The 57,671-nt window shown below is 45.4% G+C and carries 54 protein-coding genes and 1 other annotated feature (1 of these 55 running past the window's edge); of the genes, 5 read left to right on the forward strand and 49 right to left on the reverse strand.

Going from position 1 to position 57,671, the window contains the following annotated elements; all coding sequences use genetic code 11:
* Positions 1-92: the 3' end of a YhgE/Pip domain-containing protein gene (locus FS818_RS12190; protein WP_145332017.1), read on the forward strand. It extends 2,584 nt beyond the left edge of the window; 92 of the gene's 2,676 nt are visible here — the last part of the coding sequence; the start codon falls outside the window, past its left edge; its stop codon occupies positions 90-92.
* A 142-nt stretch (positions 93-234) separates the two neighbouring features.
* Here FS818_RS12190 and FS818_RS12195 read toward each other — a convergent pair whose 3' ends face one another.
* The 8 genes from FS818_RS12195 to lspA form a co-directional block, all read right to left on the reverse strand.
* Positions 235-1,539, reverse strand: coding sequence for a DUF6080 domain-containing protein (locus FS818_RS12195; protein WP_145332019.1), 1,305 nt, complete (start codon positions 1,537-1,539; stop codon positions 235-237).
* A gap of 50 nt (positions 1,540-1,589) precedes the next feature.
* Positions 1,590-1,910: an EamA family transporter gene (locus FS818_RS12200; protein WP_260989836.1), complete on the reverse strand. Its 321-nt coding sequence runs from the start codon at positions 1,908-1,910 to the stop codon at positions 1,590-1,592.
* A complete protein-coding gene (locus FS818_RS12205) occupies positions 1,897-2,187 on the reverse strand; it encodes an EamA family transporter (protein ID WP_090923793.1) in 291 nt (96 codons plus the stop codon). The genes FS818_RS12200 and FS818_RS12205 overlap by 14 nt, the downstream gene beginning before the upstream one ends.
* Positions 2,188-2,213: 26 nt before the next feature.
* Entirely contained in the window at positions 2,214-2,846 is a 633-nt protein-coding gene (locus FS818_RS12210; protein WP_145332021.1) for an HAD family hydrolase, read from the reverse strand.
* 33 nt (positions 2,847-2,879) lie between these two features.
* Positions 2,880-3,791 carry a decaprenyl-phosphate phosphoribosyltransferase gene (locus FS818_RS12215; RefSeq protein ID WP_145332023.1) on the reverse strand — a complete coding sequence of 304 codons (912 nt, stop codon included), beginning with the start codon at positions 3,789-3,791 and terminating at the stop codon, positions 2,880-2,882.
* Positions 3,792-3,970: 179 nt separating this feature from the next.
* Positions 3,971-5,224, reverse strand: coding sequence for an LL-diaminopimelate aminotransferase (locus FS818_RS12220; protein WP_145332025.1), 1,254 nt, complete (start codon positions 5,222-5,224; stop codon positions 3,971-3,973).
* A gap of 110 nt (positions 5,225-5,334) precedes the next feature.
* The gene (locus tag FS818_RS12225) at positions 5,335-6,237 is read right to left on the reverse strand and encodes an RluA family pseudouridine synthase (protein ID WP_260984678.1); all 903 of its coding nucleotides are present in this window, start codon (positions 6,235-6,237) and stop codon (positions 5,335-5,337) included.
* A 52-nt stretch (positions 6,238-6,289) separates the two neighbouring features.
* The gene (lspA, locus tag FS818_RS12230; protein ID WP_090923795.1) at positions 6,290-6,784 is read right to left on the reverse strand and encodes a signal peptidase II; all 495 of its coding nucleotides are present in this window, start codon (positions 6,782-6,784) and stop codon (positions 6,290-6,292) included.
* Positions 6,785-7,017: 233 nt separating this feature from the next.
* On the opposite strand from lspA, the gene FS818_RS12235 reads away from it, so the two are divergent.
* The gene (locus FS818_RS12235; protein ID WP_145332029.1) at positions 7,018-7,755 is read left to right on the forward strand and encodes a TraR/DksA C4-type zinc finger protein; all 738 of its coding nucleotides are present in this window, start codon (positions 7,018-7,020) and stop codon (positions 7,753-7,755) included.
* Between the two features lie 32 nt (positions 7,756-7,787).
* On the opposite strand, the gene FS818_RS12240 is transcribed toward FS818_RS12235, so the two are convergent.
* The 36 genes from FS818_RS12240 to FS818_RS12415 all read right to left on the reverse strand — a co-directional run bounded on the left by FS818_RS12240 (position 7,788) and on the right by FS818_RS12415 (position 50,110).
* On the reverse strand, positions 7,788-8,153 hold the full coding sequence (locus FS818_RS12240) for a DUF5665 domain-containing protein (protein WP_145332031.1): 366 nt from the start codon (positions 8,151-8,153) through the stop codon (positions 7,788-7,790).
* A gap of 180 nt (positions 8,154-8,333) precedes the next feature.
* Positions 8,334-11,432: an isoleucine--tRNA ligase gene (gene ileS, locus FS818_RS12245; protein ID WP_145332033.1), complete on the reverse strand. Its 3,099-nt coding sequence runs from the start codon at positions 11,430-11,432 to the stop codon at positions 8,334-8,336.
* A 120-nt stretch (positions 11,433-11,552) separates the two neighbouring features.
* Positions 11,553-11,844, reverse strand: a binding site (T-box leader).
* A 57-nt stretch (positions 11,845-11,901) separates the two neighbouring features.
* Positions 11,902-12,411 (reverse strand): DivIVA domain-containing protein, encoded by a 510-nt coding sequence (locus FS818_RS12250; RefSeq protein WP_090923744.1) that lies wholly within the window; start codon positions 12,409-12,411, stop codon positions 11,902-11,904.
* A gap of 240 nt (positions 12,412-12,651) precedes the next feature.
* Complete coding sequence (locus FS818_RS12255; protein WP_145332035.1) at positions 12,652-13,434, reverse strand: YlmH family RNA-binding protein; 783 nt, start codon at positions 13,432-13,434, stop codon at positions 12,652-12,654.
* Positions 13,435-13,449: 15 nt separating this feature from the next.
* On the reverse strand, positions 13,450-13,713 hold the full coding sequence (locus FS818_RS12260) for a YggT family protein (protein WP_090923796.1): 264 nt from the start codon (positions 13,711-13,713) through the stop codon (positions 13,450-13,452).
* Between the two features lie 16 nt (positions 13,714-13,729).
* The gene (locus FS818_RS12265; RefSeq protein WP_090923746.1) at positions 13,730-14,197 is read right to left on the reverse strand and encodes a cell division protein SepF; all 468 of its coding nucleotides are present in this window, start codon (positions 14,195-14,197) and stop codon (positions 13,730-13,732) included.
* Positions 14,188-14,889 carry a YggS family pyridoxal phosphate-dependent enzyme gene (locus FS818_RS12270; protein ID WP_145332037.1) on the reverse strand — a complete coding sequence of 234 codons (702 nt, stop codon included), beginning with the start codon at positions 14,887-14,889 and terminating at the stop codon, positions 14,188-14,190. The genes FS818_RS12265 and FS818_RS12270 overlap by 10 nt, the downstream gene beginning before the upstream one ends.
* A 5-nt stretch (positions 14,890-14,894) precedes the next feature.
* The gene (gene pgeF, locus FS818_RS12275; RefSeq protein ID WP_145332039.1) at positions 14,895-15,794 is read right to left on the reverse strand and encodes a peptidoglycan editing factor PgeF; all 900 of its coding nucleotides are present in this window, start codon (positions 15,792-15,794) and stop codon (positions 14,895-14,897) included.
* A gap of 54 nt (positions 15,795-15,848) precedes the next feature.
* On the reverse strand, positions 15,849-16,241 hold the full coding sequence (locus FS818_RS12280; protein ID WP_260984660.1) for a YlmC/YmxH family sporulation protein: 393 nt from the start codon (positions 16,239-16,241) through the stop codon (positions 15,849-15,851).
* Positions 16,242-16,459: 218 nt separating this feature from the next.
* A complete protein-coding gene (gene sigG / locus FS818_RS12285) occupies positions 16,460-17,242 on the reverse strand; it encodes an RNA polymerase sporulation sigma factor SigG (protein WP_063566979.1) in 783 nt (260 codons plus the stop codon).
* A 111-nt stretch (positions 17,243-17,353) separates the two neighbouring features.
* On the reverse strand, positions 17,354-18,076 hold the full coding sequence (gene sigE / locus FS818_RS12290) for an RNA polymerase sporulation sigma factor SigE (protein ID WP_090923750.1): 723 nt from the start codon (positions 18,074-18,076) through the stop codon (positions 17,354-17,356).
* Between the two features lie 11 nt (positions 18,077-18,087).
* Positions 18,088-19,068: a sigma-E processing peptidase SpoIIGA gene (gene spoIIGA / locus FS818_RS12295; protein WP_145332875.1), complete on the reverse strand. Its 981-nt coding sequence runs from the start codon at positions 19,066-19,068 to the stop codon at positions 18,088-18,090.
* 429 nt (positions 19,069-19,497) lie between these two features.
* Positions 19,498-20,607 (reverse strand): cell division protein FtsZ, encoded by a 1,110-nt coding sequence (gene ftsZ, locus FS818_RS12300; RefSeq protein WP_145332040.1) that lies wholly within the window; start codon positions 20,605-20,607, stop codon positions 19,498-19,500.
* Positions 20,608-20,757: 150 nt separating this feature from the next.
* Positions 20,758-22,035: a cell division protein FtsA gene (gene ftsA / locus FS818_RS12305; protein ID WP_145332042.1), complete on the reverse strand. Its 1,278-nt coding sequence runs from the start codon at positions 22,033-22,035 to the stop codon at positions 20,758-20,760.
* Positions 22,036-22,330: 295 nt separating this feature from the next.
* On the reverse strand, positions 22,331-23,098 hold the full coding sequence (locus FS818_RS12310; RefSeq protein ID WP_145332044.1) for a cell division protein FtsQ/DivIB: 768 nt from the start codon (positions 23,096-23,098) through the stop codon (positions 22,331-22,333).
* A 59-nt stretch (positions 23,099-23,157) separates the two neighbouring features.
* Positions 23,158-24,483 carry a UDP-N-acetylglucosamine 1-carboxyvinyltransferase gene (gene murA, locus FS818_RS12315; protein WP_260984677.1) on the reverse strand — a complete coding sequence of 442 codons (1,326 nt, stop codon included), beginning with the start codon at positions 24,481-24,483 and terminating at the stop codon, positions 23,158-23,160.
* Between the two features lie 371 nt (positions 24,484-24,854).
* Positions 24,855-25,964 carry an undecaprenyldiphospho-muramoylpentapeptide beta-N-acetylglucosaminyltransferase gene (murG, locus tag FS818_RS12320; RefSeq protein WP_145332046.1) on the reverse strand — a complete coding sequence of 370 codons (1,110 nt, stop codon included), beginning with the start codon at positions 25,962-25,964 and terminating at the stop codon, positions 24,855-24,857.
* A gap of 8 nt (positions 25,965-25,972) precedes the next feature.
* Positions 25,973-27,070, reverse strand: a complete 1,098-nt coding sequence (spoVE, locus tag FS818_RS12325; RefSeq protein WP_145332048.1) for a stage V sporulation protein E — start codon at positions 27,068-27,070, stop codon at positions 25,973-25,975.
* A 48-nt stretch (positions 27,071-27,118) separates the two neighbouring features.
* A complete protein-coding gene (gene murD, locus FS818_RS12330; protein WP_145332050.1) occupies positions 27,119-28,540 on the reverse strand; it encodes a UDP-N-acetylmuramoyl-L-alanine--D-glutamate ligase in 1,422 nt (473 codons plus the stop codon).
* Positions 28,541-28,543: 3 nt separating this feature from the next.
* Positions 28,544-29,512 carry a phospho-N-acetylmuramoyl-pentapeptide-transferase gene (gene mraY / locus FS818_RS12335; RefSeq protein ID WP_145332052.1) on the reverse strand — a complete coding sequence of 323 codons (969 nt, stop codon included), beginning with the start codon at positions 29,510-29,512 and terminating at the stop codon, positions 28,544-28,546.
* 12 nt (positions 29,513-29,524) lie between these two features.
* A complete protein-coding gene (locus FS818_RS12340) occupies positions 29,525-30,937 on the reverse strand; it encodes a UDP-N-acetylmuramoyl-tripeptide--D-alanyl-D-alanine ligase (protein WP_145332877.1) in 1,413 nt (470 codons plus the stop codon).
* Positions 30,937-32,424, reverse strand: coding sequence for a UDP-N-acetylmuramoyl-L-alanyl-D-glutamate--2,6-diaminopimelate ligase (locus FS818_RS12345; RefSeq protein WP_145332054.1), 1,488 nt, complete (start codon positions 32,422-32,424; stop codon positions 30,937-30,939). The genes FS818_RS12340 and FS818_RS12345 overlap by 1 nt, the downstream gene beginning before the upstream one ends.
* A 173-nt stretch (positions 32,425-32,597) precedes the next feature.
* Entirely contained in the window at positions 32,598-34,493 is a 1,896-nt protein-coding gene (locus FS818_RS12350; RefSeq protein ID WP_397351767.1) for a stage V sporulation protein D, read from the reverse strand.
* 152 nt (positions 34,494-34,645) lie between these two features.
* Positions 34,646-36,994 (reverse strand): penicillin-binding transpeptidase domain-containing protein, encoded by a 2,349-nt coding sequence (locus FS818_RS12355; RefSeq protein WP_145332058.1) that lies wholly within the window; start codon positions 36,992-36,994, stop codon positions 34,646-34,648.
* 12 nt (positions 36,995-37,006) lie between these two features.
* Positions 37,007-37,432: a hypothetical protein gene (locus tag FS818_RS12360; RefSeq protein ID WP_145332060.1), complete on the reverse strand. Its 426-nt coding sequence runs from the start codon at positions 37,430-37,432 to the stop codon at positions 37,007-37,009.
* 26 nt (positions 37,433-37,458) lie between these two features.
* Positions 37,459-38,409: a 16S rRNA (cytosine(1402)-N(4))-methyltransferase RsmH gene (gene rsmH / locus FS818_RS12365; RefSeq protein WP_145332061.1), complete on the reverse strand. Its 951-nt coding sequence runs from the start codon at positions 38,407-38,409 to the stop codon at positions 37,459-37,461.
* A gap of 20 nt (positions 38,410-38,429) precedes the next feature.
* Complete coding sequence (gene mraZ / locus FS818_RS12370; RefSeq protein WP_145332063.1) at positions 38,430-38,867, reverse strand: division/cell wall cluster transcriptional repressor MraZ; 438 nt, start codon at positions 38,865-38,867, stop codon at positions 38,430-38,432.
* 275 nt (positions 38,868-39,142) lie between these two features.
* The gene (locus FS818_RS12375; protein ID WP_145332065.1) at positions 39,143-40,408 is read right to left on the reverse strand and encodes an adenosylhomocysteinase; all 1,266 of its coding nucleotides are present in this window, start codon (positions 40,406-40,408) and stop codon (positions 39,143-39,145) included.
* 61 nt (positions 40,409-40,469) lie between these two features.
* Positions 40,470-42,101, reverse strand: a complete 1,632-nt coding sequence (gene bshC, locus FS818_RS12380) for a bacillithiol biosynthesis cysteine-adding enzyme BshC (protein ID WP_145332067.1) — start codon at positions 42,099-42,101, stop codon at positions 40,470-40,472.
* A 156-nt stretch (positions 42,102-42,257) separates the two neighbouring features.
* Positions 42,258-44,027: an ABC transporter ATP-binding protein gene (locus FS818_RS29495; protein WP_145332069.1), complete on the reverse strand. Its 1,770-nt coding sequence runs from the start codon at positions 44,025-44,027 to the stop codon at positions 42,258-42,260.
* Positions 44,028-44,044: 17 nt separating this feature from the next.
* Positions 44,045-44,926, reverse strand: coding sequence for an ABC transporter permease (locus tag FS818_RS12390; protein ID WP_397351768.1), 882 nt, complete (start codon positions 44,924-44,926; stop codon positions 44,045-44,047).
* Between the two features lie 47 nt (positions 44,927-44,973).
* Positions 44,974-45,906 (reverse strand): ABC transporter permease, encoded by a 933-nt coding sequence (locus FS818_RS12395; protein WP_145332073.1) that lies wholly within the window; start codon positions 45,904-45,906, stop codon positions 44,974-44,976.
* Between the two features lie 191 nt (positions 45,907-46,097).
* On the reverse strand, positions 46,098-47,798 hold the full coding sequence (locus tag FS818_RS12400) for a peptide ABC transporter substrate-binding protein (RefSeq protein WP_145332075.1): 1,701 nt from the start codon (positions 47,796-47,798) through the stop codon (positions 46,098-46,100).
* A 150-nt stretch (positions 47,799-47,948) separates the two neighbouring features.
* Positions 47,949-48,323, reverse strand: a complete 375-nt coding sequence (locus tag FS818_RS12405; protein WP_145332077.1) for a DUF3397 domain-containing protein — start codon at positions 48,321-48,323, stop codon at positions 47,949-47,951.
* Positions 48,323-49,294 (reverse strand): ketopantoate reductase family protein, encoded by a 972-nt coding sequence (locus FS818_RS12410; RefSeq protein ID WP_145332079.1) that lies wholly within the window; start codon positions 49,292-49,294, stop codon positions 48,323-48,325. Before FS818_RS12410 ends, FS818_RS12405 begins: the two co-directional genes overlap by 1 nt.
* Positions 49,295-49,459: 165 nt before the next feature.
* Positions 49,460-50,110: an RsfA family transcriptional regulator gene (locus FS818_RS12415; protein WP_145332081.1), complete on the reverse strand. Its 651-nt coding sequence runs from the start codon at positions 50,108-50,110 to the stop codon at positions 49,460-49,462.
* Positions 50,111-50,424: 314 nt separating this feature from the next.
* On the opposite strand from FS818_RS12415, the gene FS818_RS12420 reads away from it, so the two are divergent.
* The gene (locus FS818_RS12420; RefSeq protein ID WP_090923772.1) at positions 50,425-50,661 is read left to right on the forward strand and encodes a DUF2626 domain-containing protein; all 237 of its coding nucleotides are present in this window, start codon (positions 50,425-50,427) and stop codon (positions 50,659-50,661) included.
* 178 nt (positions 50,662-50,839) lie between these two features.
* Positions 50,840-51,919 (forward strand): hypothetical protein, encoded by a 1,080-nt coding sequence (locus tag FS818_RS12425; protein WP_145332083.1) that lies wholly within the window; start codon positions 50,840-50,842, stop codon positions 51,917-51,919.
* Here FS818_RS12425 and FS818_RS12430 read toward each other — a convergent pair.
* Positions 51,916-53,187 (reverse strand): ABC transporter substrate-binding protein, encoded by a 1,272-nt coding sequence (locus FS818_RS12430; RefSeq protein WP_145332085.1) that lies wholly within the window; start codon positions 53,185-53,187, stop codon positions 51,916-51,918. The genes FS818_RS12425 and FS818_RS12430 overlap by 4 nt on opposite strands.
* A gap of 244 nt (positions 53,188-53,431) precedes the next feature.
* Positions 53,432-54,766 carry a PhoH family protein gene (locus FS818_RS12435; protein WP_090923774.1) on the reverse strand — a complete coding sequence of 445 codons (1,335 nt, stop codon included), beginning with the start codon at positions 54,764-54,766 and terminating at the stop codon, positions 53,432-53,434.
* Between the two features lie 227 nt (positions 54,767-54,993).
* Here FS818_RS12435 and FS818_RS12440 point away from each other — a divergent pair, with 227 nt between their 5' ends.
* Positions 54,994-55,650, forward strand: coding sequence for a YhcN/YlaJ family sporulation lipoprotein (locus FS818_RS12440; RefSeq protein ID WP_145332087.1), 657 nt, complete (start codon positions 54,994-54,996; stop codon positions 55,648-55,650).
* Between the two features lie 7 nt (positions 55,651-55,657).
* Here FS818_RS12440 and FS818_RS12445 read toward each other — a convergent pair whose 3' ends face one another.
* From FS818_RS12445 to FS818_RS12455, 3 genes are all read right to left on the reverse strand, one after another.
* Positions 55,658-56,110, reverse strand: a complete 453-nt coding sequence (locus FS818_RS12445) for a pyridoxamine 5'-phosphate oxidase family protein (RefSeq protein ID WP_123062548.1) — start codon at positions 56,108-56,110, stop codon at positions 55,658-55,660.
* 95 nt (positions 56,111-56,205) lie between these two features.
* A complete protein-coding gene (locus tag FS818_RS12450) occupies positions 56,206-57,264 on the reverse strand; it encodes an LCP family protein (RefSeq protein ID WP_145332089.1) in 1,059 nt (352 codons plus the stop codon).
* A 90-nt stretch (positions 57,265-57,354) separates the two neighbouring features.
* Positions 57,355-57,651 carry a YlaH-like family protein gene (locus FS818_RS12455; RefSeq protein WP_090923778.1) on the reverse strand — a complete coding sequence of 99 codons (297 nt, stop codon included), beginning with the start codon at positions 57,649-57,651 and terminating at the stop codon, positions 57,355-57,357.
* Positions 57,652-57,671: the final 20 nt, after the last annotated feature.

The raw sequence follows: 57,671 nt of genomic DNA on the forward strand, positions 1-57,671 counted from the left end.
GTCTGATTATTGCTCTTTTGTTAAAACGCCCATTAAGCAGCTTGACGAAACGTTCTGCTGAAAATGCGAAAAAGACAAAAATCATTGCTTGATTTGATGTATTTAGCAACACCTGGGCTTCGCTAAAAAAGGCCTCTTGAACGTAAGTTCAAGAAGCCTTTTTGTGGTACTAAGCAGGATATCCTCAAGTGCTGTGCCAAGTTTCTCATTCGATTCTTTTTCCAGGGAAATTCATCATTGCGCAGAACGTTGCTGTTCCAGCTGTTCGTAAGATTGTTTAATCGTGGACAGGGTTTCGAAATGACGATAGATATTGTTACCCGCCGTGACGAACAGGGATGCTACGAGCAGTCCAATCAGTATTTTTTTACCAAAACCGGAGCGCAGGCTACTGATAAACATGCCACCAAGCAGATAAAAAGCAAACAAATAATGTCCGGCATATAGGTACATATCATATTGGTACACAGCCAGCCCGAATCCTACAACGAGATGAAGCAGAATAGCAAATATAATGTACGGCATTAACGTCCACACACTACGTTCGCGTATACCACGTATGAACCCTGCCAGCGCAAGCAACAAAAGAAATATACCTGTCATCTGAACGTAAAGCGGATTAGAGCGGGAAAGATCTGTGACAAATGCGACCATACCCGGATCAAGCAAGTGCACTTGTGGGGACAACATGGGATTGATGGTCAGCAATACTAACGCTTTAAAATGTGCCGCCCACTGGAACGGTGTCGCGTAACTCGTGCCCCCATTTTGAATTCCTAACAACCAGTTGCTTATCCAGCTTCGGCCGCCAAATGCAACATACTGAATGGCTGTTAACACCACGATCATCAGCACGGCGAGTGACATGATGCCGATATATTTTTTCCAACCTGCCTTACTACGCCATGCCTGCATATTAAAGAAGACAGCTCCGGCAAACGGTACGATATTGGTTGAAGTTAATCCAAAATTAATTGTCGCAAGTAGCGCATTCGGGACATAACGGACCTCCTTCTGCACACGCGAATACTGCAAGTATAGAACGGACAGAAGAATAACAAACTGCACATACGGATACGAGTCCGGGATAAATGCCGTAAACATTAAATACGAGCTGAACCCAAACAGCAACGCGAACAACAAAGGTGTATGTGAGGATTTCTTTTCATTTTGGCTTAGAAACACAAAGACCAGAACAACGGAGCCCGCATTCACAAGGGATTGTAAAATCAGAAAAAACCAATTGCCCCCCAGCAGCTTGGAAATAGCTCCGAGCGTAACCGCCAAATAAGAAATTAAGGGATGAATAACAGATGAGCTGTTGTCCCCGTAATACATCGAAGGATCAAAATTAAACAGGTTAAGGGGAAATATAGCTGTATTAAATGGTGTATATTTTCCCAGCATCTCTGCGTTTTGACTGATATATAGAATATAAGAACCATTCATCAAACCATAAAAAAGAGCAAAACCGGCGAACAAAACAAAAGCAGTCCAAGTCACTCTACGGTCATAAAATATGTAATCTAAAAATTTCATGCGTTCACATCCAATGTTTAATGATAAAAATTAGAAATATAAAATCCGGTCTAGAGTACAAGCAAGCATAGTCCGCCCATGATACAGACAACGCCGATCCACCGCATTGGCCCTACCGTCTCCTTAAAAGCCCATTTTGCAATAATAAGGGTCCAGACGTAGGTTAAAGCGTTCGCAGGCAACACTACAGTTAGAGGCAGAAACTTGAGTAACACAATGTTAAGCAGTGCACCCGTTCCATAAAAACCAAGTCCGATCAGCACATGTAGTCGTTTACGACTCGTCGCGTAAAATTTCAACCCAGCCCCGCCCATTGCTCCGCATAGGGTCATCACGATTAACACAGCAATCATCCAACTATCGATCCACACTGGTTAACGTCACCCCGATTCCCAGGAGCACAACAGCCGCAAGCTTTTGTACCGTAATTTCTTCACCAAGCAAGAAATATCCATAGATTAATGCAAAAACATAACTGGCACACATCAACGGGTAGGCTACCGAGAGCTTTTCGCGCGCGAATGCCTTAATCATCAAAATGGCTCCCATGCCGTAACATAGAAAACCCACACCCATGTAAATCCACTCCGTCAATCCCCACTTCCAGAACAACTGCCCCGTCGCCGTCAGGAAAGCAGAAGCTAGCATCAACCATTTGCCGGTGTGACGTGAACCTATTTCCCCCACGTTAACGCCTCCATCTCAGGAACACGTTTATTTACAAAATACCGCTGACGCACAAGCTGCATGACGGGAAGATCCGATAAAGAATCGGAGTACGAGCAGGATTGCTCATAATCAATTTCCATGTTTTTCTCAGCCAAATAAGCTTGAATCCGGCGTACCTTTTCTTCTCCCTTACAGTTGGCACCTTCAACGGTGCAGGTATACCCATTCTCATGCCGAACAAGTTCGGTTCCGATCACATGATCGACCCAAGGGAAATTTTTGAAATACTTCATATACGCATGCGGAGAAGCCGTTACGAGCAACACATGATATCCAGCTTCCTTCCGATGTTGCATCTCTACACTGGCCTCCGTAAATATGGAAGTTCGCAGGTGGGTATCGAAAAAATGCTCCAGGTCTCTCTCAGACATACGTTTGATTTCCTGAAAATAGGAACGTTTAACCCGCTCAACCGTCATAAAGCCCGCTTTGAATAGGAAGGTATGAAATGCAATGACAGGCAGACGCCATACTTGCCAAGGATAACGTCGCACACTATAAAATACAAATTGAAACATGGAGTCACTGCGTATAATCGTTTTATCAATATCAAAGATCGCAACCTTCGTTCGTTTCACCCTGATCCCCCTCTGTATTAAATCTCTCTATGATTATTCGAAAATGGCAAAAATCGTTATGACACTAACCACGTATAAAATCACTGTGATCAAGATAGGCTTGTCCTCGAATAGAACACGGTCTGGTGAACCGCCCTGATTTTTCATATGGATCAGATACAAATACCGGAACATGCCATAGATGACCAGCGGAATCGTCCACATCAGATGAATGGTTCGATCCGACGTAAAGGTAAACAGAGAATAACTAATGATCGTGGCTGTCGTCACGATGGTGTTGAACTGATCCAGCAAAGTGATGGAATAGTTATCCAATACCTTACGATGTGATCCTGTGTTTCCTTCCAGCAACGTAAGTTCGTTTCTCCGTTTGCCAATCGCAAGAAACAGAGATAAGAGCATGGTACAGATCAGAAACCACGGAGTGAACGGTACATGAATCAATACACCCCCAGCAATCGCACGAAGCACAAAGCCCGCCGCTATGGTCATCATATCCAGAATAACAAGATGTTTCAGTACAAAAGAATAAGATACATTCAGCAGGAAATAAACAATACACAACACACCGAATAACGGATTCATCACAAAAGCAGCCCCCAGGGAAAACACAAGGAGAGCCATTCCGAATAATATCGCATGTGTAGGATGAACCTGCCCTGAAGCGATTGGACGGAACTGCTTGGTCGGATGCAACCTGTCCCGTTCCCGATCTACATAGTCGTTCAGTATATACACACATCCTGCAACAAGGCTAAATAACAGAAAGCCAATCACTGTTGAAACAATCGTTTCCGTTCGGATTTCCTCAAATGAAAATAACAATGCTGCAAACAACAGCAAATTTTTGGTCCACTGTTTGGGCCTTAGCAATTTAAACAAACCAGAAACGGTTCCAGCATGGCTTTCAGCAGAAGACGCGGTATCGTGCCTTGATGAAAACAATAGCAATTACTCCCTTCAACAACAATCTAACGGATTAGTCTATACAAATAACGTAAAGACTTAATAATAAGTTGCTTGGTTATTTTTGTAAAGAGGATAAAGGATATATTTTGACATAAAAAAGAGACCGTTTCCGGTCTCTTTTTACCCATTGTAGTCTATATTAACGCATATTTGAATTAAAATTCAAACTCCACGTCACTCAGACGACGCTTGATTTCAGCGATAACACGTTTCTCTTCTTCTTCGCCACTCGCAATGAACGTAACGGAGAAACGAACAAAGTTACCTGCATCATCCCAAGGTACGGATGAAATCAGCTTCTCACGAATCAGGAATTGGGAGAAGTCTTCTCCTGACTCGAAGCGACGTCCACCGACAACGCCTTTTGGAGCTTCAACATAAAGGAAGAAGGAACCTTTCGGTTTCTCCGCCTGGAAACCCAGCTCATTGAGTGCTGCGACCAGCATATCGTGACGACGGGAATACTTCTCTGCAATTTTCTCCGTGATTTCAGGGTGATTCAATCCGTAAGCCGCTGCCTTCTGGATCGCGATGAATTGACCCGAATCGTTGTTGTCCTTCACATCACTGAATGCTTTGACAACGAGAGGATTACCGGCTACAAAGCCAATTCTCCATCCTGTCATGTTGTACGATTTGGAGAGGGAATGCAGCTCCACACCTACATCTTTAGCACCCGGTACAGACAGGAAGCTGAAAGGTTTTTTGCCATCATACGTCAATGCTGCATATGGAGCATCGTGCACAACAACAACATTGTATTTTTTCGCCCATTCAACGACCTCTGTGAAAAACTCCACTGTAGCACTTGCACCAGTCGGGTTATTTGGATAGTTCAGATAGAGCAATTTTGCACGTTTAGCAATATCTTCGGGAATCGCTGTCAGGTCAGGCAAAAAGTTGTTCTCTTTGGTCAATTGAATATTGAAAACTTCTCCACCCAAATATTTCGTATGTGTGCCCATTACCGGATAACCAGGCACAGTCATAATCGTTACATCACCTGGATTAATGAAGCAAGAAGGTAACATTGCCAAAGCCGGTTTGGAACCGATGGAGTGTACGATCTCTGTATCCGCATCAATACCATCCACGTTAAATACGTTTTTCAGGTAAGCAGCTGCGGCTGTCTTGAATTCAGGAATACCATTATCGGCGTACCCGCGGTTCTCCGGCTTAGACGCTTCTGCAGCGAGTGCAGCAACGATGCCTGCGTCAGCCATCTCGTCCGGTTCACCAACCCCAAGGTCAATCAGCTCGACATCGGGAAAGTCTTTTTTAGCGGAAGCTTTCGCACGTTTGATTTTCTCGAATTTATAGATGTTCGTGTCTTTACCATAGTTGGAGCCGCCAATACGGTCGGCAAAATTAGTTTGGATATACGTTTCCTGATATTTATCGATACTCATAATGTGTTCATCTCCTCATTTTGACGCAAATTTCTCATGTTTTAATATGAAGCATTTGAGCATTCAACACCATGGACAAAATATCCGAACATTTGTACTTTCTTCAAACGTCAACGGCTTCGTAGCGATGCCAGTACATCCTCCATATCCTGCGGGATCGGCGCGTTGAATTCCATGTATTCTCCTGTGGAAGGATGCACAAAACCAAGTGTCGCTGCGTGCAGAGCCTGTCCATTCATTTTGATGCCCTTGTTCCGCCCATATGTCGGATCACCGACAAGGGGATGACCGATAAATTTCATGTGCACCCGAATCTGATGGGTACGTCCTGTTTCGAGTTTTAACTCAAGCAAGGTATAATCGTTGATGCGCTCCGTCACTGTAAAATGAGTCACGGCATGTTTGCTGTTGCGTTCGGTGACCGTGTACATTTTACGATCATTCGTGTCCCGTCCGATCGGTGCATCGATGGTACCTTGATCATGACTGAGATGCCCATGAACGAGCGCAATATAACGTCTGTTCACACTGTGCTCCTTCAACTGGGCAGCCAGTGAAGCATGCGCCCGATCGTTTTTCGCCGCCATAATCAAGCCTGACGTATCCTTGTCAATCCGATGTACGATCCCTGGACGCAGTTCTCCGTTAATACCGGAAAGGTCCTTGCAATGGTACATTAGAGCGTTCACAAGTGTACCAGATGTATGCCCCGGTGCAGGATGTACAACCAATCCACGTTGTTTGTTAATAACAATTAGGTCACTATCTTCATAGACCACTTCAAGAGGGATATCTTCCGCAATAATCTCCACCGCAGCAGGCTCGGGAATCTGTAATACGATCCGATCTCCTTCTGACAGCTTGGCGTTGGACTTCACCAGAGCACCATTGACCGTAACTGCCCCATCTGCAATCCATAGCTGGACTTGCGAGCGAGACACGTTGTCTACAGCATCTGTAATATATTTATCCACGCGTTCCTTCTTATGTTCAGCGGCAACGATCCATTCCATACGTTCCTCGCCGTTAAATTGCTCATCGTTATTGCGTTGTTCCTCATTTGAATTACTCATGATGCTCATTCCCTTCAATCTTCGCGGCCGCTTTTTCACGACGTCCTTCCAATAATGTCTCCACAATAATCAAGGCTACCCCGATACAGATGGCCGAGTCAGCAATGTTGAAAATTGGAAACGTGTAACTCCCAAAATTTAGTTGCACAAAGTCTACAACTTCCCCCGTCAACGCACGGTCAAGGAAGTTACCTATCGCTCCTCCAAGCACTAGGCTAAGCGCTACTGGTAGCAATTTGTGCGGGGTATCTTTTACTTTTTGCAAATACCAAATCAAGGCGACAACCACAATGATGGTCACCACAATAAAGAACCAGCGTTGATCCTGCAGGATACCAAACGCTGCACCTGAATTTCGATGGGAAGTGATGACAAAAAAATTGCCAATGACCGGAATTTCTTCTCTAAGCTCCATCCGGGTAGCAATCAGGTACTTCGTTCCCTGATCCACTAGAAATACGATAAAAGCAAGGATATAATACACCACGTTTGTTGTCACTCCGTTCTTGTCTTTTCCAGCGATACCAAGCATTCGCCAGACTTATTTATTGTAGCACAGCTGTTCAGAGATCGTCCATGACGTGGCAATCTAACGAAGCAATATTGGCTCTGGCGGATTGGAAAAACCGATAACATTTTCCTTCTGTAATCCTGCTCCAAAAGGCACATCCTAGAATGGAGAAAAAACCGGATTCCAAATGGAATAGAAAGGGGAAAGCCATGTCACATTTTACAGCCGAGCAAATGCAATCATTGCGTTCCCAGCTCTTGTCGGATAAACGGGATATCGAACACCGGTTGTCAGAGAACGAGCACTATGGCCTCGGAGACTCATTAAAACTACAAACAGGTGAACTGTCACCGATTGATAATCATCCTGGTGATCTTGCCACGGAGGTATATGAACGAGAAAAGGATATCTCCTTGCTGGAGCATGATGAATTTCAACTCGAACGTATTGATTCCGCCTTGCACTCAATTGAAGAAGGTCATTACGGTACATGTGCTGTATGCCAGCAACCGATCCCTTACGAGCGTATGGAGGCCGTTCCATATACAAAGTACTGTAAAAAGCATCAACCGGAAACCGTTGTTTCCGAAAATCGGCCTGTGGAGGAAGAATTCCTCGCCCCATCATTTGGACGTACCAGTCTGGACGAGCGGGATGATCAGAATGGCTTTGACGGCGAGGACGCCTGGCAGATCGTAGAGAGTTGGGGTACCTCGAATACCCCGGCAATGGCGGAAAACGGTGACATCGACAGCTATGATGTGATGGCTATTGAAGCTACCGAAGAGCTGGACGGCTTTGTCGAAGCTTACGAAAGCTTTGTCGCAACGGATATATATGGTCACGATGTCTCCATTGTACGTAACCGCCAATATCGACAGTACCTGGAGAATGGCGAAGGCTCGGGATTGCTTGAACCAGACTCAGAGGATGACGATACGTATTGAGGGTTACAGGTGAGCTATCTAAAGGCCTTATTTCAATACGTATTCATATCAAGTTGCCTTTGTACAATTCGTACAATATCAGCAATATAATCTCCAACGATAGGAAGGTTTAATGCACCAAGAACCTGTAACACATAGATAATGGTGGCCGCGAAAAAAGTAAATCCGATGGCAATTCCTACACCTCTGGCTGCACCAGACAAGAGATTTAGCCCGATTAGCTTCCACGGCCGATTTAACAATTCCGTATACTGTGCAATACGTGAACGCTCCAGCTCATTGGCAAGACGGTTGGTTAACGTATGTAATTCTTCAATTTTATCATGCGGTGTGTCCACCTTAGCTATTTCCGCTGTTTCTATTGCACTTGACTCGGCTGACTTATCCTGTTTGCTCATGGTTCGCTCCAATCCTTGCATCAATATAAATCCTACGAATGTGTTACTTTTTTGAAGAACTGCTCAAATACAATTCTTGCCTTATCGGTGAAAAAACAAACAAAAACAAATGAGCCCAGCTTTCAGGAATTGCTTCCTTAGCTGTGGCTCATTTATTTTAACCTTATTTATTCTTGTTCATTACGCTTCAATATAGATTCCGATGCCTTTGCCTCCGGCTTCTACTTGCTCCATGCCATCCACCTTACCAAATGTCACGTCGGTCACGAGTACATTTTCACGCAGAACATCGTCAAATGCTTCAATAGTTGCTTGAAGATCGGCATCCACATCCAGCGTCAGGCGTACTCTTTTCTCGATTGGCAGATCCAGACGTTTACGAGTATCCTGTACCGCACGAACCACTTCACGAACCCAGCCTTCTTGCTCCAGCGCCGTTGTGATTTCTGTGTTCAGGGCTACCGTCAAACCATAACCGGATGCAGAAGCAAAGCCCGATTTAGCCTGTTTCTCGACGAGCAACTCCTCATCCGTCACCTGTAGCTCCTCCCCTTCCGGAGAAACGACGTTGAATGCACCTTCCGCTACCACTTTACGGGTTTCATCCGCCGCCATGGCTTTGAACAAGTTTTGCAGGAAACCTACGTTTTTGCCGTACTTTTTACCCGCCACTTTAAGATTCAGCTTGAGTGTAAAATCAACAAACTCGGCATCGTTATGCTCTGTACGAATTCCTTTGACGTTGATCTCTTCCTTGATGATCTCTTCATAACTTGCCAGATCAAAGCCTTTGTCAAGGGATACGATCAACTCGGACAATGGCTGACGCGTTTTGATACCAGTCTCGTTACGAACGTTACGAGCAAGCTCAACAACGCGGCGAGCTGTTTCCATATCTTGCTCCAAAGCCGCATCGATTAATGCTTCATTCGCTACAGGATAGTCATCCATATGCACACTTTCGCCCGTTGTCAGGTTGAGGTAAATATCCTCAGCCAGCATTGGAGTGAATGGCGCAACCAGCTTCGCCGTAGTCACGAGCACTTCGGTAAGGGTACGATACGCATCCAGTTTATCCTCTGTCAAACCACTTCCCCAGAAGCGATCACGGGAACGTCGGATATACCAGTTACTGAGCTCATCCACAAAGGCTTCGATCGCTTTGGAAGAGTTCAGGTAGTCGTTCACGGACAATGCTTTTTCTACCACAAGGATCAGGCTGTTCAATCTGGACAGAATCCAGCGATCTAATTTGTGAGCAGACACCTGGAATGGATGTTCCTGTGGATCGAATCCATCGATCGTTGCGTACAGCGTCAGGAATGCATGAGTGTTCACCAGCGTATCCACCATTTTGGACTTCGCTTCTCCTACGATACCTTTGGAGAAACGTTTGCTGTTCCACGGTGCACTGTCAGACAACAACGCCCAGCGGAATGCATCCGTACCGTATTCCTCGATGACTTCCCATGGATCGATAACATTGCCTTTAGATTTGGACATCTTTTGGCCATTTTCGTCCAGTACGTGTCCTGTTGCCATAACGGCTTTATAAGGCGCTTTGCCTGTCAAAAGCGTAGATACCGCGAGCAGGCTGTAGAACCAGCCACGCGTTTGGTCAATTCCTTCACAGATCATATCTGCAGGATATTGCTGCTCAAACACTTCTTTATTTTCAAAAGGATAATGCTGTTGCGCAAACGGCATGGAGCCGCTGTCGAACCATACATCGATCACTTCAGGCGTACGCTTCATTTCGTATTTGCCGCAAGAGCTGAGCACCTTCACTTCATCTACATATGGCTTATGCAACTCCAGATTTTCCGGCACATCGCCTACGGCACGCGCACGTAACTCGGCAATGCTGTGCGGGGCAAACTGTTCACCGGTCTCTTCACACACCCAGATGTTTAGCGGTGTTCCCCAGTAACGGTCACGGCTGATGTTCCAGTCCACGAGATCTTCGAGGAACTTCCCAAAACGACCTTCACGCACATGCCCCGGATACCAGTCCACTTCACTGTTGTTGGCAATCAACTGATCCTTGATTGCTGTTGTTTGGATAAACCAGCTGTCCATCGCATAGTAGAGAAGTGGAGTATCACAACGCCAGCAGAACGGGTAGCTGTGCTCATATTTCTCTTTGCTGAACAGACGGCCATGCTCAGACAAGTATCTCACAATGTCGATATCGCAGTCCTTCACAAAACGACCTGCAAAATCAGTTACTTGTGCTACAAACTTGCCTTCCAGATCGACCATGTTCACAAAACTGATGCCATTCTCACGGCAGACACGATAGTCATCTTCACCATGAGCAGGAGCCATGTGAACAATACCCGTACCACTTGCGTCTGTTACGAATCCTGCACCCAGGATGATGTTGGTTTTCTCGGCCTCTACGTAGTTAAATGGCGGGCTATACGTTTTACCGACCAGATCTGCGCCTTTCAGTGTACCAATGATCTCATAATCGCCTTTGCTGTCTTTCATCACTTTTTCTATCAGGTTAGTCGCCATGATATATACTTCATCATTTTGACGTACACGGGAGTAATCCATTTCCGGATTTACGGCAAGTGCAACGTGAGAAGGCAATGTCCAAGGGGTCGTTGTCCAGGCTAGCACGAATTCGCCGCTGTCATCCAGCTTGAATTTTGCCGTCGCACTCAGATCTTTAACGTCCTTGTAACCTTGTGCTACTTCATGCGAGCTTAATGTCGTCTGGCAAGAAGGGCAGTATGGGCTTACGCGGTGACCGCGATACAAGAGACCTTTTTCATGAATCGTCGCAAGGATGTTCCACACACTCTCGATGTAGTTGTTGTCCAGTGTGATATATGGGTTATCCATATCCGTCCAGTATCCGATGCCTTCGGTCAAATCACGCCATTGTTGCTCATATTCAAATACACTGGCCTTACATTCGTTAATAAACTTCTCCACGCCATAATCTTCGATTTCCCACTTGTGGGAGATACCCAATTTTTTCTGTACGCCAAGCTCTACAGGTAAGCCGTGTGTATCCCATCCCGCTTTACGCACAACGTGGTATCCCTTCATCGTGTTGTACCGTCCAACAAAGTCTTTAATTACACGACCAAGCACGTGACCGATGTGTGGTTTACCATTCGCTGTAGGTGGGCCTTCATAAAATACGAAGTTTGGCTTGCCTTCCCGGTTCTCAATGGAGCGTTTAAACGTATTCTCCGTTTTCCATTTATCTAACACACGCAGTTCTCTTGCACGTGCTTTTTCTTTGACATCCACTCGTTGCATGCTGTTCAACTTCCTTCCTTTGTTAAGATGAATCGAATGTAAAACATACACCATCGTAGCTCATAGATTCCGCTATCGCTAACCGTTAACCGTTTTGGACACAAAAAAACCTCGTCCCTGGAAAGGGACGAGGTTCTGCTCGCGTTACCACCCTAATTCTGTTCATCACAAACCACATTCAGGTTCCCCCGAGTATGCTCTGTCATCAACAGCGCTTAAGCCCCGCTAAACTGACGCAGGGTACCGTTATAACGTACGGTTTACGGTTCAGCTTACACACGGCAATGCATTCACCGCTTCAGCGTCACTTCTCCGGGGAGATATTCGGCTATAACTCATCCGTTGGTTTGCACCGGACACCAACTCTCTGAGGGATGAGATCATAACGTACTGAGCCCGTCATGGAATCACTATTCAATATGAATATAGTTATAGCTTCTTTGCCCGCAAAAGTCAACCGGGCGGCAGACTAATAAATCTCTTTCATCTCCCGCTCACGGTCACGCACTTCCTGCTCACGGCTCTCCAGCGCTTCCCAACCATCCTGTGTCAACAGTTCAAGCTGAGCTTCAACCAGCGTACGGAAACGCGCACGATAGATGGATGCCTGCTTCTTCAGCTCTTCCACTTCCAAAGCAATCTTACGGGACTTGCCAAGTGCTTCGTTAACGATTCGGTCTGCATTCTTCTCTGCTTCCTTCACGATTAACTGAGCTTCCTTCTTCGCGTTATTCTTCACATCGTCAGCAGCTTCCTGTGCAATGATGATCGTTTTGCTAAGAGTCTCCTCGATGGTAGCAAAATGATCCAGCTTCTCCTGAACGGACAGCAACTGATTGCTCAGCTCCTTGTTCTCGCGGATGACGCCTTCGTAGTCTTTGATGACTTGATCCAGGAATTCATTAACTTCATCCTCGTCATACCCACGCAAGCGTCGGGAGAATTCCTTGTTATGTATGTCCAGCGGCGTTAATGGCATGCTGTCCACCTCCTGTAAAAATTCCTTCTCACAATAGAGAAAGTTTGCAACGTATGGGTTCCACCCAAGGGGCCGTAAGAAAGAAACCTGAACTGGCAACTTTTCACGGAATAGCAGAATCTGCTCTCACGATCTGCAGAAATCCACATCTTGTACTTTAATGTATATCGGAAACACCGGCTATTTTTTTACCTTTACGTTTAACATTTCGACAAGAATTCGGATTATCCTGCAATAATATCAAGCAAATTTACCGATCTTTACCCGGCAACGTCCCTTTTTGGTCATCCCTTCCTGTTCAAGCACCTTAAAACGACCAAATCCTTGAATGGAAACCACATCTCCTGCTTTAAGCGGCTTTGAAGGGTCTTCCACCACTTTCCAGTTCACTTTACAGCGTCCTGCTTTAATTGGAATCAGTATTTTGCTACGGCTTAATCGGTGCACATCTGCACAGATACCATCCAGTCGCATCGAAGCAACGGTAATATCTATAGTGTCCAATTTCGTCGCAGACCATTTCATCTGATTCAATGGCAGTAGCTCTGTGAATACGTGTAACCGATGCACCTGATTCAATTGAAGCGATAAAAAAGCGCCGGTCTCTGCTGCCACTACAGTATGGCAGCCATCCTCCAGCACTTGAATATCTCCAATCTTGCCTCGTTTCAACCCGAGACCGAGCAGGGAACCCATATAGTCCCCATGCTCCAGTTCCGAGATTTTCTGATCGTCAGACGTAATGCTGAGGACCTGCATCCCCATATCTTCTTCATCCAGATAACGATAATCAGGAGCAATCAATGCACGTTTGCGTTCAGCAGCCTCATATCCGCCATCGAAACGAACCTGAACGTCTTGGCTACGATTGACCAAGGATTGCAGAATAAATACCTGTCTTGGATCAAGGAAATCGGTGAGCTTCATATCATGAAACTTGCTCGCCCGTTCAACCCAATCGGTGGCTTTATCTACAAAGTCCCGCTCATCATGGCTAAAATGTTCGTACATATTACCGCTCATCTATGTCACCCTAACTTAAAATGTCAAATACTGAACTATAGAGAGTAACCCAACCAGCGCCAGTCGAAGAACAAGCAACGCCACAATCGGGGAAATATCCAGCACACCGAACAGAGGCGGAATAAACCGGCGGAAAGGACTTAAGTAAGGCTCTACAAATTTGCCTAACAATTCACCGATGAAGCTCTCCCGTGCATTGGGAAGCCATGACATCAATATGTAGACAATAACCATGTAAAAATAAATCTGGTATAGCGTACCCAATATCCCTTCAATCATCTGATACAAAAAAGGCTCACCTCATTCTGTTATAATCTTGCTCGCTGTCAGCCAGTATCTCCGTAATGGTTCCCTGAATTTCAACCGTATCTGGCGTACAGAGAAAAATGTTGCCGCCAATTTTAGATATACCGCCGCCTAATGCATATACCGTACCGCTTAGAAAATCAATCACACGTAAAGCCTGGTCCTGACGGATTCGCTGCAGATTCACAACAACGGTACGATGCGACCGCAGATGGTCGGCAATCTCCTGTGCTTCGTCATAAGAACGAGGCTCATAAAGGACAACTTTTACATTTTTCTGGGAATGAATGCTAACCACATTATTACCCCTTTGGTTTCTACGTTTATCAAGTGCAGAGGTTTCATTTTCCTGCTGTTCAGGCTCGTGTTCTTCCTGTGCAGCAAGGCGCTCACGCTCTACAATTTCTTCTTCTTCCTGAAGTCCCAGGAAATTCATGAATTTATTCATTACGCCCATCGTGTTCCCTCCTCTTTTCCTACGAGAATTGATCCAAGCCGTACCCAGGTTGCTCCTTCTTCAATGGCCACTTCGAAATCGTTGGACATACCCATGGACAATTCGGTAATGGGCTCTGCTGTCAATGCTTGTCCATTCAAATCATCTCTCAGTTCACGCAAACCTCGAAATACAGGACGCGTCAACTCTGGATCTTCCTCATGAGGCGCCATTGTCATCAGACCAATGACCTTAAGGTTGTTGAACGATTGAATATCCTTCAGAAAAGAACTTGCCTGTTCAGGTTGCAGACCATACTTGCTTTCTTCACCTGAAATGTTCACCTGCATAAACGCGTTCACCTTAATTCCAAGTGAAGCAGCTTTTTTGTCCAGCTCTTTAGCAAGTGACAAACGATCCAGTGAATGGATGTACGCAAACTTGCCAATAACGTCTTTCACCTTGTTTGTCTGCAAATGACCAATAAAATGCCACGTGCCTTTCTGACCATAGGTTTCCCATTTCGCCTGTGCATCCTGCCAGCGATTTTCTCCAATATGCTCAAGACCATGATCCAACACAGCACCCGTCGTTTGCAATGAGACATATTTCGTGACCGCAATCACATTCACATCTTCAAAAGGGCGGTTACTGCGCTTACATGCATCTTCAATCTTCTGATTCACTTGTTGTATACGTTCCTCCAATGACACAGAGGTCACCTCTCTTCCAGCCCAATCCAGCTTGCCATTCTTCCCGTTACTCCATTTTCCTTACGATAGGAGAAAAATAGTTCGGGATGACAACTTGTACACCATGTTGTACATTCGATATGATCCGGCAATATTCCTGCTTTCATCATAATGTGTCGATTACATTCTTTCAAGTTTAACATCGTTTTTCCGTTCGCGACAGGTGTATATATGCGCTTTGAAGCAGAATGCTTGTATTCATCATTACCCTGAGGTTCATCCAGCCAAACCCGAACATGCTGCATAACAGCCTCATCCACTTCATAACAGCAATCCCCAATGGAGGGGCCAATAGCCGCTCGAATGTCCTCTCTCCGGCTTCCATACTCCCGCTCCATCGTTTCCACCATAGAGACGGCAATACCCGCCACAGTTCCTTTCCATCCGGCATGAGCAAGACCTACAGCCCGATTCACCGGATCATAGAAGTATAAGGGAACGCAGTCAGCATAAAACGAAGTCAGCAGTACTCCAGGCACGTTGGTCACCAGACCATCGGTATCCTGCAATGCGGATTGACGATCCAGCAGTCCTCTGCCTTTGTCTTTAGCTGTAATGACAGCCACCGCTTTACCGTGCACCTGTTCTCCACAAGTCCATGCTTCCAGCGGGAAAGCAAGCTTCTCCGTCATGAGACGGCGATTATGGAGCACTGCCTTCGCATCATCCCCAACGTGATACGCACAATTAAGGGTAGTGTAGGGTTCTTGACCAACGCCGCCATGTCTGGTTGTAAATCCGACCGTTAACCGCTTAAACAACTGTTTCCAAGGTTCAATATATAATAACAGCGGATCTTGATCACCATAATACGTTTTCTCTTCTATATCCTTTATGACATCTTTGTCCAATACAAAAGGTTCCATTCCTCATCACCTCACAACTTCCAGTTTACCAAATGCGGATGCATTCTGTCTCGTTTATATCGTTCTTCGTTGGCTCCGATCCAGCCGTTCCAATCGCTCCCTGCGCTCCGTGCGGCCTTGTTGCTGCTCATCATATAACCGAGCTTCCCGCTCACGCTCATCATAAGCCTGTTCCTTCACTTCATCCATTTTAACCAAAATGACATCCGAGCCAATCTTTACGATATTTCTCCAAGGTATAATCAGATCTGTCCCTCCTCCAAACAATCCCATAAAACGGCTATATCCTGGAACAACGATGGCTTCAATTCGCCCCTGCTTAAGATCCAGTTCCAGGTCACTGATCTGGCCAAGACGTTTGCCATCCGTAATATTTATGACATCCTTTGTTTGAAAATCGGAGATCTTCATGCCTCGTGACGTTGACTCATTCGTGTTCACTCTCATTCTACCCGCCCCCTGTTTAGAGCTCATCTGCCCGTTCAGCATGCCTCTATACCAATATATGTTCTGTAGGCGAAAAATGTCCTGTTTTTCGCTTGTTTATTACAACAGCCAACTCGGGCAGCACTACACTGGAATAGGATGCTTCCCTTTTTTTTGCACAAAAAAGACGATCAATGGAATGATTCTCCGACTGATCGCCTTTCTTGTTTAATGTCATCCTACGACTTCACATGTTTCTGCATCTGCTGTATAGCTGATTTCTCCAGACGTGAAACCTGAGCCTGAGATATCCCGATTTCATCTGCAACTTCCATCTGGGTTTTCCCTTCAAAAAAGCGCATCGACAAAATCATCTTTTCCCGTTGACCGAGACGGTGCATCGCTTCCCGCAATGCAATCTCCTCAATCCAGGACACATCCTTGTTTTTGTCATCACTGATCTGATCCATCACATAAATCGGGTCACCCCCATCGTGATAAATCGGCTCAAACAGAGATACCGGATCTTGAATGGCATCCAGTGCAAAAACGACATCTTCCTTCGGCACATTCAGTACCTCCGAAATTTCAAATATCGTCGGTTCGCGTGAATTTTTATTCGTCAGGCTGTCACGAACCTGAAGCGCCTTATAGGCAATATCCCGTAAAGAGCGGGATACACGAATCGGATTATTGTCACGCAGATACCTGCGAATCTCACCGATAATCATCGGTACTGCATAGGTCGAAAATTTGACATTCTGGGATAAATCAAAATTATCAATGGCTTTCATCAGGCCGATACATCCAACCTGGAACAGATCATCGACAAACTCCCCCCGATTGTTAAAACGCTGAATGACACTGAGTACCAGACGCAGATTGCCATTCACCAATTTCTCTCTTGCTGAGCGATCATGGTGCTGCTGAAGGGAATGAAATAATTCCCGCATTTCAATATTGGTGAGAACAGGCAACTTTGCGGTGTCCACGCCACAAATCTCGACTTTGTTTCGGGTCATCGTGATTTACCTCCCAAGGAGAAACATTAATGTACATTATCTCCGGGGCAGGCTTTTTTATTCGTCGTTGGCACCCTTGCCAGTAATACCCATTCTTCTTTTCACACTGGATCAGACCATTTTGTTGAACTCTTTTCGAAGCCTCTTAATGATTCTTTTTTCAAGCCTTGAGATATAGGATTGGGAGATTCCAAGCAGATCTGCCACATCTTTTTGCGTCTTTTCCTCACCATCCGTCAAGCCAAAACGAAGCTCCATAATCATTCGCTCACGATCGGTCAGTTTTTCCAGCGCCTTATGCAGTAACTTGCGATCTACTTGTTCCTCAATATTTCGATAGATTGTATCGTTCTCTGTACCGAGTACATCAGATAATAAAAGCTCATTTCCATCCCAGTCAATGTTCAGTGGTTCATCAAAAGAAACTTCAGTACGAATTTTACTGTTACGCCGTAAATACATCAAAATTTCATTTTCGATACAACGCGAAGCATAAGTCGCGAGTTTTATTTTCTTTTCCGGATCAAATGTATTTACAGCTTTGATTAGTCCAATTGCACCTATAGATACGAGATCCTCGATGTTAATACCTGTGTTCTCGAACTTACGTGCGATGTATACCACCAGACGCAGGTTACGCTCAATTAACATGGCACGGATCGCCGAATCTCCTGAAGATAACTTCTGTAGCAAGTACTCTTCTTCTTCCCGTGTCAATGGAGGTGGTAGTGCCTCACTTCCCCCAATGTAATAGATCTCTTCACTTTTCAACCCAAACAGGAATAACAGACGATAATATTGTAGCTGGGCAACCAATTTCCATTTCACAAGCATGTAGGTTCCTCCTATACCACATTCAGCGGCTTTTCTGTGGGTTCTGCGGATTGAGCCTTAGACTGCGCAGAAGCAGCTTCTTGCACCAGTTCAGGATGAATCACGGCCTGATATTTCCCATCCGAAGACAAAACGCCCCCATCCAGTCCAATCAGAACTTTTGTCGTCACATAATCTGTTCCGTCCATCGTCACTTTAACCCGATCAGGCTTGACCGCCATCATAAATGCTGTTCCTTTATTAATCCCCCGATAAGGAACCAAGCGCAGACGGTCCTGCCAACGAAAATGTTTCTGATCCAGCTCCATAATGAGGTTTTCCGGTGATTCGTGTTTCAATCTACTGTTCCATGAATCAGGCAACATCGTTTGCCACAATGAAACCTCCATAACCATCACCGGCATCCGTGACAAAGGGTCCGTAAGCTGATTCCCTGTATCCAGAAGGCCTGTACAAGACACAACAACCTCATCAATGCAAACCTCGACTTGACCAAGGTAAGTGGTCATGCGATCTGATTTACGTTTGGCTCCTTGCACAATTTTGAATAAAATGAGTACCGCGAAGAATACAATGAAAATGAACCAGAACGCAATCTTCAGATCAAACGACATGCCGCCAGATGCTGTGAACCAGATGCCATTGAACAGTTCTCCCGAACTCTGAAGCATATAATGCACACCCAGAATGCCTCCAGCCGCCACGAAATTAATGACGTAAAATGTACCTAGCGTCCTTAGAAAAGCTTGCAGTCCCTTATATCCAAACGCGATACTCAACATCACAAGAGAAAAACCAAACTTGATCAAAAACGTAAACAGGAAATCAAACTGTGGTACAAACATCATCACAACGTATAACGCCCCGACGATGGCCGATAACAGCCATCTCCACCAGACCAGCTTCGTTTGGCGCATCCAGGCCGTCAGTCCGATGAGCGCTCCATCCATGCATAGATTTGTTAGAAAGATCAGATCGACATACACAACCATGCTTTTCACCTGCTTGGCATCGAACCTATCGAAATGAAAGGTTACAACGAATCCCACATGCTTTTAGATTGAATCGATCTCACGTGGCTTTGATTAAAACAATCATACATGCTTTGGATTGCATCGACCCAAATCCTTCGGATTGATTCGACCTAAGTGCTTCGGATTGTTTCGTCTTAAGTGCTTCGGATTGTTTCGACTTAAGTGCTTCATCCTCTCGATATTCATGAGCATATTCCCAAGTATACGTACCCTCCTGTTCAAAGTCTGTCTAAATGTGGGAGCTTGTCTTCAACTATTTTTGTCGGAATGACGCAGCCGAGTTGTTCAGAATTTGTTCATTCCTGTATGTTAAGCTATATAAAAAACAGCAAAAAACCCGGTAGCTGCAAAAGCAACACCGGGTTTTCCAAGTATAATACTGCCTGATTATTCGTTGTTATTGTTGCGGGAACGATTACGTAAAAATGTCGGAATGTCCAACTGATCATTGCTTGGCTGATTTCCGAATGGACGAAGATTCGGTGAACGTGTCTCTGCCGACTCTGATGCTGTAGCAGGTTTGCGTGCCGGTGGAGCAGAAGGTTTATCCTCAAATCCAGTGGCGATGACCGTAACCTTAATCTCCTCTTTCAGATCTTCATCAATAATCGCACCAAAGATCATATTCACTTCCGGATCGGAAGCCGACGTTACGATCTCTGCTGCTTCATTCACTTCATACAGGGACAGATTAACGCCACCTGTAATGTTCATGATTACGCCGCGTGCGCCTTCAATGGAAGTTTCAAGCAAAGGACTCATGATGGCTTTGCGTGCTGCTTCAGCCGCACGGTTCTCACCCGTCGATTCGCCGATCCCCATAAGCGCAGATCCACGCTCATGCATGATCGTTTTGACATCTGCAAAGTCAAGGTTGATCAAACCGGGTACTGCGATCAAATCGGAGATACCCTGTACCGCTTGACGCAATACATTATCCGCTTGACGGAATGCTTCCAGCATCGGCGTCTTTTTATCTACGATCTCAAGCAAACGGTCATTCGGGATCACGATCAATGTATCCACTTTTTCCTTAAGTGCTTCAATGCCTTGTTCTGCATGGCTGGAACGCTTGCGGCCTTCAAAAGTGAAGGGGCGCGTCACTACACCCACAGTAAGGGCACCGCACTCTTTGGCAATTTCAGCGATCACAGGAGCTGCACCTGTACCCGTACCACCGCCCATACCGGCTGTAACAAAGACCATGTCTGCACCTTTCAACGTATTCATGATCAGGTCACGGGACTCTTCAGCTGCTTTTTTACCTACATCCGGATTGGCACCTGCACCAAGACCACGAGTTAATTTATCACCGATTTGCAATTTATGCTCGGATTTGGCCAGGTGTAATGCCTGGGCATCCGTGTTCACCGTAATAAATTCAACACCTTGTACACCATTTTCAATCATTCGGTTTACAGCGTTGCTTCCGCCGCCGCCTACCCCGATGACTTTAATCTGAGCCAAGCTCTCCATCTCAAAATCAAATTCCAACATATTATTCCATCTCCCCCTCAATGTGCATGGATGGCCCGTCCAATTTTTGATTTGAACCGAATCAATTTCATATATCGACGAACGAAAGCGTTTATTTTAGTACCAGCGCATTCAGACGGCTTCAAGAATGTATGAAATGGATCCAACCTGTTATATAAATTCACTGAACATATTCTTCAGTCGTTCGAACAGACCGGGTTTTTGCTCCGATTCCTGTGCCGTATTTGGCTTCGGACGGTTCGTCGGTTTCTTGCTATTAGTGTTGTTGTTGTTACCGCCATTGCTACTCGAGGGCCTGATACGCAAACTGCGAATAACATTGTGTAAAATACCAACGCCGCTCGTATATCCAGGATCACGCACACCAATGTAATCCGGAACGGCAACACGGACCGAAGCAGCAAGTTCATGCTGTGCCACTTGCAGAACACCAGGCATAGAGACCGTACCTCCCGTTAGTATATAACCGCCAGGAAGCTCGTTGTAACCAAGGCGTTTGACCTCCGTTCCGATCATCTGGAATATCTCCTGAACCCTAGGCTCAATAATAGCCGCCAGATCTTCCTGAGAAAACTCCTTGTCCACGTTGCTACCGATGCGCGTCACTTTGAACATCACATCTGCGGCAGCATCATCAAGCCAGGCACAACCATATTTCAACTTCACTTTCTCCGCCTGATCCGTCAAAGTACGCAAACCATAAGCAATATCATTGGTTACAAATTCCCCGCCGATTGGCAGTGTTGAAGTCGCAACCAGACTATCCTCTTCAAAAATAGCAATGGTTGTTGCTCCTGCTCCGATATCCACGAGCACAGAGCCCATCGTTTTCTCATCCTTGGACAGGGCGAGTTGACCTGCTCCGAGTGACATGAGGACCAGGTCGCTCACTTTTAATCCCGCTTTTTCCACGCAGCGCAACAGATTATGTATCGCGGTTTTAGCACCCGTAATGATGGTTGCTTCAACTTCCAGGCGAACACCAATCATACCACGCGGGTCTTGTATGCCTTCCAAGCCGTCTACAACATATTGCTTGGCGACAACATCAATAATTTCCCGTTCGGGCGGAACCGCAATGACTTCGGCTGCTTTCAACACCCGCTCCATGTCTTCTTCTCCGATCTCACGATCCTCGTTCGATACTGCCACCACACCGTGACTGCTCATCAGTCCAATGTGATTGCCCGAGATTCCAACATATACTTCGGATATTTGAATACCTACCATACGTTCTGCATGATCGACTGCATTGCGAATCGACTGCACCGTCTGATCGATATCTACGATTACACCTTTGCGAATTCCTTCCGAGTCGGCAGATCCAACTCCAATAATATTAAAGGTTCCATTATTAATTTCCCCAATAATAGCGCGAATTTTGGATGTACCGATGTCCAAACTAACAATGATGTCATTGTTGCTCAAGTCTGTGGCACCTCCTGACTCCAATAGTAAAATACGTTCGGGTTCAAACACTCATTAAAACATATTCAACACAGTTTAGGCTTTCCCTCTTTTTTCTACAATTTTTTTGGGTGCCAAGTTCTGGATGTGAAACATAAAACCTTGAAGAAAAAAGAAGGAGGCAACTCATGTGCCGTAAGTTCAAGTGTACCATTTTTTCTTCATCTCAGAAAGAACAAGTTTCACACATAAACCGGTGCTAAAGCCCGATCCTGTCTAGACTTTCACGCAAAAAACCGCTAATCAGCAACATGCGTCATTGCCCTGCTCCCGGCTCGGCGTCATCCTCAGGATTATCCGGTATAAACGGGACATACGTATCAGCCTCAAGCATCGTAATTTTACCAGGTCGTTCGGTCTCGATCACCTGATTCAAATACTCCACTTTATCCGTTAACAGCGATATCGTTGTAATCACTTCAAACTGTGACTTGGTGTACATGCGAATCTGATCCGGAAAAGAAGGTGTCGGATTCGGAATAATTTCGGATATGTCCGTTGTCAGTTCATTTGGAATTTGAGCCAGCGCCTCACTAAGCTTTGCTTTGAGCGGATCATTGGGTTTCCATTGTGTCAGAATCGGCTTCTCTACAGCAACACCGATCGTTGGCGGAACACTCAGGCTTGTCCCGTTAGACAATATGGCTTTAAGCGCCCCGGTTGTGTCCAGTTCATAAGCGACTGTGGGAAACTCCTGAACCTTGATATGAATCGTACCCGGAAATTGCTTTTCCACAGTAACTGTTGAGACAGCTTTAATCGTTTTAAGACGTTCTATGATTTCAGTAGCACTTGTTCCAAAAAACTGGTCGCCTTCCCTCAAACCACTCTTTTCAAGTAAATCCGCAGTGGCCGTGTATACATTACCCGTAATTTCGATCGCTGATATGCGGCTTACAGAAGAACGAAAGAATAATACAGCCAGCAATACAATAAATAATAATAACAGGATAATTACAATCTTACGGCTTGTGTTTCCTTTTGGGCGATTCTCCTTGAGAACCGGAATTTGACTTTTAGGCATAATAACGCTCCACAAAGCCTCAGGCCCCCTCCTCTTCCAAGAAGGGGACGCCAAGGACGTTAATTGGCAAAATCCAACTGTTTCGAAACAGTCGACTGTCTCTCCACTGAGGCTCCAAGACTCTGGAATAACTTTTCGATCTGATCATATCCCCTGTCAATGTGATGCACTTGCTCCACAATGGTTTTACCTTGAGCCGCCAGACCTGCAATAACTAAAGCTGCACCCGCACGAAGATCTGTTGCCTCTACAGTAGCCCCATATAGTCTCGGAACTCCACGTATAAAAGCTGCATTCAGGTCAACGGAAATATCCGCTCCCATGACATTCAGTTCATCCACGTGTTTAAATCTTCCTTCGAACACGGTTTCCTTCATCACACTGAATCCATCTGCCAAACTGAGTAGCACCATGATCTGTGATTGAAGATCCGTTGGAAACGATGGATATGGGGAAGTCACTATACGATCCACTGATTTTGCGCGGGTCATACAACTCACAGTCATTATATCATTGCATACTGTGATTTGAACACCAGTGCGCTTTAACACATGTATAAGCGAAGTAAGATGTGCCGGATTGCAGTGCGTAAGCGTAACATTGCCTCGGGTTGCAGCAGCAGCAATCATAACGGTTCCAGCGACAATCCGGTCAGGTATGATTTCATAGGTACAAGGTTGCAACTTCTCAACACCATTTATTGTGATTGTATCCGTGCCGGCACCCATAATTCGTGCCCCCATCGCATTCAGAAAATGCTGCAAATCCTGAATTTCAGGCTCTCTCGCTGCGTTGAAAATTGTCGTTGTTCCTTCTGCAAGTACAGCAGCCATCATGATGTTTTCAGTGGCTCCAACACTCGGAAAATCCAGATGAATATCCGCACCTGTCAGATTAGCTCCATGACAGATAATTTGCTGATCTTGTTCTTCAATCTGTGCTCCGAGTGCTTCCAGCCCCCGGAGATGAAGATCAATTTTACGTTCTCCGATCGCACAGCCACCGGGCTGATATACAGATACTCTTCCAAACCTCGCAAGCAATGGCCCCATCAGAAAAATGGAAGACCGCATTTGCTTCATAAGATCCTCTGGCACATCATGTGACCGGACGAGCGACGTATTGATCGTCACTGTTCCCTGCTCATGCCGACATGTGCATCCAAGTCGTTCCAGGATATACAGCATTACTTCGATGTCCAGCAAGTGTGGAACGTTGTGCAGCGTAATTTCTCCGTCTGCGAGCAAACTTGCGGCCATAATCGGTAAAGCGGCATTTTTTGCTCCATGGATGCGTATGGATCCTGATAGGGGTCTCCCACCTTCAATCACCAATTTGTCCAATGTATCACCTCCGGGGTTTACGCTCACCCACTGCGATAACATACGGTACCCGGTGGATACCGCCATGAGATGATATAGTGCTCTGAATAGACTGTATAAGGGTGATGACGTCCTCTGCTGTCGCTTGGCCTGATTGAACAATGATATGGATATCCATTGCTCCCAGTCAATTTCAGCGAATTGAATTATCCGTGACACATCCGATCCATAAGGCTCCGCAATCCATCCCTCGGTTCGACCAGTCATTACCAGCAATGCCGTGTGGGTAACTCACGGTCTTCACCCTAGTTGCACCTTTGCCGATATGATGCTGTACTACGGTATCATGGAACGATTGTCACGATTTATACCGTATCTTATGTCAGTCCCGTCTGGTGTGTGACAATCGCCCATGAATGCCTCCATACACCCTATTATCGTTTTGCAACAAGACGCTTGATTTCGTTTACAAGCACTTTTGCCGCATCTGGTTTACCTAATTTTCGAGAAGCCTCTGCCATCTGCTTACGCCCTGATTCGTCATTCATAATGCCTGCGATTGCTTCATACAGGCCCTTGCCTGTAAGCTCTCTCTCCAGCATCGTGAGTGAGGCTCCTCCTTTTTCAAGGGTACGCGCGTTGGCCTCCTGATGATTGTTGGTTACGTTTGGTGATGGAATCAGAATCGATGGAATGCCAAGAGATGTAATCTCCGCAAGGAACGAGGCTCCTGCGCGGTTCACAATCAAAGAGGTACAAGCGAGTACTTCAGGCATGTTATGTACATATGGAAGTACATGCAGATGATTAGGCATCGTTCCCAAAGAACTACGGATCGCTTCACGGGTTTCATCAAAATAGGTCTCGCCTGTAACGTAAACGACATGTACATCATCCAGCTTTTCCAGCATTGGTGCCATTTCAATCATCGCCTGATTAATCGCTTTAGCCCCACGGCTACCTCCAACGACAAGCACAACACGGCTGTCCATCGGAACACCCAATGTAGCGAATCCACGATCCCGACTGGCTTGAGCTACCGTTGTCGCTCGAGGGTTACCTGTGTAGATTACTTTTTTAGCTCCAGAGAATGATTTTTCAGATCCTTCAAAACTGACAGCAACCGTATCTACATAACGCATAAGGAACTTGTTCGTCAGGCCTGGAATCGCATTTTGTTCATGAATCACGCTTGGGATTCCCAGCTTGGCCGCCGCATATACAACAGGCCCGCAGACATAACCACCTGTACCGATAACAACGTCCGGCTTGAATTCTTTCAGCATTTTTTTGGATTTCCTTACCCCTTGAACGAATCGCATGATCGTTTTCACATTTTCAAAGGATAACTTACGCCGAAAGCCGGTAATGTCAATCGATTTAAAAGGAATATCTTCCTGAGGAACCAGCTTACTTTCAAGTCCTCGTGTACCGCCAATGTATAAAAACGTTGAGTCGGCATTTTCCGCCTCACATTGTCTTGCTATGGCTACGGCCGGATAGATATGCCCACCCGTACCGCCACCACTAAGAACGACTCGCATCGTATAAGTCACCTCGCATAACGGGATAAATTCAATAATATGCCCAGTGCGGTGAGCATGAGTGTCAGTGATGAACCTCCATAACTGATCAGCGGCAATGTAATTCCTGTGACAGGCATGAGTCCAATGACTACACCGATATTAATAATGACCTGCACAGCAACCATACCGATAATCCCCACAGCTAGCAGGCTGCCAAAGGAGTCTGGAACCGTCATTGCTACACGCATTCCTCTCCACACCAGCACGAGAAACAATAATAATACAATCATTCCACCAATAAAACCGAGTTCTTCCGCCAAAATACTAAATATAAAGTCCGTCTGCGGCTCAGGCACGTAACTGTACTTCTGCCTACTCATCCCTAGCCCGAGACCAGCCAGTCCACCTGGACCGATCGCATAGAGCGATTGAATGATCTGATAACCTGCACCTAGCGGATCAGACCACGGATCAAGAAAAGCTGTAATCCGTTGCAACCGATAAGGTGCCGCCGCAACAAGCGCCGCGAATCCTGCAACTCCACCAAGCGCAAGCAGTGCTAGATGTTTCATTCGTGCTCCGGTTGTGAAAATGATAAGCATGGATGCCCCCATCATCACCGTGCCTGTACCTAAATCGGGCTGCAACATAATTATGGCAAAAGCAAGCCCCATCAGCCCAAGCGGAGGCAACAGCCCCGTTGTAAAAGTTTTAATTTTACCGGGATCTTTGCTCAGCCAATGAGCCAAAAACAAAATCATACCCAGTTTCATGAACTCGGAGGGCTGGATACCGAAAGAACCAATTCCCAGCCAGCTACGTGCACCGCCGCGAACGACACCGATTCCCGGAATTAATACAGCAATGAGCATAATAAAACAGATAATTAAAATCGGTTTGGCATACTTTCGCCATACCCTATAATCCACATTCGCTGTCACAAACATGGCTACTAGCCCAAGCACGGCGAATAAAATCTGCCTTTTCACAAAATAAAATGAATCGCCATAGTTTCGGAACGCAAGTACTGAGCCTGCGCTATACACCATAATGATGCCGATGGCAAGCAGAGCCAAAATACAAATCAGGAGCCAAATATCCGGCGCCGGTCGCGTCTGTTTCATCAGGAGGCCACCCCTTGCATGGAAGTAGGGGCTTTTCCACCCCCCTACTTACAAGTTATGCGCCGCCTCTTTAAAAATGCGTCCCCGTTCTTCATAAGAGGCAAACATGTCCCAGCTTGCACACGCAGGGGATAACAAAACAACATCCCCTGGTTCAGCCAGACTTGCTGCTTCCTGAACGGCAACCGTCAACGTACGGGCAGCGTCCTCCTCATTATCGACGACCTTAATATGCTTTAGTCCCGCCAGTTCTGCGACTTTAGCAATTTTAGCACGGTTTTCACCAAGAACCACCAGTGCTTTGACACGCTCCTCCAAAACCGGCAACAGTTCCATCATATCCGAACCACGGTCTAGTCCGCCTGCAATCAATACAACAGGTTCCTTAAAGGAATTCAGTGCCATGACCGTCGCTTTGGAATTGGTAGCTTTCGAATTGTTGTAATAAACTGAGCCATTATGCTTGAGCACATACTCCAGTCGATGTTCAACACCTCTGAAATCAGCTAGCGGAGTAGCCAGCTGAGACGTGTCAGCACCCGCTGCGATTGCAATAGCTACTGCAGCCAGCGCATTGCCCACATTAAAACGTCCAGGTATACCAATTTCCTCCACATCGATGATTACCGCTCGATGGCCTGCACCATCCGAATAGATCACCTGACGCTTTACATCATCCTCTTCTCCGTCGACATAAGGCGGATCTACATACACGCCTGTTTCCAGGTTTTCCGTCAACGAGAATGGAATTAACCTCGCCTTGATATAAGGAATGAGCTCACGACATACCGCATCATCCCAATTGAGAACAGCAACGTCATCTGGCTGCTGATTGGCAAACAGCTTTGCCTTGGAAGCCACGTAATCTTCCATGCCCCCATGATAATCCAGATGGGTCTCTGCCACGTTCAGAAGCGCAGCGATACGCGGACGAAACTCTACCGTGCCTTTGAGCTGGAAACTGCTTAGTTCGACCACCATCCAGTTATCAGGGGTAGCCTGCTCTGCAGCTTCACAGAGAGGGGTTCCAATATTACCAGCAACAATGGGATTCAAGCCTGCTTGTTCCAGCATATTTCCTACCCAAGTTGTGGTCGTTGTTTTTCCGTTAGAACCGGTAATACCGATCATAGGTGCCCCGCAAAGGTGATATGCTACCTCTACCTCGGTCACCACCTCAATCCCTAATTCAAGTGCTTGTTGCACAGGAGCAGCATGATACGGAATGCCGGGGTTTTTGACGACCAGCTTCACATCACTATGAATAAGGTCATCCGGATGGCCCCCGCATACAACAGAAATTCCCAAAGCCTCCAATTCGGAGGCTTCGGGACACTGTTCCCTGTCTTTTTTATCATTTACGATAACGTTAGCCCCTGCATGATGCAGCACCTTGGCAACTTGTACGCCGCTCTTCGCAAGTCCGAGCACGACGACTTGTTGTCCGCGATATGTTTCTGGATGATTCATCATTTACAACCCCTTGTTGAGATAAAGTCCAAGAGCGGCCAAAATAGCACCTACCGCCCAAAAGGTAATGACAACTCGCCATTCTGACCAGCCACTAAGCTCGAAATGATGGTGAATCGGGCTCATTTTAAATACACGTTTACCACGGGTTTTGAAGGATACTACCTGGATCACAACGGAAAGGACCTCGATTACGAAAATACCGCCGATGACCAAAAACAGGAGTTCCGTCTTCGTAACGATAGCAATTGCACCAATGGCACCGCCGATTCCAAGTGAACCCGTATCACCCATAAACACCTTGGCCGGATGCGCATTGTAAACCAGGAATCCGAGAACAGCCCCAATCATGGCGGCTGCACACACTGCGGCCGGCATCGACGTTGCCTGCATGGCTACAATAGCAAACGCGCCAAAAGCGATCGCACTGACACCGGAGAGAAGACCATCCAGACCATCCGTAAAATTAACCGCGTTGGTAATAGCCAGCATCATAAACACAACAAACGGATAATAAAACCATCCCGTCCAGTCAAACGAAACCGAAGTTCCCGGGATAGAAATCGCGGTACTATGTCCGTTTTGAATAAGCAAATAACACATGACGGCACTGAAAAACAGCTGGCCCAGCATTTTTTGTCTGGCAGTCAGTCCAAGCGAACGCTTGAAAACAATTTTGATATAGTCATCCAAGAAACCAATGAGACCAAATCCAAGCGTAGCGACAAGCAACACATAAAAGTCTGTGTTTTTGACCGCTGAGAATTTAAGAAACGCCAGCGTGAACGCAAGTAAAATAACGACTCCGCCCATCGTTGGTGTTCCGCTTTTTTTCAAATGGCTCTGAGGCCCGTCTTCCCTGACCTGCTGTCCGAACTTCATCCGCCGCAGGAGCGGAATAAGTAGCGGTGCGGCAATCACCGCCAAAATAAATGAAACGCCGATTGTTAACAGTAATACCTGAAAATCCATGGGTTCACCCCTCTAGTCTACTCGATTCTGTAATGGTGCCGTCTGCAGTGCTTGAACTACATCCTCCAGTTTCATGCCTCGCGAGGCTTTAAACAAAACTGCATCCTTCGGATGAAGATTCTCCAGCAGATAACGGGTCAATTCTTCTTTATTATCAAAAGCATGCACAGCTTCAGCTGCCATATGCTTCTTTGCTCCCTCAGCAATATGCAAGGATAATGGACCGTATACCAGCACTTTATCCAATTTATCAGGAGTAATATACATCCCGATCTCATGATGAAGCTGCTGCTCCTCCGAACCTAACTCCAGCATATCTCCCAGTACAGCCACTTTCATCCGATATCCTTTTAACCCTTCTAACACATCTATAGCAGCCTTCATAGAAGTCGGGCTTGCATTATATGCATCATTGAGCAGAGTAAGTCCGCTGACCGCCTGGGTGACCTCAATACGCATCCCTGTCAATTTTAACTGTGACAAGCCTGTTGCCATATTTTCCTCAGTCACTCCAAAATGACGTGCTACGGCCAAGGCAGCCAGGCAGTTAATTACATTGTGCGTACCCAGCAAGGGAAGGTTATAAGCTTTGTCGCCAGACTGCTTGGTTGTAAACACCATCCCGTGCTGTGCATTCATCAGCCCCGTTGGATAATCGTCATTATCCGTTTGTAATCCAAACCTAAACCGTTGCATGCCTTCAGGTTGCTTTGTTGCAGACTCTTCAAGCACCTGCGCGATTAAAGGCTCGTCTCCGTTGTATATGAGTAATCCGCCAGATTTCATACCAGCAGCAATTTCAGCCTTAGCTCTGGCAATTTCAAGTCTTGAGCCAAGCTGAAGCAAATGGGATTCGCCAATGTTCGTGATGATTGCTACATCCGGCTGAGCAATGACAGATAGGTCATAGATTTCACCGCGTCCGCTCATGCCCATCTCCAAAATAATAATTTCCGTATCCGGAGTCATACTCAATACCGTTAGTGGCAGACCGATATGATTGTTGAAATTCCCCTGCGTTTTATGCACCTTGAATGTGGTAGAGAGAAGCGCGTTTACAATATCCTTGGTTGTTGTTTTCCCGTTACTGCCTGTAATGCCAACAACAGATGCCTTGTTCTCACGAAGATAAGCCGATGCAAGTGCCTGTAATGCAGTCAGGGTATCGTCCACCAAAATAACAGCTCCCTGCGGCGGAGCACCATGATTTTTTTGCCACAACGCCCCCGCAGCATCTTGCTCCAGACAAGCTTGCACAAACTCATGCCCATCAAAACGTTCACCTACCAAAGGGATAAACAAACTGCCTGCCACCGGTTTACGTGAATCGGTAAATACCCCTTCGGCGATAACTTCACTATAAACTGCGGCATCACTTAGTGTGCCACCACACATGTCGGCGATTTGCGCCAATGTTCGTTTTATCAATTGGATTTGCCCCTTATCGCTTCTTTGGCTATGATCCGGTCATCGAAATCGGTCTTGGTTGTTCCGATAATTTGATAAGTCTCGTGACCCTTGCCCGCAATCAATACTACATCGGCCGGGCTTGCCATTTCAATAGCTTCATGAATGGCCTGACGCCGATCCACGATCATTGTGTAACGCTCAGACGGAACGGACTCTTCCAGCAAACCTTGCTCAATGTCTTTTAGAATCAGATCGGGATCTTCCGTCCGCGGGTTGTCAGAAGTCACTAATACAAAGTCACTGTACTTCGCAGCAATTTTACCCATTAACGGGCGTTTTGTGCGATCCCGGTCACCCCCGCACCCAAATACGCAGATGACACGGCCTTCCGCAAACTCATTGACTGTACGCAGTACATTCTCAAGTCCATCCGGTGTATGGGCATAATCGACGATAACCGCGAATGCCTGACCTTCATTGACAGCTTCCACCCTGCCATCCACACCCGGTACGGTTTCCAGACTGCGCTTGATTTCTTCCAGTGGAATACCTTCCACGAGCGTTGCCGAGATGGCCGCCATCGCATTGTACACGTTGAACTTGCCTACCATACGTAGTTCAATGTCTGTGCTACCCGCAAAGGTATCTACATGGAAGGTCGTTCCCTGAGCTGTGATTGAAATTGCAGAGGCACGGACATCCGCGTGTTCTCCCATGCCGTATGTAATAACCTCAGCAGCCGTTACAGAGATATAATAATCCGCAGCCGGATCATCCGCATTGATCACCGCATACTTCCGCTCGGAAGCATCTTCGGCATAACCGTTACCCAGACGAGCGAAAAACAAGCCCTTAGCTGCGCGATACTCCTCCATGGAATGATGGTAATCAAGATGATCCTGCGACAGGTTTGTAAATACTGCTGTACGGAAATCCGTGCCTTTCACCCGCCCTTGCTCCAACGCATGAGAAGAAACTTCCATCACGCAGCATTCCGTACCAGCCTGAACCATATCATGCAAACTACGCTGCAAATCCAGAGCTTCGGGTGTTGTTCCCGACATCGGGTAAGTGCGTCCATCATACCGCATCTGAATGGTGCCGATCAGCCCGGTTTTCTGACCGTAATCGCTCATAATTTTTTCAATCAAATAAGTCGTTGTTGTTTTGCCGTTCGTTCCTGTTACTCCGATCATTTTCATCTTGTGGCTTGGCGAGTCAAAAAAGAAGTCAGATAGAACCGCCATCGCAAAGCGACTGTCTTTCACAATCAACTGCGGTACAGGCAAGTCAAGCTGCCGTTCCACAACGAGAGCAGACGCTCCGGCCTGCACTGCTTTATCTGCATAGTCATGTCCATCGACCGTATGTCCCGGAAGACAGATAAACAGATCACCCGGTTTGACTTGCCGGGAATCTGTCTGAAGGTTGTGACATTCTGTATGGGGGTCGCCCACGAGACGGGCGGTAATCAATTTGGATTTAAACTGTTTTAAAAGCACATGAATAACCTCACTTTTCCAAATATACTTCTGTATCCACAGATTCCTATAGTATTAATATCGACCAGATCACCAAATAATGAAACGCGATCCCCTGAATTTTGTTGCGGTCGGAGTATGAAACTCCGTTTGAGTCATTATAAGAGCGCTACTTGAAACTCCACTCGAGAGCTTTATTCATGCTTCGTATGATCATGCCCTTCATCTTTCAGGACATTGCCCATATAGATACGAATCGTTGAACCTTGCTCTACTCTTGCTCCTGGTTTAGGTGCCTGATTAATTACGTACTTGCCACTTCCCGACTTCGCCAGCATAAAATTCATGTTGAGATCCTCGTACAAATCCTCCACCGTAGCCCCGGTAAGATCAGGAACCGTCACAATTTTGGTCTCACCATATTTGTACTCTTTGGCGAGTTGGTCCTTACGCACAGGCACATTCATATAATGGAGCGAATCTTCCAAAATATTTTGTACGATCGGGGCTGCAACGACACCGCCAAACTGAATCCCCTTTGGATTGTCTACAGCGGTGTATACCACGATCTGCGGATCGTCAGCCGGAGCAAATCCGATAAACGAAACGATGTGTTCACTCGACGAGTAACGACCATTAATAACCTTCTGGGCCGTACCTGTCTTACCTCCAACCCGATAGCCATCGATAAATGCCGGACGCCCTGTACCTTTGGCAACCACACTTTCGAGCGCCTCTCGTACTTGTTTGGACGTGTCCTCCGAGATGACTTGACGAACGAGTTCGGGCTTTACTTCTTCCAGCACCTCTCCGGTTTCCGGATGCACCCAGGCTTTCGTAACGTAAGGTTTATACAGCTTGCCACCGTTGATGGCAGCCGATACCGCTGCTACTTGCTGAATAGGAGTTACGGATACACCTTGCCCAAAGGCGGTCGTTGCAAGTTCAACAGGACCTACGTTTGCTAATTTGAAAAGAATACCACTTGCTTCTCCGCTGAGATCAATTCCGGTTTTGGTACCAAAACCGAAATTTTTAATGTAGGAGAACAACGATTCCTTACCAAGCTTCTGCCCCAAAGCAACAAATCCGGGGTTACAGGAGTTCTCTACCACCTGAAGGAAAGTCTGGCTTCCATGTCCGCCTTTTTTCCAACAGCGCAAGCGTGCTCCGCCGACTTCTACAAATCCGGGATCAAAAAATTGATCCTGTTGCAGGTTTACCTTTTTTTCTTGCAACGCAGCAGCCAGTGTAATAATTTTGAACGTTGAACCTGGTTCATAGGTCATCCAGATGGGCAAGTTCCGGTTATAAATCTCTGAAGGATATTGCTGATAATCTGCCGGCTCGTAGCCAGGTCTGCTAGACATCCCTAGAATTTCGCCTGTTTTGGGATTCATTGCAATAGCCAGAGCGGAATTAGCCTGAAACTTAACCATCGCCTGATCCAATTCCCGTTCCATAATCGATTGAATGGATTTATCAATGGTCAGCTTGAGGTTGAGCCCGTCCTTCGGTTCCACATACTTCTCAGATGAGCCCGGCATGAGCCTTCCGGCCGCATCGGACAAGTAGGATACACTGCCATTTAAACCATTCAGCTTGTCATCATATCTTTTTTCAACACCGGTCAGTCCCTGATTATCAATCCCTGTAAATCCGAGAATATGAGCAGCCAGATCATCATACGGATAGAAACGTTTGTTATCCTCGGCAACAACGATACCCGGGAGCTTCAAATCACGAATGCGCTGAGCTTTCTCCATCGTAATTTTGCGGCCACCGGGTTGTAGTCGTACAATCAATTCTCGTTTCTTGATGGTTGCCAGTACTTTCTCTTCTGTCATACCTAGTAGCGGTGCCAGCGCCCTGGCTGTGGTCTCCGCTTCTTTGACTTGAGCCGGGATCGCCATGATTGTTGGGGTTGTCACATTGTAAGCTAGAGAGGTCCCGTTTCGATCCAGAATCTCTCCCCTTTTAGCTGTGTACGGAATGTTACGACGCCAGGATTCTTCCGCTTTAGCCGATAGTTCCGGCCCTTTCCCCAACTGAACATAAGCAAGCCTGATGACCAAGGCCGAAAATAACATAACCAGAATTAACAAACTCCACAGCAACCTGCGGCGCAGATTCACACTTGTTCCCTTCACGAAAAGATCCCCCCACTCGTCCCAAAATCATGAACTGTCTCATTCATGAATATTCAGGACAACCGGGGGTTAGAACAAGCTGTCTATGCAGTCTATGGCAGGGAAGCCCCTTCAGTGGCTGATTTACCAGATGCCTCGTCTTGACCCTTTTGCTTGTCAGACTGGCTCTGATTCGAGGCGCTTCCCGGAGGATCATCCCCATCCGTTTTACCCTCATCAGCTGTTTTTGTATTTTTGTCCTGGTTTTTCGCATTCGGATCAGAAGAATCTGGAGCTTCATCAGCTATACCGGTTACCGCTGCCTTCGCTGTCTGTAGGGTTAACTGCACCGTCCGTTGCTCACCCGACACCTGCTCCTTCTGTTTCACGACGTATCCCTCACCCTTGACTGTTACGCCTACCTTCATCAGTGAGAGAACCTCCAACGCATCACGAAGAGATTCACCCGTCAGATCTGGAATCTTCATTTTACTGCTCTCTTCCGTCAGTAGGTAGACTCGTTGGCCTGGATTCATCGAAGCACCTGCTTGTGGATACTGGCGAATCACATTTTCACCCTGACCAAGCGTGACATAAGCAATTCCGGAGCTGAGAAGCTGGCTTCTCGCCTGCTTAGCCGTTTTACCACTCAAGTCTGGAGCCTTAGCCTGTACAACAGGAGCTTCTTTTGACTTTTTGTCTGTCGTTTTGGCTGTATCTTTCGGTATGCCCATATATTGCAACGTCTGGCTTACAACCTTCTTGAACACCGGAGCCGCTGCAGTTCCTCCGCCAATGTTTGTGCCATCTGGCTGGTCAATCACAATCAACATCGCAATCTTCGGATTGTTGACTGGTGCGAATCCAATAAACGAAACGACGTCTTTGTTTTTGCTATACTGACCGTTGATAACTTTTCGCGCTGTACCTGTCTTGCCTGCAACCCGGTATCCTTCAATATAGGCATTACGTCCTGTGCCGATCGTCTGATCTGCTACGACCTGCTCCAGATACCCGCCAACAAGCTTGGCCGATTCTTTAGAGATGACCTGTCGAATTACTTTGGGTTTGATCGCTTCCGTTGTGCCATCATTCGGATTAATGATCTCCTTCACGAGATGAGGCTGGAGCAATTTACCGCCGTTTGCAATGGCCGAGATGGCAGATAACTGCTGGATCGGCGTCACTTGTACGAGACCGTGACCATATGCAGCGGTAGCAATCTCTGATTTGTATACCAAGGGTTTGATTGGCGAAGCCGCTTCACTTGGCAGGTCAATGCCCGTCTTTTTACCAAAACCAAACTGATCGATATAGTGACGCAACCGCTCTCCCCCGAGCATGTTGTACCCCAGATTAACAAAAGCGATGTTACTGGAGCGTTTGACACCTTCAAGGTAAGAGATTCTTCCGTACGTATGTCCGTTATCACTAATCGGGAAACCGCCGATATATATGCGCTTGGATTCAAACGTTGCATTCGGATCAAACAGTTTTTCCTCCACGGCTCCCGCAAGTGTCACAATTTTGAACGTGGAACCTGGTTCATAGATCGACTGCGTTGCATGGTTGATAAAATTTTTCTGGTCCGGCGTGCTCGCATACGTATTCGGATTAAAGGTCGGCCAGTTGGCCATCCCCAGAATCTCCATCGTGTTTGGGTCGGCTGCAATGACGGTCATACTCAGCGGGTTATATTTCGCAATTGTCTCTTTCATTGCACTTTCAATGTAAAACTGGATGGTATCATCAATCGTCAGCTTCAGGTTTTTGCCGTTCTTCGGAGGTAAATAGTTATCCTGTGAATTCGGAAGTTTGATGCCTTTGGCATCCTTCTGGTAATTCAGGAAACCATCCGTGCCTGTCAGCACGTCATCATACGAGACTTCAAGCCCGTTGACAGCTTTGCCGTCACGACTCATATAACCCAGCACATGAGAGGCCAAGGACTCTTCCGGATAAAAACGTTTGGATTCCTGCGTCATGACGATCGCATTTTTTGCCTTGTGTTCATCCTGAAGCTCTTCGCGCAACTCATTAACCTTTTCTGCAAGTGCAGGACTAATTTTGTATCCCTCACTGCGTACTTCACGTTGCTGAAAAAAATCACCATCTTTATTCTTTGCAGTAACAAGAGCCCGCATCTCACTCTCATTTTTGTTGAGCAATGCGGACAATTTTGTCGTCACTTCGTCCTCAATACCTAGTTGATTAATCAAAAGCGGATTAACTGAAACGGTATACGCTGGCGAATCCGTAGCAAGCACATTCCCGTTTCGATCCGTAATCGTTCCGCGAGCAGCCTTGATCGTCTGTTCCCTTTCGATAAGACCCGCCGCACGCTCCTGCCATTTGTCACCATTTACCACCTGAATGAAAAATATACGGGTTACGAGTACAAGAAAAAAGAGGGTAATGAATCCCCCTATTAACAACGTGCGCATTTTTATTCTTTTTACCATCGAAACACCTCTTTACTTGCCACTGGTTGCATTCGAGGATGATTCAGTACCTGTCGATGTATTCGTTGTTGAGCGTGGTACAAAAATGACATCCTTATCGGAAGCTTCCACGTAACCCAGTCTTTTTGCATTCTCGACAACCTGATTATTCAATGTTTCTCTCTCCACCTGTAAATCGGCAATGGTCTTCTCAGCCTCTTTAATTTTTACAATGGTCGACTGAGCCTGCTTGTTCAGTTCATAAATATGAGCGTAACGAGACATCAGGGCACCACCCACAATAATGACGGCTAAGAGTGTGATCAGGTATAAAAACTTTTCGCGCCCTGGCAGACCTGTGCGACGTGTCACAACTTTCGTTGTTTCCTTGTACCTTTGCTGCGTTACACGTTCCTGGGCTTTTTCTTTGACCGCTAGATTGCCACGTGTATATGCCATGTGAAGGCTCCTCCTCCTCTTTTGTTCTACAATTTCTCAGCTACACGCAGCTTGGCTGATCGCGCACGAGAGTTCTCGGTCAGTTCCGCTTCTGTTGGAATCAGCGGTTTTCGGTTGACGAGACGTAAAGTCCCTTTATTACCGCATACACATAACGGAAAGTCAGGTGGACATGTACATTTTTCAAGATAGCTGCTGAAGATCTGTTTACATATCCGGTCCTCAAGGGAGTGGAAGGTGATAACAGATACGCGCCCCCCTGGCGCTAAACAACGAACAGCCTGATGCAGTCCTTCTTCAAAAGCCCCCAGTTCATCATTCACAGCAATACGCAGCGCCTGAAAACTTCGCTTCGCGGGATGACCACCCGTACGGCGGGCCGCTGCAGGAATACCTTCTTTGATCAATTCCACAAGTTCACCTGTCGTTTCGATCTCAGACTGACTACGTCGACCCACAATAACACGAGCAATCCGTTTGGAAAACTTCTCTTCACCATAGCGATACAGAATTCGCGCAATCTCTTCTTCCGGCCATTCGTTCACTATCTCTTTGGCTGTCAGAAGTGCATCCTGATCCATACGCATATCAAGCGGTGCATCGTGATTGTAACTGAATCCACGTTCTCCTTCGTCAAACTGTGGTGATGACACACCGAGGTCATACAAAATTCCGTCAACCTGTGGTAGGCCATCCTTCATAGGAACATCAAGATCTTTGAGAACCTGCTCCAAATCTCTAAAATTGGTTTTCACCAATGTAATCTGGTTTTCATAAGCAGCGAGTTTCTCGCGTGCATTGTCCAAAGCCCAATCATCCTGATCAAGTGCGATCAGACGTCCCCCCGGACCTAGCTTGGATGCAATCACGGAACTGTGTCCCGCCCCTCCTAAAGTGCAGTCCACGTATATACCGTCCTGCTTGATGTTTAATCCCTCTGTTGCCTCTTCTTTGAGTACGGTGATGTGGTGAAACAACCTGCACCCCTCCTTACTTTTTATAAGTCAAAATTGAAATCGACCAGCTTTTCGGCAATGTCGTTGAATGCTTCTTCGGATTGATTGAAATAACTTTCCCATATGCCTTTGCTCCAAATCTCCACCCGGTTCGACACGCCAAGAACAACGCAATCTTTGTCCAATTTGGCATACTCTCTCAGGTTACCCGGCAGATTTACCCTGCCCTGTTTATCCAGTTCACATTCAGTTGCACCTGAGAAAAAAAACCGGGTAAACGCACGTGCGTCGGATTTCATCAGCGGCAGTGCTTTGAGCTTCTGTTCCATGACCCCCCACTCCTCCATGGGGTACACGAAAAGACACTGGTCCAAACCTCGTGTGGCAACGAAAGTGGATCCAAGAGATTCGCGGAATTTAGCCGGAATAATGACCCGACCTTTATCATCAATGCTATGTTGAAACTCGCCCATAAACATTGCCGCACTCACTCCTCACCCATTTCCCCCACTTTGCCCCACTTTCCACCACCTAAGCATAATAGATTCGGTTAAAAAAATCAAAACCCTTCTTGACTTTTCTGTTTTTTTATTTGATTTCACCGAAAAAAACGCCTTCGATCCTGTCATTCAGGACCAAAGACGTTTCCCGTTTACGGGCGATCGTATGTGCACCCGTACATGAGCCATATCGTCAATACACCATTCTACTACTTTTGAAACAGTTTATCCGTTTGTAATTATTGGATAACCCTTTAAAATTTCCAACTATCGAGGTACTTTTCTTGCTCAGCGGACAAAGAATCAATGGCAATGTTCAGGCTCTCCAGCTTGTAACTCGCCACTTGCTGGTCAATTTCGTAAGGAACGTTCACTACGTTTTTACCAAGAGATTCATAGTTTTCACTCACATAACGCAAACCTAGTGCTTGCAATGCAAACGTAGTGTCCATGATCTCGGCCGGATGTCCGTCAGCCGCTCCCAGATTTACCAAGCGTCCCTCCGCGAGCAGATACATTTTACGACCATCTTTGAAACGGTACTCCTCAATGTTGCGACGAACGGTACGAATAGACTCGGAACGTTTGGCAAGCTCCGGTTTGTTAACCTCAACGTCGAAGTGACCTGCGTTACTCAGAATAGCTCCGTCTTTCATCACATCGTAATGTTCACCCGTAATAACATCCTTGTTGCCTGTCACCGCGATAAAGAAATCACCCAACTTTGCTGCTTCCAGCATCGTCATAACCCGGAAACCATCCATATGTGCTTCCACGGCTTTGATCGGGTCTATTTCAGTTACAATGACATTGGCACCCAAACCTTTTGCGCGCATGGCCACCCCTTTACCACACCAGCCATAGCCAGCTACAACAACATTTTTACCTGCAACCACCAGATTCGTTGTCCGAATGATACCGTCAAAAGCAGATTGCCCCGTGCCATAGCGGTTATCAAACAAATACTTGCAATATGCGTCATTTACCGCAACCATCGGAAATTTCAGTTGTCCTTCTTTCGCTAATGCCTTCAAACGGATAATGCCTGTTGTCGTTTCTTCTGCGCCACCGCGAATCGTAGCTGCAAGATCAGGACGTTCGGAAGCAATAATGGTTGCGAAATCCCCACCATCATCAATAATGAGATCAGGTTTCGCTTCAAGTGCACGGAGTTGCAGTGCTTTGAACTCAGCTGGCTCAGGATTATATTTCGCATAAACAGTCACACCGTCTTCTACCAAAGCCGCACATACATCATCTTGAGTAGACAGTGGATTACTATGTGTGATCGTCACTTCAGCACCACCAGCCTGAATGACTTTTGCCAGATATGCTGTTTTAGCTTCCAGGTGAAGACAAATCGATACCTTTAGACCTTTAAAAGGCAAATCCTGTTCAAATTGACGACGAATCCGGTTTAAAACCGGCATATGCGCCTCAACCCAATCAATTTTCAAATGGCCCTCGGCAGCAAGTCCCATATCTTTGACGATGCTGTTTTGTAATGAAGATGTGGTCACTTTATCTCCTCCTCAAATGTGTTTCTTCTATTATAAAGATCAATATAATCTGGATGGATACTTATAAGGATATAACCTTGTGTTCGCCCCGGAAGTCAGCAGATGCTTTAATCAATTCCTCAATCCATTCAGTTCCATAACGATTCAGGTAAAAGAGTGCATTATGTACTCGTTCCTGGGGTTTGCCCATTGGGAACAGAGCATTCTGAATACCGTTCCAATGCCTCAAACTCACTTGATGTTTATCCTCAATTGCCTTGCGAGTCTGACGCTCCAAATACTGAATCTGTTCATTCATTTTGGCTAAGTTCGCTTCACCAATCCGGTTCAATCCGGGATGCACTTCTGCAACCTGATCCAGTAGCGGACGATAGAGCGTCACAAACTGCTCACGGATCTGCGTAAATCGTTCATCAACCTGGAAGGTTTCCTGCTTCGTTAGCCATTGTGCTTTCTTTTCTTCCAGTTGGTTTTGTACATCCTGGAAAGAAAGTCCGTATTGTTTCATATATTTGTGTTGCACTTCCTCCATAATCGTGAAGGATAGACGTGGCAGTAATATCGGCATTTGTAGACCAAAAGTACGGAACGCCTCACGTGTAAGACCCCAATATGCAATTTCTCCATGCCCTAAGATTACTGCAGCCACAGGCAACAATGAATCTTGCATCAAAGGACGGGTGAGTACGTTGTTACTAAAACGCTCAGGGTGATCTTCCAATTCTTGTAACAAACGTTCTTCTGTAAAGGATACTAACCCCTTACGATCCTGATACAAGTTATCTTTCAGCATCAAAAGCAAACGGGTGCCTTCATGAATATAAAAGAGATTGGCCCCATCTTCCGCCACTTCTGCTGATGTCGAATAACCCGCTTGTTCTACCGATGATGCCCCTTGTAAATAGGCTTCCCGCAACGAATCATTCTTCCGGATCAAACGCTCGAATACGGGCTTTTCTAACTTACGCAATTCAGGATCGGCAGCATCCATGAGTACCAGGCCAGTCTTTGCAAACAAGGCCGATATCATTCGTGCAAACGCATCACTAAGATTCGCACTCGACTGATGGATTTCTGTAATCAGCTTTATTAATCCCGGCTTATGAATGGTATCAGGCAATAATTGTTCTACTTGATTCAACACCGTTTCCCACTGATCCCACTTTACTTCCACATAACTTACCGAATCCTTACCTTTAAAATGCCCTTGCAGTTTGACTTTATGAATCTGTCCTTGCTTATCAGGCAAATACGTATGATTTACCTCATCCCAGTCATGGTCTTCTCCCGCAATCCAGAACACTGGAATTACAGGACGTTTCAATTGCTGTTCGGCTTCACGCGCAGCTGCGACCACACTGGCTGCTTTGTATATCACAAACAATGGTCCAGTGAACAAGCCACTCTGTTGTCCACCTGTAACGACGAGTGCATCCTCTTCAACAAGGCGGGTAATCGCAGCATGAACCTTGCCATGATCATTTACTCGCTTATTATATAAACGTAAATACGCCGCCAGTTTATGACGGTCAACACGTGTATGCTCCGATTGTTTCAGCCATTCAGCACGCGCGTGGAGGCCGTTTTCCCAGCGAATGTCATATTCATAAAGGCTTCGCGCAGCATCTGTCGTACAGAGATAATCCTCTGCAAGCTTTGATCCGCTGCGGAGCGCCTCGGTGATCCCTTTCATGAGGTCTGCCTCCTATTCTGCTTCTAAAGAGCCTTCCTTGATTGTACCGAATTCAGTAGCTCTTCGTCAAAACAAAGTCACAAATATATGAAAAAAAACCGCCGATTTAAATCGGCGGTTATGATGTATATAATAGCATATTCATTTTCGAAACTATTATACGTAAGGTTCTGCAACCCAGTGTCCTTTGGAAACCTCAATCAATTGAGCATTTTCCAAATTATACGGGTCATTTTTAGGACCGCCCGAAGCATTCTGGATTGGTCCAGATTGTTCATCTGGCAATAAAATGCGGCGTTTATTTGCTTCTACTTCCGGATCTGGAACAGGGATCGCAGAAAGCAATGTTTTGGTATATGGATGAATCGGATTGGAATACAGCTCTTCACTCTCAGCCAATTCTACCACTTTCCCCATATACATAACCGCAACACGGTCACTGATATGTTTAACCATGGACAAGTCATGGGCGATAAAGAGATACGTCAATCCGAGACGTTGCTGCAACTCCTCAAGTAATTTAACGACCTGAGCTTGAATGGATACATCCAGTGCGGAAAGCGGCTCATCACAGATGATAAATTTAGGATCAACAGCAAGAGCACGCGCAATCCCGATCCGCTGTCTTTGTCCACCGGAAAATTCATGCGGATAACGCAAAGCGTGACTTGGGTTAAGACCTACGAGGTCCAATAGCTCCTCTACACGTCTCTTACGCTCTTTAGAGCTTGTGGCCAGCCCGTGAATGTCCAAAGACTCTCCGATAATATCCATAACGTTAAAACGCGGGTTCAGTGAGGCATATGGATCTTGGAAAATCATCTGCATGTCTTTACGCATTTCTTTCATTTTGCGTGGAGACAATTTGTAAATATCCGTACCATTGAAGTTCACACTTCCGCCAGTTGGCTCATAAAGGCGCAGAATGGTGCGTCCAGTCGTCGATTTCCCGCAACCTGACTCACCTACAACACCAAGTGTTTCTCCTTCAAAGATGTCGAAGCTCACATCATTTACAGCTTTAAGGATGTTACCTTTGCCAAGGTTAAAGTATTGTTTCAGGTTTTTCACTTGAACCAAAGGTTTGTTACTTCCTTTGACAATACCAACCGGAGCAGGCTTTTCTTTTTTCGGCTCGTCCAGACGCGGGAGAGCGTTCAACAACTTAATCGTATAAGGATGCTGTGGGTTACTGAAGATTTCAGCTGTTGTCCCTGTTTCGACAACTTCGCCTTCCTTCATAACAACCACACGGTCACACATGCCCGCTACAACACCAAGGTCATGCGTAATCAGCATGATGGATGTTCCAAGCTTTTTCTGCATATCCTTCATAACATCCAGAATTTGAGCCTGAATGGTAACGTCAAGTGCTGTTGTCGGCTCATCCGCAATCAGCAAAGATGGACGGCAAGCAAGTGCAATTGCAATCATTGCACGCTGACGCATACCACCAGAGAATTGGTGCGGATAATGATTCATGCGAATCGCTGCATTTTTGATACCTACAAGTTCAAGCATCTCAAGAGCAGCTTTGTTCGCTGCTTGCTTTGACATGTTTTGGTGTTTACGCAATACCTCTGTAATCTGTTTACCGATTTTAATCGTAGGATTCAGAGAAGTCATTGGATCCTGGAAGATCATACCGATATCTTTACCACGAATGGCTTCCATTTGCTTATCTGTCTTATTCAGCAAATCCTGACCGTGAAACGTAATATCTCCGCTCTTAACCTTCGAAGGCGGGGAAGGGATCAATTTCATGATCGTCTGGGCGGTAACACTCTTACCACTACCGGATTCACCTACGATCCCCAGCGTTTCTCCTTTACCAATTTCGAAACTCACATTTTTAACGGCATCAAATTCACCAGAGCGCGTCGAAAACGATACACTTAAGTCTTTGACTGTTAAAATCGGCTCCATAATCCCACCTCCTCTTTCTATTTACGTAATTTCGGATCAAGTGCGTCCCGCAGTCCATCACCGAGCAAATTAAATGCAAGCATTGTAATAACCATCAAGCCAGCCGGGAACCACATCCGCCATGGATACAGCGTCCAGCCTGTAAGTGCATCGTTAATCATGGATCCAAGAGAAGATCTTGGTGCCGATACACCCAGACCGAGGAAGCTCAAGAACGCTTCTGCAAAGATCGCATTCGGAATAGACAATGTCAAGGTGACGATAATCGGTCCAACTGCATTTGGCAACAAGTGACGGAACAATTGACGTCCAGTACTTGCACCCATCGATCTAGCAGCAAGGATAAAGTCTCTATTTTTCAGTTGCATAATCTCACCACGTACAATCCAGGACATACTAATCCAGCCTGTAATGGTAAGCGCAATAATAATCGTTGTAAGACTCGGCTCCAAAACAACCAGCAACAGGATAACTACCAGCATGTAAGGCAAAGAGTACAAAATCTCGGAAAACTTATTCATAATTCCGTCAACTCGTCCACCATAGTAACCCATGATCGCACCATAGATAACCCCGATCACAAGGTCAATCAACGCCGCAGCAAGACCTACTGTCAAGGATACACGTGCGCCGACCCATGTTCTTACCCATACATCACGGCCCAGATCATCCGTACCGAACCAGTGTTCCGCACTGGGAGCAGCGTTTGAATTAAGCAAGTCATTAGAATAATAATTATACTTCGTAAACAAAGAAGTGGGTCCGATTATAGCAAACAGTACAACAAGCACAAGCACACCAAGGCTAATCATTGCCGCTTTATTTGTTGCAAGTCTGTACATTGCGTCTCTAAAAAGGGAAATACTTTCTTTAGGCTTCACCGCTGCCTGACTGTTCAGGTCAGTGTTCGCCGTTCCATTATTGTTATTATTCGTGCCAGACAACGTTATGCCCCCTTCCGGCTTTCCAGTTTAATTCTTGGATCAATCAATACGTAAGCGATATCTGTAAGGAAACGTGCCAACATCAAGAGAATACCGTAGAAAATAGTAATCCCCATAATCATGGTGTAGTCACGGTTTGTGATACTTTCCACAAACACTTTCCCGATACCGCCAATGTTAAAGATTTGCTCAATAACAACAGAACCTGTAATAACGTTAGCGGTCATTGGACCTACATACGTAACAACTGGCAAAATACCGTTCCGTACAACGTGCTTAAACATGATGGCAGGCCATTTCAAACCTTTAGCTTTGGCGGTTTTAATGTAGTCTGCATGTAAAACTTCCAGCATGCTTGAACGCGTTAGACGTGCGATAAAGGCAATTGGTGATGCAGATAGAGCGGCAACCGGAAGCACATAGTCAAGTGGACCATCAAAGCCCATAACATTGAACCATCCGAGTTTGAAAGCAAACACATACTGTAATAAGGATGCCAGCAAGAAGCTTGGTACGGCGATCCCGATAACAGCTAGAACCATCGTTACATCATCAATTAGCTTGCGATGATACACTGCTGCAAGCAATCCCAACAGCACACCCACGATAATGGAGATAATGATCGCAAAAACACCAATTTTTAAGGATGCTGTAAATGTCTTCGTAATCATGTCTGTGACACCTTGGTTGAGATAGTTCATCGAAACCCCAAAGTCGCCTTGTACAATATCACCAATGTATTTGAAGTATTGTACATACATCGGCTTGTCCAGACCATATTTTTCTTCAAGAAGGGCCCGAATCTCAGGTGATACTCTTTTCTCCGATGTAAAAGGGTCACCAGGAATGGCTTTCATCAGGAAGAAAGTCATCGATGCGAGTATGAAAAGCGATAGCAGCATAAATAGCAGTTTTTTCAAAACGTACTTAACCAACCCTTGCACACCTCCATAAACAATATTTTGTATACAAATCGATTGTAGAATCAGACCGCAATAAAGTCCAATCCATTTATCGGAAATTTCAAGAATTATAAGGAAAATCGGTTCACATACAAAAAAATCGGGATATATATGGAATTCCACATATATATCCCGAAGCAATCATATTAGACTTCAGAACAAACTTACTTCTCTTCCAGATATGCACGAGTGAAGTCAATTGCTCCACTGAAATCAAGTTGTACACCTTTCAGGTAAGGCTTAGTCAAAGATACGTTAGTGTAGTAGTAAATTGGCATTACGCCCATTTCATCTTGAATCAGAACTTTTTCTGCATCAGCAAAGGCAGCCATACGTTTAGCTACATCTGTTGTTTTCACAGTATCTTCGAGGTCTTTATCATACTGTGCATTGCTGAATTTAGAGTCGTTGTTTGTGTTTCCAGTTTTCCACATTTCCAAGAAGTTGAACGGATCGTTGTAGTCCGCAGACCAGCCCGCACGAGCAATTTGGAAGTTTTGTTTCTGACGGTTATCCAGGAAGACTTTCCACTCTTGGTTTTCTGTTTTCACATCAACACCAAGATTCTTTTTCCACATATCAGCGATCGCCAAAGCGATTTTCGCGTGACCGTCACTTGTGTTGTAGATCAAAGTGATTGCAGGCAGAGTAGTGTAACCTTCTTCTTTCATACCTTCAGCAAGCAAAGCTTTAGCTTCATCCACATTTTCAGTGAAGTAATCATCTTTGTGTTCCGTACGGAATTCTTCTTTTTCACCACGGATACCAGGAGGTACAAAACCGAATGCTGGAATTTGTCCGCCTTGTGTTACTTTATCAACAATCAGTTGACGCTCAATAGACATTGCAAATGCTTTACGGATTTTAGCGTTGTTAAACGGTGCTTCGTTTACGTTGAACTGGTAGTAGTAAGTACTTGCAATACCAGTAGCTTTAAACTCGTTTGGCAATTCAGCTTTCAAAGAAGGAATTTGGTCAGACGGGATCTCACCGTTAGGTGCACCTGTGTAGTCCAATTGTCCTGATTTGTAAGCTTGCAGTTCAGAAGCACTGCTGTTTGTCAGAGACATATCGATTTCAGACAGTTTAATGTCAGATGCTGCATGGTAACCATCGTTTTTCTTCACAACAATTTTTTGACCTTTAGCGTACTGATCCATTACGAATGGTCCGTTAACGATCATGTTTTTGAAGTCAGAGAAGAATTTATCGTTAGTGTCAGCAGATTTGTGTACTGGATAGTACGTATAGAATGCTGTCAGACCCAAGAAATAAGGCGTTGGGTTTTCCAACGTTACTTCAAGTGTGTGCTCATCCGTAGCTTTCACACCTACTTGGGAGAAATCAGTGATTTTAGTACCTTTGAATTTTGCATCTTTGCTCATGTTAAAGCCTTCAGCACCCTTGATGTAGTACAGTTGGTATGCGTAAGGAGAAGCTGTTTCCGGTTTCAAAGCACGTTCCCAAGAACGAACGAAATCTTCAGCTGTTACAGGATCACCATTGCTCCATTTTGCTTCTGGGTTCAAGGTGAACACGTATTTCAAACCATCTTCAGAAATGTCCCACTTCGTAGCAACACCTGGAGCTTCTTTGCCGTCAGCATCGATGCGTACCAGACCTTCATACAAGAATTTCAAAACTGTGTTAGTTTGGCTGTCTTTGGCTTGAGCCGGGTCAAACGTAGGAGGTTCAGCTGACAAGTTAATTTTCAGAACTTGATCTTTGGCAAGACCCTTTTCTCCGCTTGCAGAATTGTTATCTGTTGTGGTACCTGTGCCTTCATTTTTCGATCCGCACGCTGCAAGTACGGTACCGAACGCCAAGATCAGCGTCAAAAGGACTAATAGACTTTTCCTTTTCATCTAACTTTTCCCCCTAAATTGATGTGGTTTATGTTTATAGATTATACAACCACCGGTCAAAAAAATCTACATTACTTTTTCAGAAAGTAATGTTTTTTTCAGTTTTCGACAAAATCGCCACATCTTTTCGGGATTTTGCGTTATGTAACCTCACATCTGGTTCATAATGTATCTAAATAATCCAAATAAAGTAAACAAAATATATCCAAAACTCATCATCACAAACGACATGCGCCATACGGCCCGGAACATTCTTCCCCCATCGACCTTTCCTTTTAGTCGATTTTGCGCACCTCCGATAAAACCAAGCGCTATTAGTATGAGTATTAATGTCAGATAAAAACCAAAATTCGAATCAAATGTTAAGTTGAATAACGCAGACACGGAGAAAATAAGGAAAAATGTAGTGACATCCATAGCTGCTCGCAATGCAATCGACTTATCTTTCTTCCATACCATCATGCCCCAATACATAAGTAAAAAAGGAAAAAAGGGCAGTATACTCAATACGATAAAAAATCCCATTAACTCACCCCTTCTGATTGCATACCTTGGATCAAATGAAAAAGCATTTCATGTGTAGGTACCTTCAGATTGAACTCCTTTGCCATTCTTATAATCGATCCGTTAATTGATTCCACCTCTGTTTTGCGTTTATGTAGCACATCTGCCAGCATAGAGGATGTATTGGAAGCAGTGTCGCGGCATACCCCCTGAATCTGATCCCACAAATCCCCTTCCAATCGCACGTTCATAGCTCCATACACGGTCATAGCCTCATCATACAACTGGTGCATAATGCCAACTCGTTCCTTCATGTGAAGCAATTCACCATTTGGGATTCTCCAAATTGCCGTAAGCGGGTTGATAACCGCATTAATGAGCAGTTTTCTGTATATCAGCTTATCGATTTCATTCGACACTGTACAGTCAAATCCTGCCTGTTGCACAACCCTGGCTAAAGTAAATATTTGTTGTTCATCTGTTATTCCCACGTTTGTTTTCGTCAAACTATTGCTCAAGCCCAGAAGTGTTTTTCCATAACCGGCCCGGTCCACCTCACATTTAGTACGTTTAGCCCCTTCCGTTGTAATCGCACTACACAGCAATGCACTCGGCAAAGCGGTCTGGAGCTTCTCCAGATGACCAAGACCATTTTGATAACAAGCAATCTTTAATGGTTGCCGTGTCTCTAACGTTAACGTTGCTGTCTGTTCAATAAAATCATCAACATGAGTTTGCTTCACAGTGAGTAGCATCCAGTCTCCAGGTGTCTTGTTCCAATGATTCGCCAGTTGGGATACGGGGTAAGCTTGAATCTCTGCTGGCCTGATGTGAATTTCCGCATCCTTCTCGGTAATCCTAATTCCATCTTGTTTAAGCTGATTGGCCTGCACTGATGTTCTAGTCCAAAACCGTACACTTTCACCTGATGCTTGCAACTTCCCTCCATATAGAAGTCCCAGCGAACCTGCTCCTACTACATCTATAATCATCTGATCCCCCTGTTCCGGTCATTTCATGTGCCTTTCGAATGAACCCGAAAAATCTTCTTCTATAATAGTACAAAATGCAAACAACTAAAAACCCGTCATACCAACCGTATGATTACGGAGGTTTGGCGGGTAAATATTACAAGGTGACTTTAATTTTGAATATCGCTACTCAATCCGTTCCAGATTTCCGTTAGCATCCATTTTGAACCTTGTCTTGAGTTCTTCTTCTTCTTCGGATAAAAAGGCAAGCCTGCGCGCACGATCCATAATCTGGATCAATGCTTTGTAATCATCGTTCACCACACGATAATCGGTCTGAACCTCATTAACTTCCTTAGAAAGTCGGTCGTTCTCACAACGTAATTCCAGCAGTTCGTCTTCCTTCTCACGCAATTCCTTTTCGAGCATTTTAAGCTGACGATTACTCTCCTGTGCGCTTCCTTTCCACTGCCTTAGGAAACGGATGACCGCATCCATAGATAAGGTTTCATCTGACACTCCTTCCGTCTTAAAGAGACCTTCCTCGGCGTCTAATGTTGCCAGTGCAGCAACCTGTGGACCAAGCATAGCCGGCTGTTTTCTAAGATAGCTCCGCTTTTGCCTTTGTGCTTTAGCATTGCTGATCGCTGATTCATACTTTTTACGTACACAGCTGTTCCAACGAAACCCACATGCGGCCGAAGTTCTGCCTATTTTTTCGCCCACTTCTTCAAAAGCGGCTAGCTGCGTACTGCCTTCCCGAATATGACGCAATGTAACCTCCGCCAAAATCAAATCATCCTCTGTGCTCCAAGCATCCTGTCTCACTGCAGTCATGCTATAATACCCTCCTAACACCATCCTGAAATAACCGTCCCCATAACCGGTAACCCGTTATGTGAATTAGGTATAAAAGTTGCTTTACTCAATCTTATGCCTCTCATAGAGTTCATAGAATTGATTTCATACTAAAATGTATTTCCACATTCAGCTCCCCTCATACGTGATCGGCATAATTCTGGACACTTTAATCCTAAGCTGGCAAAAAAAAGAATTCGCTTTCATACCCAAATTTGTTTACACGTTTTTCCTTTGTCGGTATAATATTATGTAGACAATCTATGAACGTACATAAGAGAGGAGGATTTACCGTGGCACGCATGTTTCGGGTACTCGGGTTCTTCACGCTTGCGATTGGCCTGATGGCTTTTGCAGGAGACTTGGTCGAAATGGCTTTGCTTTTCTTCCTGCAGACTGCGTTTTTTGTCCTTTTGGGATACTTGAAGTTTACAGAACGTACGTATATATTGCTCTTCTGGGGTTATATGATCGTAACGTTCACAGGGTTCAGCTACTGGACTGTATTTCAAATGGGACTGCCGCTCTAATCCGCCAGCAGCATCAAAGCAATCCGGCTCTTGTCGGATTGTTTTTTTGTTGTCAGATTACATATGAAGATATAATGGTATGTAACCACTAAGGATATTTTTCGTATGGATTTCATATATTGTTTGGAAGAGTTCTCATCCGCAGGATTTTACAAGGATTAAAGAAAGGAGAATGATTGTGAAACATCGATATGGCCTAATCGCCATCTTGCTCATTATCATATTGTTCGTGCAATCCGCCTCATCATACGTTTATGGAGAGACTTCGCCCGAAGACACGCAAGCCATTCTTCAAAAAACGTTATCTATTGTAGAGATTGATCATGAAATTACACGTATTAGTGAACAGCAGACGCAATTAGCCAAGCAGCATGAGACATTATCTGCCCAACTATTACAGCAGGAAAAGGAAATACATATCCAGCAAGACCGGGCCGGGGCTGTTGTAAGATCCTATTACACTGGAGAGCGTGACAGCCTGCTCATGACAGTGCTTGGAGCAAGATCATTTAAAGATTTGTTTGTTCTATATGATTACTATCAAATCATCATTGGTAAAGATCAAGCTGTTTTGGACAAGTATCAGACCCGCTATAATGAATTGCAACATACGTCCGATCGAATCCGCCAAACCTCTATGGAGCTTACCGAGATGAAAACCAATCTGGAAAACCAGCGAACAAGGGTGGCCTTACTGCAAAAAGAAGTGGATAAGCAAATAACCGCCAGCGGTGACGCGGCAGCTATTCAAAAATTAATGAATGAACTAACGTTGTATTGGGAAAACGTAGGCATTTACGAGGTAAAACGTTATTTCAAGGCATTGGCGTCAGCCATGCAAAACTTGCCTGATTTTGTACAAAAGCAAAACGGAGCCATTTCTACCACAGGGACAACGTATACCATTCGCATTGGTCAAGACGAATTAAATACGTTTTTGCGTTCACAAAATGAAATTTTCAATGATTTTGCTTTCACATTTGATCAAGATAAAATTACAGCTTCGGGTAAGCGCGATCAATTGCAATTAAGGATTGAAGGACACTATACAGTCGAGAACGAACCGCAAAATTCAATTCGTTTTCATGTGGATAAGCTGGTATTCAATCAGCTTGAATTGCCTGACACAACACGTAGAATGTTAGAGAAAGAGTTTGATCTCGGTTTTTATCCGCAAAAAATTCTGTCCTTTGTCAGAGCTACGGATGTTTCCACAGATGAAGGGGTTTTGGAAGTGAAACTAGCAATTTCATTTTAGGGCTTAACCGTTTTTCTGATGCTGCTCACATACTGGGCAGCACTGATCTCCCCTTCGAGAACCTGTTGAACCCTTCTGTAAAAACGATCGATCATCGTTTTGTTTTCAATCCATTGTACCGGAGATTCTTTGGCGAACCAGGGTTGATTTAAAGCCATATTATACCGACTTCCGACATCCTCGACTTGCTCCTCAATCTCCTGTTGTCTTGCAGGCAAACGTTTGGTTTGTTTATACCATTTATTCTGTGTGACTGCAGAAGACATGCCTTCAATCCACCGACTTGCTGCATCCGTTTCCACAGTTCCTGCTGTAATGACCAGACTTCTGGATTCTACCGCCCGCAAAGCCTGCAACGAAACAGGTGAGTTAAATGTTCCCCGACCTTCGGCAAGCTCATCTGCATGTAAAATACGAGATAATGTAGATACAAACATCGGAGTTTGCACCTTATAATCCGAAGCAGATAATACCGGATCTACAGATATAGCCACAATATAGGGTTGAAGCTCGCCGAGTAAACTTACCCCCTGTTGAAATTCATTTGTCATGGAGGTAAGTTGCATTCTTAGAATCTGGTCGGGACTCATTCCCGGCGGCAAGTAACTCAACCACGCACTTGCTTCGTAAATATCATCTATATTCAACGAAATCAAAGGTGTGCTCTTTGTTTGAGATTCCTTGATCAACTTGGACCATTGCTCCCTGTTCTGTGGAAATCCCTGTAACCCAGCCTCATTCAAGTATGAGGGTATTGCTCCCATTACATAAGGATCTACATCAAAGGGCATTGCCCATTGATATCCGTTCCACTCTGTCATTCCTCGTAACTCAGCAACTGAATCGCCTAGAGCTTTGGAAAGCGTCGTCGCATTCAAAGGAAGCAAATATCCTTTTTTGGCATAATGTTGTACTTGCTCACTATCCAATAAAATAATATCTCCGTTCTCCCCCAAGGAAAACTCTCGATCCAGCACTTCTTCATACTCCTTCTGTTCCACATTGCGGAGATTAACCTCAACGTAAATAGAAGCCGCTACTTCTTTAGCCACTTTCTGAAAAGACGTAAACTCCTCTTCTGACATGGATACCAATACATCGAGAGGGGCACTTGTATCCTCATTACGGGATGAAACACCCGTGTATGTATCTTTCTCTTGATTTCGTCCCTGATTATGCTGCGAACCTCTAAAATCAAAGCTAGGTGAAAGGATTGTTAGCGAAAGCAACAAAACTGCAAATAAAACAACCTGGTGTCTACGCTTCATTCACTCTCCCCCTTGAAATAACTTATTTTATATTTTCTCGCAACCATTATTGTAACAAATATGTAGTGCCCTTGTCCTACCCTGCCAAAAAACACTTTTCTTGTATTTTGCATATTAAGAGCATATCCAGTTCTGTATAACATTTGATTTTAATTTTTTCAGCAAAAAAAGCCGACTTCAAAAGTCGGCTTGCTTTAAAACATTTTCCGGGAAATAAATCCAGCTAAAAGCGATTAAAAGCTTGTTATAACAAGTCTGCCGCAAGCTGTGCCAGCTTGGAACGTTCTCCTTTTTCAAGCATAATGTGCCCACTGATTCCCTCTTGTTTGAAACGCTCGACAATGTAGGTCAATCCGTTGCTTGCGGAATCCAGGTAAGGGTGGTCAATCTGCTCAGGGTCACCCATCAAAATAATCTTACTACCTTCCCCCACCCGGGATACGATTGTTTTTACTTCATGCCGAGACAAGTTCTGAGCTTCATCAATAATGATGAATTGCCCGGGAATCGATCTTCCGCGGATATACGTCAGTGCTTCAACTTGGATACTGCCGAGACCCATCAGTATTTTATCTATATCTCCGGCCTTTTTCGTATCAAATAAAAATTCAAGATTATCATAGATCGGTTGCATCCACGGACGAAGCTTCTCTTCCTTCTCCCCTGGCAAATACCCGATGTCCTTACCCATCGGTACGACGGGACGCGCGATCAGCAGCTTTTTGTATTTGTGATCATCCTCTACCTTCAGCAATCCTGCTGCCAAGGCGAGCAGTGTTTTACCTGTACCTGCTTTGCCGGTTATCGTCACAAGCGGAATATCGTCGTTCAACAGAAGCTCCAATGCCATCCGTTGTTGTGCATTTCGGGCGCTAATCCCCCAGACATTATCATTGCTGAGGAACAATGGCTCCAGTTTTGTACCTTCGGTATTCACTTTAAGCAAAGCGGATTTGTTCGTACCCATCTCATCCTTCAAAATGACAAATTCATTCGGATAGAGAGAATAGGACAGTTGTAATGGTTTGATCGGCAAGAAACGATATGTGTAAAACTCATCAATGACAGACGGGTGAACTTTCAGCGCTGTATATCCAGGGTACAACTCGCTAAGTCCGGCAGTCCGATCCGATAAGTAATCCTGTGTGTTCAGTCCAAGTACGTCCGCCTTGATCCGTACCAGAACGTCTTTACTGACAAGAACAACTTGTCGCTCCACCACTTCTTTTTCATTCTCTTCAATCTGATAATTCAGCGCGACGGCCAAGATTCGATTGTCATTGGACACTTCCCCGAACATTTCCTGAACTCTCACAAAACTGCGGTGATTAAGCTCAACTTTTAGATTGCCTCCATTCGCAAGAGGTACGCCACTGTGCAAGTGACCCAGTTCCCTGAGTCCATCCAGCAGTCTGGACACATTGCGTGCGTTGCGGCCGATCTCATCGGCATTTCTTTTTTTGGAGTCAATCTCCTCCAGTACAACCGCGGGAATGATTACCTCATGTTCTTCAAAGGCAAATATGGCATTGGGGTCATGCAGAAGCACGTTGGTATCCAATACAAAAATCTTTTTCATTCAATCCCCTCCAAAGCGGCGTCGTTAAAGGCATGGGCTGGAACGTGTTCTCGGGAATGACGAAGTTGCTCTTACGAGCCTTCCGTTTCCCCTCATTCCCGAGTTCATCTTGATCATGTGATCTTCAGCAGCGGCATGGACAATCATGCTCCCATACATAAATGTATTCGACTAGGGCAAAATAATTGTCAACCATTCTGAAAAACTCCAAGAAAGGATGAACATTTATGAAAATGGGGATATGCACGCTGCTTTTAATCTTTATACTTACCGGCTGTAATGCTTCTACACGTAACGCTTCACAGGAACCACACGAGATGCATCCAAGAAGTTACGGAGGAAACATAACAACCCAGCAAGAAGACCGAATGAATCCTTCACGCTTAGACCACTTCAACGAAAATACGGGCGAGGTACATGATCTCAATGTTGCCGACGATACAGAAATGGGTCGAATGACAAATAAAAAACGAGTGAGTCACCTCAAAGCACTTGCCAAGCAAGTCGAGGGTGTGCAAGATGCTAACTGCGTTATTCTTGGCAACACAGCGGTTGTCGGCATTGATGTCGATGGTGATCTTGAACGGGCACGCGTTGGCACCATTAAATATGCCGTTGCAGAAGCTTTGCGCAAAGATCCGGAAGGTGTGGATTCCATCGTAACCGCTGATGCTGATGTCACGGAGCGTATCAAAGAAATTGGTGAGCATATTCGTAAAGGCCATCCCATTTCCGGTTTCGCTTCGGAACTAGCCGACATGGTGGGCCGTATCATTCCGCAGCTTCCGAAAGACGTCAAAGTTCGTCAAAACCCGGATGAACCTGCCCAGGATCAGTACATGCAGCAACACACATCGGAAAAAAGACAACAAAAAGCCCAGTGATCTCTCACTAGGCTTTTTTCATGGCCGCAAAGACTTGCTCATCAAGCTTCTCCGCAGCACGCTGGTCGTATATTTTGACAAATTGAGGCACAGAGGACAGTTGAGCGCCGTAGAACAGGGCATTCCTCACCGCTTCAATCCGAATGTCGAAACAGCACATATTAAAGGGTACGTCCTGCAATGGATCTTGTCGCACGGAAGCACGTCCATTGACTGCATACACCATCTCTTCACCAAAAACAGTAATCGTAATCAGCGGATTGTGTATCATGTTATTTACAAGACGTGAACGATGATCAATCGCCAAACGAAAAGTTGATGCATTTTCAGCATAAATCCAGGAGATTGCTGTAGAAGTCGGACCTCCAGATTCCACATCCACGGTGTTAAGAAGCACAAAGGTCTCATCTTTAAATTGCTGTAAAAGAGAATCTGTTAACTGTGTGACGGCTTCGGACATTCAACCAGCCCCCTAACCTTCTTTATGCCATTCTCATCTTGGTTGATATTATTATAACACACCGCGAACCGAGCTTCCAATCCCCAAAACGTGAGCTATTCTTTCGGAGATGACGCCGTCACTTTACCTGAAAGTGTATCTTGCAGGGCCTGTTTGGCATTGGCCAATTCTGTATCATTAATATATACATAAGGGCTTCTCCACTCCCCCGTAACTGGAGTAAAGTGTACATCTGCGGTGGAAATATTCCAGTAGGTCGCTATAAAGTTTTTCATTTGTTCGGATTCCACATCCGTAGTCATGTTTTGATCTACCGCACTAATCACTTTGCCTATCTTGGTAATTCCCCCAAGCGATTTCATCTGATCCAGCATGGCATTCATTACTTGGCTCTGGCGTTTATTGCGATCAAAATCATTGGACTCCGCCGTCTTTGGCTTACAGTTGGACTTACGATAGCGAACAAAATCAAGTGCTTCTTTTCCGTCCAAGTGCTGAGCTCCTGCCTTCAGATTAATATCTGTATTGTCAGCCGTATCTCGGTAACACATGTTTTTATCCACCGTAACGTCTACTCCACCGACAGCGTTTATCGCGTCACGGAAAGCCTGAAAATTCAGAACCGTTGTATAGTTAATATCTACGCCTAGGTACTTACCCATCATTTCTTTCATCTGATCCTCTGCCTTTTTGCCAGAGGTCTTTTCTTGTGTTTTGAATCGTGGATAATAAGCGTTCAGTTTGTTCGACTTGTACCCATCGAGTTGGATACGCGTGTCACGCGGTAAAGATACCACCGTGGCAGTCTTTGTATTCGGATTAAGTGCAGCAACCATCACAACATCTGATAAAAACGTACCTGTTTCGGGACGATTATCTGTACCAAGCAGCAACATCGTAAGTGGTTTGGTTGAAGCCGACATGCCTGGAGGAACGGGTTTATCTATTCCTGTATTCGCAACTTGGTTGTATAGCCAGTACACATATCCCCCACCGACCAGAATACCGATCACAAGCAGGCTGAGGAACACCCTGACGAATCCGCGCATACGTTTCTTCTTCGGCGCCTTCCCCTTACTGCTCTTGTTGCCTGAGTTACCGGATGCATTCGAAGGTTGTCTTCGTGGAGGCAATCCGTTTGAGTTTGAAGTCATGTTCTCAACACCTTTATCACATCTGTTTGGTCTACATAAAACACAACCGCTTTCCCAAGGGAAAACGGATGTGTTTATGCATAGACAGCATTATGAGTTTCGAGCGGAAGCTTCCGCTTTTTTCTTTTGACGACCTTCAACGAAATAACGCACGCGCACTAACAGCATCAGACCTACGGCTACCAACAAACATTGAATGATGGGCAACTTGTCGATCTGAAAAATAAGAAGCATGAACGTACCCATCGCCATCAAGATATACAACACAATTTCCTTACCGATTGGCAATTTCTGACGTACCCGAAAGACCTTGTTATACACGTAAGTAATCAGTACAAAGATGACGATATAGGCGATGATCGGGTGTGATGCAAACCATGCTTGCATGTTAAGGCATCTCCTTTCAT

It is taken from the genome of Paenibacillus xylanexedens (assembly GCF_007680605.1).
Classification (GTDB): Bacteria; Bacillota; Bacilli; order Paenibacillales; family Paenibacillaceae; genus Paenibacillus; species Paenibacillus xylanexedens_B.

What these genes read in the sequence shown, in the direction of transcription:
- mraZ (WP_145332063.1), bottom strand. Translation starts at nt 38,867, where the DNA reads ATGTTTATGGGCGAGTTTCAACATAGCATTGATGATAAAGGTCGGGTC.
- FS818_RS12260 (WP_090923796.1), bottom strand. Translation starts at nt 13,713, where the DNA reads ATGATTGAAGGGATATTGGGTACGCTATACCAGATTTATTTTTACATG.
- FS818_RS12400 (WP_145332075.1), bottom strand. Translation starts at nt 47,798, where the DNA reads ATGAAAAGGAAAAGTCTATTAGTCCTTTTGACGCTGATCTTGGCGTTC.
- FS818_RS12350 (WP_397351767.1), bottom strand. Translation starts at nt 34,493, where the DNA reads ATGTTATTTTCGGCCTTGGTCATCAGGCTTGCTTATGTTCAGTTGGGG.
- bshC (WP_145332067.1), bottom strand. Translation starts at nt 42,101, where the DNA reads ATGAAAGGGATCACCGAGGCGCTCCGCAGCGGATCAAAGCTTGCAGAG.
- FS818_RS12265 (WP_090923746.1), bottom strand. Translation starts at nt 14,197, where the DNA reads ATGGGCGTAATGAATAAATTCATGAATTTCCTGGGACTTCAGGAAGAA.
- FS818_RS12235 (WP_145332029.1), top strand. Translation starts at nt 7,018, where the DNA reads ATGTCACATTTTACAGCCGAGCAAATGCAATCATTGCGTTCCCAGCTC.
- FS818_RS29495 (WP_145332069.1), bottom strand. Translation starts at nt 44,027, where the DNA reads ATGGAGCCGATTTTAACAGTCAAAGACTTAAGTGTATCGTTTTCGACG.
- FS818_RS12435 (WP_090923774.1), bottom strand. Translation starts at nt 54,766, where the DNA reads ATGAAAAAGATTTTTGTATTGGATACCAACGTGCTTCTGCATGACCCC.
- FS818_RS12195 (WP_145332019.1), bottom strand. Translation starts at nt 1,539, where the DNA reads ATGAAATTTTTAGATTACATATTTTATGACCGTAGAGTGACTTGGACT.
- FS818_RS12250 (WP_090923744.1), bottom strand. Translation starts at nt 12,411, where the DNA reads ATGCCATTAACGCCGCTGGACATACATAACAAGGAATTCTCCCGACGC.
- murG (WP_145332046.1), bottom strand. Translation starts at nt 25,964, where the DNA reads ATGCGAGTCGTTCTTAGTGGTGGCGGTACGGGTGGGCATATCTATCCG.
- FS818_RS12445 (WP_123062548.1), bottom strand. Translation starts at nt 56,110, where the DNA reads ATGTCCGAAGCCGTCACACAGTTAACAGATTCTCTTTTACAGCAATTT.
- FS818_RS12410 (WP_145332079.1), bottom strand. Translation starts at nt 49,294, where the DNA reads ATGATTATAGATGTAGTAGGAGCAGGTTCGCTGGGACTTCTATATGGA.
- FS818_RS12405 (WP_145332077.1), bottom strand. Translation starts at nt 48,323, where the DNA reads ATGGGATTTTTTATCGTATTGAGTATACTGCCCTTTTTTCCTTTTTTA.
- FS818_RS12310 (WP_145332044.1), bottom strand. Translation starts at nt 23,098, where the DNA reads ATGCCTAAAAGTCAAATTCCGGTTCTCAAGGAGAATCGCCCAAAAGGA.
- sigE (WP_090923750.1), bottom strand. Translation starts at nt 18,076, where the DNA reads ATGCTTGTGAAATGGAAATTGGTTGCCCAGCTACAATATTATCGTCTG.
- FS818_RS12440 (WP_145332087.1), top strand. Translation starts at nt 54,994, where the DNA reads ATGAAAATGGGGATATGCACGCTGCTTTTAATCTTTATACTTACCGGC.
- spoIIGA (WP_145332875.1), bottom strand. Translation starts at nt 19,068, where the DNA reads ATGGTTGTGTATGTCGATCTGATCTTTCTAACAAATCTATGCATGGAT.
- sigG (WP_063566979.1), bottom strand. Translation starts at nt 17,242, where the DNA reads ATGACCCGAAACAAAGTCGAGATTTGTGGCGTGGACACCGCAAAGTTG.
- FS818_RS12280 (WP_260984660.1), bottom strand. Translation starts at nt 16,241, where the DNA reads ATGAGAGTGAACACGAATGAGTCAACGTCACGAGGCATGAAGATCTCC.
- mraY (WP_145332052.1), bottom strand. Translation starts at nt 29,512, where the DNA reads ATGGATTTTCAGGTATTACTGTTAACAATCGGCGTTTCATTTATTTTG.
- FS818_RS12205 (WP_090923793.1), bottom strand. Translation starts at nt 2,187, where the DNA reads ATGCTAGCTTCTGCTTTCCTGACGGCGACGGGGCAGTTGTTCTGGAAG.
- FS818_RS12225 (WP_260984678.1), bottom strand. Translation starts at nt 6,237, where the DNA reads ATGGAATGGATCGTTGCCGCTGAACATAAGAAGGAACGCGTGGATAAA.
- FS818_RS12220 (WP_145332025.1), bottom strand. Translation starts at nt 5,224, where the DNA reads ATGAGTATCGATAAATATCAGGAAACGTATATCCAAACTAATTTTGCC.
- FS818_RS12255 (WP_145332035.1), bottom strand. Translation starts at nt 13,434, where the DNA reads ATGAGCGGTAATATGTACGAACATTTTAGCCATGATGAGCGGGACTTT.
- murD (WP_145332050.1), bottom strand. Translation starts at nt 28,540, where the DNA reads ATGAATCATCCAGAAACATATCGCGGACAACAAGTCGTCGTGCTCGGA.
- FS818_RS12240 (WP_145332031.1), bottom strand. Translation starts at nt 8,153, where the DNA reads ATGAGCAAACAGGATAAGTCAGCCGAGTCAAGTGCAATAGAAACAGCG.
- FS818_RS12415 (WP_145332081.1), bottom strand. Translation starts at nt 50,110, where the DNA reads ATGACTGCAGTGAGACAGGATGCTTGGAGCACAGAGGATGATTTGATT.
- FS818_RS12455 (WP_090923778.1), bottom strand. Translation starts at nt 57,651, where the DNA reads ATGCAAGCATGGTTTGCATCACACCCGATCATCGCCTATATCGTCATC.
- murA (WP_260984677.1), bottom strand. Translation starts at nt 24,483, where the DNA reads ATGTTATCGCAGTGGGTGAGCGTAAACCCCGGAGGTGATACATTGGAC.
- spoVE (WP_145332048.1), bottom strand. Translation starts at nt 27,070, where the DNA reads ATGAAACAGACGCGACCGGCGCCGGATATTTGGCTCCTGATTTGTATT.
- FS818_RS12430 (WP_145332085.1), bottom strand. Translation starts at nt 53,187, where the DNA reads ATGAAGCGTAGACACCAGGTTGTTTTATTTGCAGTTTTGTTGCTTTCG.
- pgeF (WP_145332039.1), bottom strand. Translation starts at nt 15,794, where the DNA reads ATGGAACCTTTTGTATTGGACAAAGATGTCATAAAGGATATAGAAGAG.
- ileS (WP_145332033.1), bottom strand. Translation starts at nt 11,432, where the DNA reads ATGCAACGAGTGGATGTCAAAGAAAAAGCACGTGCAAGAGAACTGCGT.
- FS818_RS12355 (WP_145332058.1), bottom strand. Translation starts at nt 36,994, where the DNA reads ATGGTAAAAAGAATAAAAATGCGCACGTTGTTAATAGGGGGATTCATT.
- FS818_RS12450 (WP_145332089.1), bottom strand. Translation starts at nt 57,264, where the DNA reads ATGACTTCAAACTCAAACGGATTGCCTCCACGAAGACAACCTTCGAAT.
- FS818_RS12360 (WP_145332060.1), bottom strand. Translation starts at nt 37,432, where the DNA reads ATGGCATATACACGTGGCAATCTAGCGGTCAAAGAAAAAGCCCAGGAA.
- ftsZ (WP_145332040.1), bottom strand. Translation starts at nt 20,607, where the DNA reads ATGTTGGAATTTGATTTTGAGATGGAGAGCTTGGCTCAGATTAAAGTC.